Source organism: Anaerotignum sp. (assembly GCF_031981185.1).
GTDB lineage: Bacteria > Bacillota > Clostridia > Lachnospirales > Anaerotignaceae > Chakrabartyella.
On record NZ_DALYUL010000023.1, the window covers coordinates 8,356 to 52,374 of the forward strand.

Sequence of the window (44,019 nt, forward strand, 5' to 3'; positions counted from 1 at the left end):
ACCCCCGACCCACGGCTTAGAAGGCCGTTGCTCTATCCAACTGAGCTACTGATTCGCACAAAAAAAAGCGGGTGATGAGAATCGAACTCACGTGTTCAGCTTGGAAGGCTGACGTTCTACCATTGAACTACACCCGCAAAATCTGAACCAGGAGGGATTCGAACCCCCGACCCACGGCTTAGAAGGCCGTTGCTCTATCCAACTGAGCTACTGATTCAAAGCGATTACGCAAAAATTATTATGCCACAACTTTCATGCTTCGTCAACACTTTTTTTAAATTTTGCAATTTTTTATACATTTCCCTTCTTTTATAGAGAAATCAGAGAGAGAATTCTCAGATAAATCCTTAACTTAATTCTAAGGAAGGAAATCCATTTTCACAGTTTCAATGAGAGATCCGACATAACATAAATGCTTGTTCTCCCCAAAACCAAAAAAATACATTCCACCATTTAAACAATAATATATTATAATTTATGCTATTCAAAGTATTGAAGACACTTTTGCATTTATAAAGTGCCCCCTAACACTTTGAAATAGCCATAATTTTTTTGCAAGATAATCTCATTGTTTATCTTTTAAAGTACTGGGATGAAGTTAAAATAGGATTTCATACGCCATAAAAACCTTTCCCTTACATTCCAGGTTTTCTCTGTCTGATAGTTCCTTGATCAAAGTCCATGATCACGCCTTCTATTCTTTCATTTTCAATAGTAATAATGCCGAAAGTAGGCGTATATCCATCCCTAGGCAGAGAAATACTGCCAGGATTAAACAAATACACACGCCCGTCACCATCATTTAAAGGTCTATGGGTATGCCCAAAAATGACGGCATCTGCTCCCTTCTCTTCCCCCCAATAGGATATGGTGTTCAGATTAAAATTCACTCTTTCTTTATGCCCATGGGTAAGCAAAAAGCGTTTTCCTTGGGCAGTCACCAGCTTATGAGATGGCGTATCCCATCCATAGTCATTATTCCCTTTCACATAATGAAAGGGCAACCCGGAAAATATAGATTGAAGGATTTTAGCATCCTCGTCATGATCGCCTAAATGGAAAACCATATCCACCTGCTGCTCCAGCCTTTGCAGCACCACCCTGGCATTTTCAATGCGTCCATGACTATCACTCAATACCAAAATTTTCATTCTCTAATTTCCTTTTTCAGCATTTCCTTCATTTTCCGCAAAGCCTTTCCTCTATGGCTGATGGCGTTCTTCTCCTCAGGAGAAAGCTCCGCCATATATTTGTCTTTTTCAGGAACAAAGAAAATAGGGTCATATCCAAACCCATTCTCCCCCTTGGCCTCCCAGCCGATCATTCCCTCAACGGTATCGTAGCTCACCAACCGTCTGCCATCAGGAAACGCCGCAGCAATACAGCTTACAAATCTGGCAGTTCTTTTTTCCCCAGGAACATTTGCAAGCTTTTCAAAAATCGCTTGAAATCTTTGGGGATAGGGGGTCTCCTCGCCCATAAATCTAGCGGAATATATTCCTGGAGCCTTGTCCATATAATCAATCTCTAAGCCGGAATCGTCAGATAACGTTATTTTATTGCCAATCTCCATGATTTGTACTGCTTTTTTCATAGCATTTTCCTCAAATGATGTCCCATCCTCAACGACATCAAAGGTAATGCCTGCATCCTCCATAGAGACAACTTCTACATCCAAATCTGACAAAATTGCATTGATTTCTTTGATTTTCCCCTTATTTTTCGTAGCAAAAATAATTGTTTCCATATTTCTATCTCCAATCTCAGTTCAAATCCAAGCCTTCTAGTGCGTCCTTCTGTATTTTCATTAAATCCTGAATTCCTTTTTTCCCAAGGGAAAGCATTTCTCCCAATTGCTCCTGAGTGAAGGTACCGTTTTCCCCCGTTCCCTGTAACTCAATAAAACTAGTTGCATTGCTCATAATGATATTCATATCCACCTCAGCAGCAGAATCTTCCTCATAGCATAGATCCAAAAGGCTCCGTCCCTCAACAACACCCACACTAACTGCTGTAATGTAACTGGTAAGGGGCATTTTTGCCAAAAGTCCTCGTTCCACAAGCCCTTTACAAGCCAATGCCAAAGCAATAAATCCCCCGGTGATTGAAGCTGTTCTGGTTCCACCGTCTGCCTGAATCACATCACAATCTACAGTAATGCTTCTCTCGCCCAGCGCCTTCATATCAACGGCACCTCTCAAAGATCTTCCAATGAGTCGTTGAATCTCTGTAGCCCTTGGATTCATCTTTAACTTATGAATATCTCGTTTATTTCTTGATTGTGTGGCACGAGGTAACATAGAATATTCCGCAGTAACCCAGCCTTCACCCCCACCCTTCTTAAAAGAAGGTACGCTTTCTTCTACGGTAGCATTACAAATCACTTTCGTATTGCCCCATTCTATCAAAATAGAACCCTCCGCATAGCGGTTAAAATTTTTTGTTATTTTGATTTGTCTTAATTCATCTTTCTCTCTGTTGTCATACCTACACATTTTTTTCCTTTCCTCCTTTGTGCAATCTATTCTCCATTATATCCTGTCTATCTCACTTTGAACAGAAAATTTTCCATCTCATGTCTAGTCAAAAGCTTATGAAAACCATAAAAGTTTACTTTATCGCTATGGATTAGGCTATAAATTTAGAAAATATTTTTTATTTTTCAAAAAAATCTAATCCAGCAACATAATTCAAAATAAAAATTACCAGCAATAAATCCAAATATTTTGTAAAAATATAATCATACTATTTTTATGATTGTCTGAAAGGAGGCTTTTCATGGATACTTTTATTCGCAAAACAATGATTTTTTTCATCGGAGCCTTTGGTTATTATAGTATTGAAGTGCTGTACCGTGGCTATTCCCATTGGTCAATGTTTTTGGCAGGGGGACTGGCATTTTTATGCCTATATACTTTATTTAACACCAAATTTTTTTTGCCCTATTGGGCATGCTGTTGTATTGGTGCACTAATTATAACCGCTATAGAATTCTCCGTGGGAATTGTGGTAAATAGATTGCTAGGCTGGCATATATGGGACTATTCGGAGCAACCCTGTAACATACTTGGACAGGTTTGTCTATTATTCAGCACAATCTGGTTGATACTCTGCATTCCCATTGGTTTCCTAGCACGACTCCTGCATGAAAAGGTAGTTAATAAGATGATTTTTGGCATGTTAAATTTTCTAAAACACAAAAAAGTACTGAACAAAAAAATCCACCCCTAGGTATTCTCATCCTCATAAAATAATTGGAATTCTTTCTTCCATATATGCAACTTTTTCAAGCAGACCTATATCTAAGAATATATATGTAATCAAGAAAGGCATTACAAAGTAAATTTACTTGTAATGCCTAAAATATGTGTATTTAATAGTGAATGTGCTGGGCAACTAATCGTTCTTAGGGGCAATCCCCAAAAGTGGCTTTGCTCATTCCAAGCACAAAAAATTTTATCGACCTAGCTTTTTTCTATCCCTAATTACCGAATTGTATAATCATCCATCATTTCAGTAATTGCCTTGGCTATCGCCATTGCAACAATATCCTGATTTGTAGATGAAGAAATTTTAATGGCATCACCGGGGTTTGATAAGAAACAGGTTTCCACCAAGATAGCAGGAACAGTGGTACCATTTAAAATTAACAGATCCGTTCTTCTCTTCACACCACGATTGGTGGTGCCAAAGGCCTGAATCAAGTTGCTTTGCATAATTTCTGCCGCTTTCAAGCTGGTCAATTTACTGCCGTTTTCATTACTATGTACCTGATATAAGGTTTCCGTACCATTTGCAGTGGTGTTCGATCCTGCCGAATTCAAATGAACAGAAACCATCAAATCAGCAATTTGGTTTGCAGTTTTCGCTCGCAAGCTATTTTCAGGGTAGACATCACTATCTCGAGTCATATATACCTTTACACCAGAATTCTCTAAACATTTTTGTACCTTTAGCGCTACTGATAAGGCAATATTTTTTTCCACTAATCCGTTCCCATTGGTGCCAGGATCTTTTCCCCCATGTCCTGCATCCAGCAAGACAACCTTATCATAAACATCCTTTGGATTTTTTGCAGCAATCTCATAACCGTTCTTTGTTTCCTTCACTACATATTCACTGTAGCGATTTTGATTAAACCTTATTACTGTGTCACCACCCGTAGTGGACACTATAATATTGTTCATAACATCATTTCCGATCTTTAATGTGCCATATCCATAAACACTCTCGTAATTTCCTGGCAAGGTAAGCTCATAGTATCCTTCTGTGTGTCGATCATTTTTTCTAATATCGTCAATGTCTATAGATTTAACATTCTCCAACGTTAAAATATTAGATGTAGAATCATAAGATAGATTTTCAAGAGAAGATTTCCGCACTTCAAGGGTTAATTCTCCATTTTCCTCTTTCCAGCTAAAGTCAGTCAACTGCCCGACTTCCAAAACAATGCGGAATGTATTCGCATCATACATACCTGTTCTTGCAGCATTAATATAGGATAAACCCTTGGTGCTCAATTCATTTTCAACTTTAGATTGAACATTAGGGATATCCACCACAATCCTCTGGGGATTTGATAATGTGGATACTTTTGCACCTAAAGAACCACTGGCACCAACCACCAGTTTGTCCATATCGCCCCGATTGCTCAAAGATATTTCATCAATCACAGGCTGTTCAAAGGTTATGATGATTTTTTTCTTATCTGCACTTTGGGTTATAGTTTTAGTCTTTTTACCAGATAAATCAAAAACAATTCTAGTCACAGGTATACCATTACTATCATGTTGAGCCGTACGTATGGCCGTAACAATATTGCTGTTTGTTGCAGTAATTTTTTCCGAAAGGCTGCTGGTTGCATTTTGAATGTCGAGAACAATCCTTCCGTCATCCACATAGATTTCATCATAGCTGTATATTGCCTGATCTGCTTCAATGGTAAAAACCTGCGAAGCCGTTGTGCTGGTTGGTACGGAAGCTTGAAAAACTTTGATCGCCTGAGTTGTAGGCGTTGTAGGCGTTGTTGGTGTTGTTGGCGTTGTTGGTGTTGTAGGAGTTGTTGGTGAGGCTCCTGCACCAATGTTTACGGTTCTATTCGGATCATCCCAAGTAATATCCAAATCCAAAGCCTGTGCCAATGCCCTTACAGGAAGCATAGTCCTGTCGTTTACAACCATAGCCGGCACATCCATGGTAAACTCTTTTCCGTTTTTAATTCCTTTTTTACTTCCTAAAGTAAATGCCACAGTAAAATCGTCATTCATTACAAATGCCTGCTTCGTTTCCTCGTTCCAAAGAACTTCGCACCCAAGCGCCTTAGCAATTAAACGCATAGGGAGCACTGTTCTGCCATCAATAATCACAGGAGGCATATCCTCAGGTTGCAATTCTTTCCCATCAATGTTTATTTTAACCTCAGACGCATTATATGGGTGATTCTTCCCGTCATAAAATAAATTCATATTTATTTTTTTTGCATATGCCACATTAGTCATCATCATCCCTATGGCAATAGCTGAAAGAAACAGCCGCTTAAAACCAACTTTCATAGTTACCTCCTAAAGCATATCATCAAAAAGGCAGACGCCTTCATTATTTACACAATTATCTTTAGTATATCAAATTTTGTCGCAATTGAAAGGGAAATGTCTGAATTGAAATATATTTTTAATAAATACGAAAGAGCTTTTTCTTTAATATCAACAGTAAGGCAAAAGGGGCTGTAAAAACTGGAATAGAAGATTTGAAAATAGATCATATGATTCATTTATAGTTTACATAAAAAAGCCCGATTGCATTATAAGGTCTCCCTTTTAATATCATGCAATACGGGCTTATTCTTATTGGTTAGCTGTTCATCCACTACTGCTGTATACAACGAGGTTGAACTTCTTCTTCTACTATTTCTTATTCTAAATAGGTTCGTTTCTACTTCTTACACTGCCTTCTTTGAAACATTGTATTTCAAAAAAACGACTCCGTTCCCATAAAGGAAACCCCAGAAAAGTATAAAAGCAGCAGCACTTTCTCTTGTAGCTTCAAAAATCAATCCCACCACAAACAATGGATATTCCCACCACCAGACCTCGCATTTTGTTGCTTGATTCACCTTTGGATGTTTGTATAACCCAATGAGATAGCAAATTAAAATTGCACTGGAAAGGCCTAATGCTAGGAGGGGCGAAAAAACTCCTTTTTTTAATAACATATAACATGCACATACTGCAAAAAGAAATGCATTCGACCAAATCATCGCCTTTAAATAGATTTTAGGTGGCAAAAGATTCTTTATTCGAAAAGTCCTCATGATAAGCTCCTATCTCTAATAGGTTCATCAAAAATACAGTTATTTATGCTTTTTCTTTATTCCGTGCCAAGATGTCGAATTTCTTTAATTTCTTCATCACCAAGCCATGAATGCTGTTTTCAGGGTAATTGCCTTCGGCATCCTTCTCTCCTGCTGGCATTCCCATCAAAAGTGCAATACCTTCTCCAATTTGGCTGACAGGATAAATGTGGAATTCACCGTTTTTCACAGATTCTACAACCTCATCCTTCAACACCAAATCCTTAATATTGGATGCGGGAATTACAACCCCTTGCGTTCCTGTTAAGCCACGCTTTTTACAAAGGTCATAAAAACCTTCAATTTTGTGGGTAACACCGCCAATGGCCTGAATTTCCCCCTTCTGATTTACAGAGCCTGTTACCGCCAAATCTTGACGAATGGGCACCTCAGAAAGAGAAGAAAGGATACAGTAAAGCTCTGTACTGGAAGCACTGTCCCCATCAATTCCATTGTAATTTTGTTCGAAACAAATTCTACAAGAAAGAGATAACGGGAATTCCTGTGCATAAGTCTGCCCTAAAAATCCGTTAATAATTTGAACCCCTTTGTCATGAGTCTGACCACTTAGTCGTGCTTCTTTTTCAATGTTAATAAGCCCGGATTTTCCAACATAAGTGGTGGCTGTAATACGGCTAGGGTTGCCAAAGGCATAACTGCCCATATCCAATACAGCCAAACCGTTAATCTGCCCAATGACACTACCCTCTGTATCAATCATGATGACATGTTCATCCAGCATTTCACCAAGCTTTTCTTCATAAAGCTTCATTCTTTGTTCTTTTTCATAGACGGTCTTTTTGATGTGAGCCGCTGTAACCACCTGGGCATTTTCCATCTTTGCCCAAGTTACCGCCTCACAAAGAATTTCCGCAAGCTGATTAAAGCGTGTTGACAATTTATTTTGTCTCTCAACCAGCCTTGATGAATATTCCAAAATGGCGCAAACTGCGCTTGCATCAAATTCCATGGTCTTTTCCTGCTCCACAAAACTTTTAATAAATCCTGCCAATTTCCACATGTTTTCAGGATTTCTAGGCATTTCATAATCGAAATCAGCCTTAATCTTAAAAAACTTATCAAATTCCTCATCATATTCGCTTAACAACTCATAGTAGTAGTTGCTGCCAATCATAATTACCTTAATATCCGCAGGAATGGGCTCCGGCTTTAATGTGGGTGCCACTGTCGCCCCCAACTGGTCTCTGCTGCTGTCCATGTTGATTTCTTTGGTTTTTATTACTCGTCGTAGTGCCTCCCACGCTTGGGGCATAGAGAGAATATCCTGTGCCTGCACAATAAAATATCCTCCGTTGGCTTTATGGAGCAAGCCACCCTTTATTTTCATAAAATCCGTGGTTAAATTACCAAACTCACTGTCATATTCCACTTCGCCCATTAAGTTGGAATAGGTGGGATTAAAGGATACTACCACAGGCGCGCCTTCACTTTTGGAATGATCTACAATCAAGTTCACCTTGTATTTCAAGGTAACATCCTCTGCAGGTTTTTTCCCAAGCATGGGTAACAGAGAGGAAATTCCCTCATCACTATCTTCTTCATCCTCATAAAACTGTCCCAGATTTTCTAAAACATCTTCACGTACGTCGTTTATATATTCGATTACCCGTTTACAGTCCTGATATTTCTCCTGTATCCCACTGATATGGTGTCCGATGGCAAACATACCCACTTGATACTCAAGCTGTTCTAATTCTTTTTTAGAGGCCTTATCTAGCTCTCTTATGTCACGCATGATTGCTCCGGCTTTCTCCTGAACAACCTGCGAATTTTTTTCGATTTCATTTTTAACATCTTCATCTAAAGCATCATATTCTTCTTCACCAATGGCGTTCCCGTCTACAACAGGCATAAAATAAATGCCGGAATTGGTGGTTTTAATCTGAAAGTCAAATTCCGCAGCCATTTTACTCATATCTTCCATCAGACTGCTTCTTTTTTCATCAAAAGTACGCATCAAATCACTTTTTTGCTTCTCATATTCCTCTGCGCGAAATACCTTCTGTATTTCTGTTTTCAGAAGCTGAACGAGTTCACTCATATCCTCTTTAAATTGCCGTCCCAGACCCTTCTCAAACCGAAGAGCCAAAGGATTCCTTGGATTTTGAAAATTATAAACATAACACCAGTCTCTGGGAATAGGCTCAGTTGCCGCCAACTTTTCCGTACTGGATTTGGCATAGGTGGTTTTCCCTGTTCCTGAAGGCCCCGACATATAAATGTTATATCCCTTCATTTTCACCATCAAACCAAAGTCAAACGCCCTTACTGCACGCTCCTGGCCGATAATCCCTTCCAATGGAGGAATTTCGCCTGTTGTACGAAAGGAAAAATCTTCAGGAAAACAGCCATTTTTCAGCTGTGTATACTTTAATTCTTGCGCCATCTTTACTCTCCTCCTTCCAAAAATGCAGACATATTGCAGCCCAATATTTGAAACATTTTTGCGCCCGCATTTTCTTATCCTTTCTTGCAATGTTCCTCATAGCCCTCAAAAACGGGATAATATTTCCACATGATTACGGCATCCTCATGGGTATCGGCGTAATAGTTTTTCCGAATCCCTTCCGGGCGAAAACCGTATTTATGATACAATCTCTGTGCCGGCTCGTTATTGATACGAACCTCCAAAGTAATTCCAATCATTTCTCTTTCTTTTGCCATCAATTCCAGGTTTTGCATTAAAAGCTCACCAATGCCTTGCCTGCGATATTCGTACAAAACTGCCACATTGGTAATATGCCCTTCTGTAACTACGTGCCACATTCCTGCGTAACCAACAATCTTATCTTCATTCATGGCAACGAAATAAATTGCCATTTTGTTCTCCTTAATTTCTCTCTCGAAATCTTTTCTGCTCCAAGGTATCGAAAAAGAAGCCTCCTCTACTGCCAGAACTCCCTCAATATGCTCCTCCTGCATTGGTACAACTTTAATCATTCTGTTTCCCCTCTCCTTGCAAGCGCTCTTCCCGCTCTCGTTCTGCCTGAGATTTTCTTAAATAAATTAGCTCAAAAATGTTGCCTTCCACCGCCATGCCCTCTTTTATAAGCTCTATGGCCAAAGATGCCACAGAGGCTGCCCTTTGTAAAGAGCAATGAGCAGGTGCAAAAATAAAATCAGGGAAAAGAGATAATTTTTTTTGATGAACCGGCACTCCGTCTCCTAAAAAAATAACCTTTTGTTTAAAGTCCCTTGCCAATTGAATTACTTCATCAATACTAATCGCCATCATTTCCGTCAAACGGCTTAATTTTCCGTTGTCCCAACGGTAAAAAGCTGTATAAACCTGACTACGTCTAGCATCCATAATCGGACAAATTATTTTATCTGTTTCAAACACATTATATGCCAGAGCATCCAATGTGGGAACGGGAACGAGCTCCTTCCCAAGGGCTAAGGCCAACCCTTTTGCAGTTGCCGCACCAATACGCAAACCTGTGAAGGATCCCGGCCCACTGGCACAGGCAATATAGTCAGCCTCATCTGCCTTTGTTTCAGATTTTTCGCAAATTTCCGCAATCATAGGCATGATTGTCTGGCTATGTGTTAATTTATAATTTAAGGTAAACTCCGCAATCAGCTTGTCCTCCTCCACAATAGCGGCACTGGCTGTTTGCCCTGTTGTATCAATGGCTAAAATCTTCATGCTTCTTCCCCCTGACAAACGGTAATCCGTCGATAATCGTCGCCCTTTTCAAAATCCTTCTCTATTGTGATATGAATAGCATCTTTAGGTATTAAATTCGGAATTAGCGTTGCCCATTCCACCAAGGAGACGCCATCCCCATAAAAATAATCCTCATAACCGATTTCATCCATCTCCTCCTCAGAGGAAATACGGTACACATCAAAGTGATAAAGGGGAATTCGGCCCAAATATTCATTGATTATTGTAAAGGTTGGGCTTGTTACATGCTCTGCGATACCCAGTCCTCTGGCAAAACCCTTCGTAAAAACAGTTTTCCCAACTCCCAAATCCCCATCCAAAGAATATACCTGGGCAGGCTTAGCAGCCTGCCCCATTGTCTCACCAATTGCCTCTGTTTCTTTAGAAGAAAATGTCTCCCAATGTTCCTTCATAAATCCTACCTCATTTTCAGTAAATATAAATTGCTGTTACACCTGTATCTACCATACGAGAAGTTTTTCCATTATAATAGTACAAATCACCTATTCCCGTTGAAATATTATAATTTTTCAAATAAGCAAATTTGCCGTTCTCTTTATATTGGAACACAAAAACATCTCGATCAATTTCTGTTTTTCCTTTCCCATCAAACTTCATCAAGGCACTATTGCCAGTTTTGGTATCAGTATTTGCCATATAGTATACTTCACCCTTATCTTCAGGGAAATATACACCTACAGCATTTTTCTCTATTTCCTGTGGAGCGCCGTCTTTATACATACCTAAGCTGCCCACGCCACCGTTATAATCATAATAATACACCAATGTGTTGCTGTCACCCAAAAAGGTCATTTGTTCAACTGCTTTTTGAACCTGAACAGGTTCACTCTTGCCATCAAGAGCTTCCACCATCAACACGTTACCACCGGTGGTCTCATCCTGTACAAAATAAGCTGCTGTTTTCCCATCAGGAGAAACCTGAATTGTATTGGGCACTGCTTTGATGTCTTGTAAAAGATAATTCTTACCCGTTTTGTCGGCAATAAATACTCCTCTTTGTCCATACATCAACGCTGCATAATAGCTGTACATTGCTTCATCAAAGGAGCTGACTTTAGACAGCTTCACTGGTTCCGGCGCCTGCATGTAGAAGCCTCCCACATAATCGCCTTTTCCCTGTAGAGAAACTGCTGAAATTACAGTCTCGCCCAGTTTAACTTTATTGCCCCCAGCATTGAGCAAATAGCAATCCTGAAAAATAGGATCCATACCTTCTTTGCCATTCATCTTTTCTCTAATCTCTTTAATTTGAGTCTGACGTTTCTCGTCATAGGATGAAAGATCCGTGATGTCATCTTCAATCAACTGACTAACGGGAGCGTTTTCCGTTCTCATGGCACAGTACAAAACATCCAGATCATTAGGCATTAACTCCGCATAGGTAACCTGCTCCGCAATCAACCGGGATTGTTTTCCAGGAGTAAACTGAAATAGCTGGTACGAATCTTCTTTTTGTCCCAAATAATAAGCAATATTTGTTTTCTTAGAAATAAAACTTAAAGCAGAAGAATCAGATAGCTTTACAGATTCCTTCTCACCAATGGTACGGGAGAACAGAGCTATCTTTTCGCCAATATTTTTTTTGTACAATAGATAGGAACCGTCGTTGCTTAATTCGTATGCGCCGTTTTGCAGTAAAATATCATGGTCAATCTTTTGGCTTTGCCTATTGGCAAACACATATAAATCCATTTTATCTCCATTTTTTACGAGATAAGCACATTCATTGCCATCAGCGCTTCTTATAAAATGATAAACCTTTTCCCCAATCAGAATAGGCTTAGCATCTTTATTTTCGATGTCTTTGTAATATAAATCTCCAATGCTGTCCTCATTCACCCCTGCCATATAGTAAATGTCTCCGTTATCCTCAGAAACATTTGCACCCCAAGCGGAGTAATAATAATTGCTAACACCGCCCTTGGTTACACTGTCATTTACTATATAAGGATCATTTTTTAAATCGTACACATACAAACCATTGTCCTTTAAGTAAGTAATTGCAAGATCCGCTGTTTTCCAGAGGCCACCACCTGTTGCAAACCAACAGTAACCAAGTACACCTGCAAAAGCGATTACGCCCAAAACGACCTTCCACCAAACACCTTTGTCTTTTTTTTCGAAATCCCCTTCATTCTCCACATCCAATGCTATGTTATCCACATTATCCACAGTTTCTTCCACAGTGTCCTCATTGTCAGTCTCCTTTTCCACAAAAGACTGCACAGTTTCTCTATCTCTATCCACAGAGTTATTCACAGAATCCTCCGATGTTTCCACAGAATTGCCCACATTTTCCGCAAAATCCTGTGAAAGCCCCTCATCTGTCCCCATGTTTTCTACAGCCGTTCCCTGTTCATCCACATTGTTATCCTCATCATTCACAGCTTTATCCACAGCAGTACCTTGGTACTCCTGTTCTTCCTTTCTCTGATCATCCAATGTAATAGCCTCCTTGAAATTTTTGTTAAAAATATCGTTCCTTTATGATTCTGTACGCCCTAAGGCCTATTTTACCCCGCCAGCAAATATCTTTATTTGCATAGGCAAAATTCCCCCGGCCCTGATGCTTAATTTTCTTAATTTTGTTTTTCTTCTTTTGTGTTTTTTGGATTTTATTATTCCGAAATAGTCGTCGCCAAAGGAATGCCACAACACCTTTGCCTACCTTCAGACAAAATAGGCCCAATTCTGTAGCACGTATTACCTTTTTTAGGTCCAAATTCATAAAGTCATTCCCTTCCACCGCAATAAGGATAATCCTCGTTTCAGTTTTCTAAGAAAGCGCTGGTGATGCGTGTACAGATGCGCATTTTCCTATTAATTAAGAAAAAATACAGCAATAGCACTGCTATTGCCAAATCTTTTGATACCATCCAATGGATAATTTGATTGAATGTGTTCACAGAAAAAACAGCGTTTCCTTTATGTCATGAAAACGGATAAGCACATGTAAACTAATGGGATTATTCTTCCGCAAACACCTGATTTCAACAGGATTGTTACAAGAATATTTCACCATAAAATTGCCCCGTCGACCTTTCACATCATACCATATTTTGTTACATAGATAAAGGAAATCCACAATTATTAACTAATTATTAACAACTTTGAACTTTTAATGAAATTTTTATTTACAATTACAGAAATTTACACTATAATACTATCATATCTTTTGAATAGAAAGGAACGTTTGATGGAATCCCTTGAAAATTTACCTTTAAATAATGAGTCAGAGCATCACTTTTTATCTCTTCATATTGCCCATAAAGGGAAAGAAAAATCAATTCATGTTAAAAAAACACACGCTTTGGCGTTCTGTGTTGCAGCATGCCTGTTTGTTGGCGGCTCAGCAGTTGCCTTAGGCTCATATTTTAATACCAAAAACGAGCTAATGACCTATGAACAGCAATTATTGCAGGTGGAGCGAACAAACCGCAAGCTCAGCCAAAACTCCAAGGCATTGGAAAACGAAAATACAGAATATACCCAAAATATTGAGAATTTGCAAAATAAAGCCGCAGAGCTTGAGCAAAAAATCAATGATTTGGAAAATGTAAAAAATAATTTGAATGACCAGTTGAATAGTATCAACACAAGCGACAGTGCTTCCACAGAGCTTCGCAACGCCGTTGCCAGCTGCCTTGTTCAAGAAAAACCCCAAGTTGAAGGAACTCAAGACTTTACACCTATTGTAACCACTTCCTTCAATAAAGTAACATCCTTGGCTGTCCAGTTAGACCGCATCAATTCTCGTCTAAACGAAACAGAAACATCCTTCACAAAGGTGGCAACAAATGTCACAGAAACCTTATCTGCATATAGTGATATTCCTTCTGGAATGCCAGTGAAGGGGATTATCTCCACTGAATTTAATCCTGAGGGATTGTCCACCATCAGCGACGGCAGAGTACATTATGGTCTTGACTTATCCACCCGCAGTAAAATTTTACCTATCGTAGCCACTGCAGCGGGAAAAGTAATTGAGGCTGAATACCATAACGAATATGGAAATTACGTGTTAATCGACCATGGAAACGGCTTTGTTACACGCTATGCCCATAACACAGAAAACCTAGTTTCTCCGGGAGATGTGGTAAAAAAAGGTGACATTATTGCAACAACCGGTGCCACGGGTCAATCCACAGGCATTCACTGCCACTATGAAGTAATCTTAAACGGTATTTTTCAAGATCCTATGGATTTTCAATAATCAAAAAGGATGGCATGAGCCATCCTTTTTTTATTATTTCACATAATGCGCTGAAACATTTAAATGATTATCATTAAAACTCATGCCATCCCTTCACTGAATCCTTTAGCAAAGCAGCATTTTATTTGGCTGATTCATCATTCTCCTTTTCTTGCCCTTCTTCTTGCTGGTTTTCATCTCTAATCTGAACGCCTTCCGGCCTCTTCCCCACATTCATCAATACCACGGCTCCAACCACCAGTAAAATACCCCCTATTTTAGCCACCGTAATGCTTTCTTTGAACACCAAAATCCCTAAGACTGCCGCCACCACAGGCTCTATGGTTGCCGTTACCGATGCCTTACTTGCAGGCAGATGGCTCAACCCTTTTGTGTAACATAAATAAGGTACTACTGTAGTCATCACTGCAAACAGAATGGTAAGGGGCCATTGGCCTGCCGCCGTAATTTCCTGTACAACATGGATAGGATTAACACAAAAAGCCATAAATACAGAGGCCATTAGAAACGTATAAAAGGATATGGTCAAAGATTGATAACCCCTACGCAAGGCAAAGGTACCAAAAATGCTATATAGGGCATAACCAATTCCAGAGCCAAGGCCCATCAAAAGTCCCATTGGTGTAAGCATCAGCTTCCCCTGAAAGAGCCCTGTAATCATACCACAGCCACAAATTGTCATTATCAAAACCAAAGCTTTTCTCTTTGTCATCGTTTCTTGAAATAAAACAATGGAGAAGAGCATCACTATGGTGGGGGCTGTATACAGCATAACTGCCGCAATTCCAACACTGGTGAGATTAATAGCTTTCATATAACACCAACTAAAAAAAGTAAAACTAATAATTCCAGTCCCAACAAAGTATAGGATGTCTCCTTTCTTTTTCAATTGAAAGCTTTTTTTATCTTGAAACAAAAGGAGTATGGCTAAAAATATTACACTAACGACACCTTTGATAAATAAAATTTCTATTTCCGTTAATCCAAAACGAGTAATGGCCTTTGTAAAAAGTCCAATTAACCCCCAACATAAACCCGCAAATAAAATCCATACATAAGCCATAACAAGACCCCTTCTTATATCAAAATTCCACGCCCCATGGCAAAGGAATAAATATAGACCTCAGTCACTCTTTTCTCCAAAGCCTGCTCCAATGCCCGTCGATACAACTGCAATTGAATTTCATAGCGCTTGCGCAAGGCTTCCTCGTCGTTTATTCTGTCACTTTTATAGTCCAGAAGAATGATATTATCCCCCTCCATAAAGTAACAGTCAATAATACCGTTTAACAGCACCATATCATCAACATTCTCATATTCTGCTCCCAAAAAAAGCTCTTTTCCAGCCATAAGCATAGCAAAAGGACGCTCCTTTTCCACAACATCGCAGCCTCTGATACGCTTAGCCAAAGGAGAGGAGAAGAAATCAAGCAATTCTTTTCTTCTTAATGCCATAATCTCTTTTTCGGAAAGCCTTCCTTTCCTCAGCATTTCTTCCAACAAAACTTCCATTTTCTCCCCATCATATTCTTCACGAAAATCGGCATATTCCATTACTGCATGCATAGCAGTTCCAATTTCAACGGCTATCAAGCTCCCTGCCCTCTCTATCGTTTGAGGAAGCTTTATTTCTACGGTAGGTAACATGGGTTCCCCCGTGATCTCCGCCAGATTCCTTCGTTTCACCTCAGAAATAGAAAGTTTTGATGGGAGTTCCGTTGCCTTAATATAAGGATATTTCCACTGAAGCAAGGAGAACAATTCGTCCCGCCTGCCACTAAAATCTTTGTCGGTTTCCCAAAGGGCAAAATAATTCTCCTGTTCTTCTGCCTGAACTTTTTTCTCCACTGCTTGCAGAAGGATATCCTCTCTTGTTTTTCGTGTAAACGTCCAAGTAGAAGGCTCATCAGCAAAAATTTTCACATCATGGGAAACATCAAATGCAACCCGCAGCCATTCTGCATCAGGGTGTCGCAGCAAAGCAGGCATCACCCAGTCTAAATAACTCTTACTTCGTCTTAGGCGAAATACAGAAAGGCGGTCTCTCTTGCCTTCGATCCCATCAGCCCACTTTTTCACAGCCTTTTCTAAATCCTTCACCGTTCCCGTCAAAATGAGCTTCTCTTTGGCTCTGGTTAGGGCAACATAAAGCACCCGAAGTTCCTCCGCTAGATTTTCCAGACGAATGACCTCCGCCAATGCTGTTTTAGAAAGAGTGCGGTAAACTGCTCTTCGTTCTAAATCCTTATAATCCATGCCAAAGCCCCACTCTTGATGGGTAAGCACCGACGCCCTAATATCCATCTCATTAAATTGCTTGCCGCAATCCGCCAAAAAGACAATAGGGAATTCCAGCCCTTTGCTCTTATGGATGGTCATGACTCGAATCAGATTTTCTCCCTCGCTCTGTAGCTTTGCGGAAGACGACTCCCCTTCCGACGTTTTCATATCCTCCACATAGCGAATAAAGAAAAATAGTCCCTTGCGACTCCCTTGTTCAAATTGCTCCGCCTTTTCCAGCAGTAACCGCAGGTTTGCTTGCCGCAAACTTCCCCCTGCTGTCATTCCCACATAATCATAGTAGCCGCTTTCTTCATAGAGATAATGCACAAGCTCATGAAGTGTCAACTCCTTCACTTGCCCCCGCCATTTTGTAAAATCTCCAATGAAATCCTGGAGCTTTTCTTTTAGTGCAGTATCCTCACCTTGATTCAAATATTCCTGAATACAATCGAAAAATAAACCATTTCCACCATTCAGGCGCATTTGCATCAATTCATCCCCTGAAAGGCCGTATAAAGGGGAATGAAGCACAGAAATTAAGGGAATATCCTGCCTTGGGTTGTCCAAAAGTCGAAGAAGGTTTAAAACCGTATCCACCTCGGGTACCTCGTAATAGCCCTCTGCTGTTTCTGCATAATAAGGAAGCCCTGCTTGTCCAAAAACATCGTCAAGCACGCTTCCCCAGTTTTTCATGCTTCTAAGCAATATTGATATATCTCTATATTCCAAGGGACGATAGGCTCCACTTTCTTTATCCACAACACAAAAGCCCTCTGCCATCATTGCCTTAATTTTATCCACAATTGCCATGGCTTCCAATTGGCGCCTATTTAATTCTTCCAATTCCCCTATGCCTTCCTCTTCCGAAGTATTTTGGCTTTCCACCAAGATCACTTCGTTCTCTCCTCCATGAGAAGTTTGAGTATCGGGAAAAATTGCCCCCGCATATAAAGCCGCTTCATCATTATACTCCACATCACCAAACTCCGTAGACATAAGCTGGCGAAACAGGAAATTAGCTCCATCCAATATATTTTTTCGGCTTCTAAAGTTTTTAGATAGAATAATCTTTCTGCATTTGCCGCCTTTTTCTAAAGGATATGTATGATATTTTTGGTTAAACAGCTGAGGCATGGCCAAGCGGAAACGATAAATACTTTGTTTTACATCCCCCACCATAAAACGATTGTTTTTCCCTACACTTTCTCCAGAAACTGCCGCCAATATCATTTCCTGAACCATATTGCTGTCTTGATATTCATCTATCATAATTTCATCATAACGTTTTTGTATTTCCAATGCCGCAGCTGTAGGCATAACATGACCCACAGTGCTGCCTTTTTCCACTAAAATTTGCAAGCAAAAATGCTCATAATCATGAAAATCGATCATGAGCTTCTCTTTTTTAGCCGCTAAAAAGCGCTGTAGGAAACCGTCAACCAAACCCGCCAAGCCCTTTGCCACGGGGTATAAGGAGCGCAGAAGCTCCCCTTGCTTCTCCTCGCTAAAAGATAAATAGGTCTCCCCAAGCTTACTGCGAATGTCCTTTGCTTCGTTACGTAAACTTTTAATATCTTCAGCAAGCTCTTTTTCTTCTCCTCGGTAACTGGGCAGTCTTCGAAATTCCATCTGTAAAAAAGCCATACGCCACTTGCCATAACCAAATGGCAATGCTTCTTCTATTTGCTCCAAACCTTGTGCTTCTTTTTCCATGCATTCCAAATAAGCTTCAAATCCCGATGTTGAAGCCCCAAGGGTCATTGCCCGCTCCAACAGCTCTTTGGCAAAAGCTACACCGTCTTTGATACTTTCTCGGATGATTGGCATCCACCTACAGGTATCCACCGTTTCCCCTTCCATAAGATGAAATTGCTCTGCCATCTCATATAGAAGTTTTACAGGGTCAGGGTAACCTTGGGCAAAATTGTAAAGTTGTATTAGTAAATCCTTTAGCCTGGCGTCCTTCGTCTCTTCACCAAAGGTTTCTAACAATTGAAAAAAATCTTCATCTTGGTTTTCATAAAGTTCTTCAAAATAGTCTTCCAATACTTCCTGCTGTAATAGTTTGATTTCCCCGGGGTCTCCTGTTCTCACCGCAGGATCAATATCTAAAAGATGATAATACTCACGGATAGTTTGCAGGCAGAAGGCGTGAATGGTCTTGATATCCGCACGGGCAAGCAAGGTAAGCTGATTTTGCAAATGGAGATTTTGAGGCTCCTGTTCCAGCTTCTTCGCAATGGCCCCTCCGATCCGTTGGCTCATTTCCGACGCCGCGGCCTTTGTAAAGGTTACTACCAATAATCGGTCAATATCCATCGGTGGTTTCTCCTCGGTAATCCTCCGAATAATGCGTTCAACTAGAACTGCAGTTTTCCCGCTTCCCGCTGCCGCCGAAACCAATAAGTCACATTCCCTTGCTTCAATGGCCTGCAATTGCTCCTTCGTCCATCTGCTTTCCCCCATGGGCCCTCATCCTCCAAAATCATTCTCCCATGGCTCGCTCCATACGCACACGAAAGGGTACATATCCAACAAACGAGCCCATAAAGCTACTATAGGAATTATACCAGAAGTTCCCGATAAAAGCGAACGAAAATGCAGAAAGAACCTTATGTCCAAAAATATATCTTGCCGTTGTTTTTATGAACAGTTCTTGAAAGCCAGTCTGATAAAGAAAGGCGCACCTTTGCAAAATGTCCACCATTTCCTTCTCATTCTCTGTCAAATCGTATACTTCAAACAATCCCTCCTTAATATTTCCCCAAAGCATTTCCTTTTTCCGTCTTCTGACCATACGAATGGTGTGATGTATGGCAGCAAGCTTATAAAAACGCATCATCGCTGTTTCATCCAATTTGGCAAGGTTCTCTCTAAAATAATTATGTTCCATAGGTGTCTCCAAAAAGACCTCATATCCATCAGCAGCGGTACTCTCTGCACATTGTACGTAAAAAGCACTATAAAATTGGTTTTCCAATTGATAGGCACGCTCAATAAAATATGATTTACACTCTTCAATTAACTTCTTGCAGCGTTCTTCTTTTTTTAAATTTCTTTCCAACACATCCATAACCCCTTTCAAAAAAACACGATTTCATATTTCTATTGTAAAGGATTGATGGCTGACATGCCTTCTTTTTCGTTCGCAAATAAAGAAAGGCTTCCCCAAAAATCGGGAAAGCCAAAGATTGCAGATTTTCTCTGCACCCTTATGAAAAAACGTACTGCTCAATCGTGAATACAGCGGAATCAACAAGTGTTTACTATCTGAAAAGCAATTACATATTTCTTAATACCAGTTTTCCTAACAATGATTCCGCTGTATCATTAAAAAATATTGATTCAGTATTCCATACTTCTTGTAGATCTTATTTGCAGCCTAAATTAGCAGCCACAGTTGTTCCCAAGCTGATTTCCGCAACCACAGCTATTGCCACCGCAGCAGAAAAGAAGAATCAGGATCCACAACCAGGAAGACTCGCCGCCACAGCCGCCGCCACAGCCGCCGCCACAACTGTTACCACCGATACCGTTACCACAGCAACACAATAAAATTAAGATCCACAAACAACTATCGCCGCCACAACCAAATCCATTCATACTATAATACCTCCTTAAGTAAATATGTTTTGCTTACATTTTTATCCTATGAGGTATTTTGTAAAATATTGCCTGTCTATATTTAAACTTTTTTCTCTCTAAATATTACAAAAATCGGGTTTTACCGAACAAGCTTTAGCAAGGAAGGATTAAATCCTTCACCAAAACCTCCACAGTAAAGCCCCCCATCTCATCGGCAAGACTGACCAAAAGCAGCTTTTCATGGTCCAAAAAATATAGCACATGGGTCATGTTCTGCTTCTCTCCAAGGCAAATCAACTCATCTTTTTCCGCTTCCCCATGAAATGTTACTGCCAGTCCCGCTTCAGAATATCTGTCCCCAATCAGCCTGGCTGATTCTTCCCCCTGGGCAGTCCACGCAAATAAAGCTTTTATTCTTTGTGTCATAACAAACCTCCAAAACTATAAATTGAAGCATAATAAAAAAGTACCCTCTGAGTATACACTCAAAGGGGCCTTAACTACGCAAATCATTGAAGCTTTTACTCTCCACGCTTTTCACTAAGCATTTTCTCCAGCTCATCGATAAATGTATTGATATCCTTAAACTGACGATAAACGGATGCAAAACGAACATAGGCTACTTCATCCAATTCCTTCAGGCGATCCATAACCATACCGCCAATCACCTTACTGTCCACTTCTCTTTCGCCACTGCCAGTCAAAGTATTTTCCACATCATCAACCAAATTCTCAATCTGTTTAGCCGTAACTGGGCGCTTGTTACAAGATTTCATGATGCCGCCCATAAGCTTTGTCTTATCAAATATCTCCCTTGTACCATCCCGCTTGATGACAGTAATGGGGATCATATCTATTCTTTCGTAGGTGGTAAAGCGTTTCCCGCAATTTTCGCAAAGGCGACGACGGCGAATAACGGCATTGTCATCCTGCGCTCTGGAATCAATCACCTTCGTATCTGCATAACTGCAAAAAGGACATTTCAAAATGGTTCCCCCCTTTTTCAAGATTCTTGCCACTTCTTTCAATTATACGCAAGAAATACCGTTGGGTCAAGGCTTCATTCATCAACAATTAAAACTTCACATGCATCCACCTCTACCAGAATGATATCATCCCCAATGCGCTTAATGCATCGCCAAGGTACGAAATACGCCCGTTCCTTGCAAAAAAAATTCCATTTTCCCGCATCCTCTGGAATAATTAATGTACAAATCTTCCCATTATATGCATCAAACTCTAAATCACAGACAAAACCCAATCGTTTCCCATCACAAATATTAATAACCTCTTTTTCCCGCAGACACGAAAAACGTTCCCATTTCATGTATTTTTTCTCCCCTTTTCACCTGTCTAATATCAGTTTATGCCCCTACTTCATGAAATTCACCAAAATTCATTTTTCAAAAAACCCTTGACGGTGATTTCAGAAAGGTCTACAATATGTACGACTAATCATATTGTAAAATCTATATATTGTGTTTTTTACAGTCCAAAAACGGATTCAAATAATTCAGGGAATATGAATAAATGCAATAAAAATTGAAAGGGGTATTCCTTATGATAACAAGCATTAAAAAACGTGATGGCAGAACTGCCCATTTTGACATTAACAAAATTGCCAATGCCCTAGAAAAATCTTTTCAAGCAACTGTGGGAACAAAAGACTATAGCACTTGCTTGGCTCTTGCCCAAGAGGTGTCTGATACCTTTGAAAAAAATGACATCACCGCTCCATCCGTTGAGCAAATTCAGGATATGGCAGAAAAAATTTTGATAGAACATGGTTATGTGCTAACTGCAAAGGCTTATATTTTATATCGTGCTGAACGCACCCGCGTGCGCAATATGAACGATAGATTAATGAAAACCTTTGAGGATATTACTTATAAAGAGGCAAATGACAGTGATATCAAAAGAGAAAATGCCAATATTGACGGAAATACCGCCATGGGCTCTATGTTGAAATATGGCTCTGAGGGAGCAAAGCACTTTTATGAAAGCTATGTTTTAAACCCCGCCCACTCCGAGGCTCATAGAAACGGAGATATTCATATTCATGACTTGGATTTTTATACCTTAACCACAACCTGTTGCCAAATTGATTTAATAAAGCTTTTTGAGGGAGGCTTTTCCACAGGACATGGTGTTTTAAGGGAACCCAACGATATTGCCAGCTATGCTTCATTAGCATGCATTGCCATTCAGTCCAACCAAAATGATCAGCATGGCGGCCAGTCCATTCCCAATTTCGACCGTGGTCTTGCTCCCGGCGTGGCTAAAACCTATAAAAAACGTTACCGCTCAAATTTTACATCCTTTGTGGAAATTTTAGCTGGCCCTGAATTGAGTAAGGCAGCATCAGAAGCCTTTATCCAGTTGGAAGAGAAAGGTCTATATCCTACACTGGATGAAAATGCTCAGTTTAATGCAGCAGAAGAAGCATTGCTTATAAAAGCAGGAATTGCCCCCGAAATTTATCAAAAGGTAAAAGAATTTGCCTCAAGAAAAGGTACGGAAGAAACGGATAAAGCCACCTATCAAGCTATGGAATCCCTGTTACATAACTTAAATACCATGCACAGCCGTGCAGGCGCTCAAACGCCATTTTCCTCTGTAAATTACGGCATGGATACCTCTACTGAGGCACGTATGGTAATGAAAAATATGCTTTTGGTAACAGAAGCCGGCCTGGGAAATGGGGAAACGGCCATCTTCCCCATTCAAATTTTCCGTGTAAAGGAAGGTATTAACTTTAATCCCGGAGAGCCAAACTATGATTTATTCCAGCTTGCCTGCCGTGTCAGTGCAAAGCGTTTATTTCCTAATTTTTCTTTTCAGGATGCACCATTTAATCTGAAATACTATAAGGAAGGGCATCCCGAAACTGAAATTTCTTATATGGGATGCAGAACACGGGTAATGGGCAATGCTTATGATCCCACCCAAGAGGTAACCCCTGGGCGAGGCAATTTAAGCTTTACCAGTATCAATCTTCCCCGGATAGCCTTGCTTGCCAATAAAAATATTGATTGGTTTTTCAAAGAACTGGATAGCAAAATTGATTTGGTTGCCGCCCAACTTTTAGAGCGATTTGAAATTCAGGCAAAGAAAAAGGTACATAACTACCCCTTTCTAATGGGAGAAGGCGTTTGGATTGGTAGCGATAAGTTGAATCCCAACGATGAAGTACGAGAAGTGTTGAAAAACGGAACCCTTTCCTTAGGGTTTATCGGCTTAGCAGAAGCCTTAAAGGCTCTCATAGGCGTACACCATGGTGAAAGCGAAGTGGCACAGAATTTAGGCCTTGATATCGTTAGTCATATGCGTAGACGATTAGATGAGTATGTAGAAAAAACAGGCATGAACTTCTCTCTGTTGGCAACTCCTGCTGAAGGTCTCTCCGGTAGATTTGTCCGCATGGATCAGGAAAAATTCGGTTCCATTGAGGGCATTACGGATAAGGAATATTACACAAACAGCTTCCATATTCCTGTTTACTACCCCATTAGCGCCTTTAAAAAAATCCAGTTGGAAGCACCTTATCACGATCTTACCAATGCAGGACATATTACTTATGTGGAGTTGGATGGTGATCCCAGCAAAAATACAGATGCCTTTGAAAAGGTAATTCGTTACATGAAAGAGCAAAATATCGGCTATGGTTCTATCAATCATCCCATTGACCGAGATCCAATCTGTGGTTATACAGGTATCATCGGGGATACCTGCCCTAAATGCGGAAGAAGAGGAAGGCCCTATGGGTTTCCACCGTATCCGCCGTATCACAGGCTATTTGGTAGGAACCTTAGAACGCTTCAACAATGCAAAGCGTGCCGAGGTTGCAGATAGAGTAAAGCACTCCTTGGTTACTGACATAAAAATGAGTACAAAGAAGGATTTATAATATGGAAATCAGATTAAGTGGAGTTGTAAATGACTCAATTGTAGATGGCCCGGGAATACGCTTGACTGTTTTTACCCAAGGCTGTCCCCATGGCTGCCCCGGTTGTCATAATATGCAAACCCATGATTATCACGGGGGGTATGCGGGAGATACTGACCTAATTCTATCTGCTCTAGCGGAAAATCCTCTACTGGATGGAGTTACCCTATCTGGGGGTGAACCCTTAGATCAGCCTCTCGCCTGTAAACATATCGCCCAAGGAGCCAAAAAGCTTGGGTTAAATGTTTGGGCATATACAGGCTACCTGTGGGAGGACGTTTTAGAAAAAGGGAATCCTGAAACCCTTGAGCTTTTAGAGCAAATCGATGTGCTCGTTGACGGACCCTTCCAAATGAACCAAAGGTCTTTGGAGCTTTTGTTTTGCGGCAGTAAAAATCAACGTATAATCGACGTGAAAAACTCCCTTAAAACAAAGAATTTGGTTCTTTGGAACAAGGTAGAATAATATAGGCTAATAGAAAAGGGAGAATCCTTAGGATTTTCCCTTTTTTAAATTCTTTTCTTTCTATGAATAGAACAAACTGTATTTTTTCAGCCCTTCATTCAGACTAGTGTAGGCATCCTTTTTTTATTTACATAAAAATCCAGCACCCTTTTTATGTTCTCTATTTTTTAAACTTCACTTCGTATTATAAATTATGCCCACAAAAAAGGCCCTCTTTCCAAATTTGGAAAGAAGGCTTTTTTTTATACTTTATCTAGATTTATCTTTTCTGTAGTTTGATTTATTTCAGTTTCTTCTGATTCATGAATTTCTTCTTCCTTCGGCCCTTGCTGTTCAGGTGCCTTTGCTAAGGGGTACTGCACAAAAGCTTTGAATAAATCACCGTCAATGGAAAGAGTAAACTTCCCTTTTTGTAAATCCACCAAACTTCTTGCAATGTTTAACCCCAACCCACTCCCCTCTGTAGAACGGGAGCTGTCACCACGCACAAAGCGCTCCATCAATTCATCAGGGGCCACATTCAGCTGTTCTCTTGAGGTATTCTTTATAGAAATCAACGCAAAACTTCCCTTTTTAGAAAGTTGAATATAGACCCTTGTTCCCGTTTGGGAATACTTGCAGGCATTGCTTAAAAGATTACTCAATACACGCCAAGTCAAGTTTCCATCTACAATACCATAAATGGGTTCATTCGCAGTAATTACCACCTCAAGGTTCGCCTTTTCCAGTTTTTCCTCATACTCCGCCACAGCCTGATGTACCAATTCACAAAGGTCAGTGGGCAACAAATGTGCGGAAATATTCCCAGTGGATGCTTTGGAAGCCTCCACCAAATCCTCTGTAAGCTTTTTCAGCCTTCTGGATTGACGATCCAGAACTTCTAGATATTCCTGGGCCTGCCCAGAAAGTTTTTCCTTTTTTAGTAAATCCACATAGTTAATAATAGACGTCAAAGGTGTTTTAATGTCGTGGGATACATTGGTAATCAACTCTGTTTTTAGCCGTTCACTTTTGATTTTTTGTTCTATGGCTATTGCCGCTCCCTTAGACAGGCTGTTTAAATTGTTGCCATGTCTGCGGAAAACCCGAAACATCCTAGAGGTGTCAACCTTATAATCAAGATTACCGTTGGCCAGCTGTTCCCCTGCCTTTTTTAACTTTTGCAGCTGATTGGAAACAGAAAGCACCAAAACCAAAATAATACAGTTTACGATAAAAACTGTCCCGCTACTATTTGAATTTGATAAATAAATAAGGGAAATAAACACCCATGCTGCAGCATATTTCCATGTCATAGGCAAAGCTGTGATAGTATCTTTGAATGTAACAAATACAGCCCCTGTAAATTTCCATCCAATGTGAAAAAACCAATAAGTAATAGAGTTTCTCCACCATTTCCCCATTTTCAGCCGTGTAGCAATAGTCATTAAAGAAGCTATCCCCAAAACGAGAAGATAAGCCAAAGCGCCCAGCAGCAACATAATATCGCTGAATTGATCAAAGGGATAAATAGATTCTATTCCATAAATAGGCATTGCTGCCAATGAAGCAATCCCAACGAAATAAATTTCCAATGGGATGCGATCCTGAAGATTTGGCGTAATTTCATCCGTTTTTCCTCTATGCCCCGCTGCACACATTAAATAAATTAGAGTGGCTAAAAATGTCAACACGCTTGCTAGTGCTAAGATAAGAACTCCCATGCGGAATTTATAGGTTATGCCATAGAGCCTGTACGTCAGCGTATAGTTATCCGAAGCCGTGATAGGCGATTTTACATAGGCCTCCAGCTTGGTATCCATAGGCTCATCATAAGAAACCCATTCTCCGTCCACAGTATATTCATCATAAACATAAAAATCGTAGGTTTCTTTAAATCCAACTTCCTCAGGGATATTTCCTTCAGTTATTTTTTCACCGCTTGGGGTATAAATTTCAAATCCAAAGTTTGTACTCCTATTTTCAACCCACCCTTTTAACTCTGTTGGATTATACCGATACAAGTCCATGATTTCATCGGCATATTGATTGGTAATCCATTTACACCAAGGCGTGTCATAGTAGGATCGTGGGTTTCCGCTGTAAAAACCACTTTCACCCCCAACAAAAACTGCGGCTGAACTGATAAAACTCAACATCCCGGAAATAACCACAAGAAACAAGGCCAGCACTTTAAACCCTAGATTGTGGGTGACCTTCGTCATTCTTTAGCCTCCTTTTCGATTTTGTAGCCAAGCCCCCAAACCACCTTCAAATAGCGGGGTTCCGAGGGATTGATTTCAATTTTTTCTCGCAGATGACGAATGTGAACCGCAACAACACTGCCAGAACCATATGCATCCTCATTCCAAATTTGTTCATAAATTTGTGTCGAGGAAAATACTCGTCCTGGGTTTTCCATGAGGAGCTTCAAAATATTATATTCACTAGGGGTTAGGGAAACCGGCTCGCCGTCAACGGTAACTGTTTTGGATTCATCGTCTAAATCAATCCCTCCAATGACCAAATGGGACGCTTTTTTTGCCATTCCTCCCAAGGAAGTATATCTCCTTAGCTGAGAACGCACCCTTGCCATCACTTCTATGGGGTTAAACGGCTTTGTGATGTAATCGTCTGCTCCAATATTCAGTCCCAAAATTTTATCGCTGTCCTCACTTTTTGCGGTAAGCAAAATAATGGGAATATTGGAGGATTCCCGAAGCTTTGCTGTAGCCGCAATACCATCCATCTGAGGCATCATAATGTCCATCAGAATCAAATGGATATCGTTATTTTGCACCACCTGCAAAGCCTCTTTCCCTGTATAAGCAGTAAAAATCTTATAATTCTCTGTGGAAAGATAAATGGATAACGCAGAAACGATGTCTTTTTCATCATCACAAATTAAAATATTGTACATGCCGTACACCTCCGTCATTCTGTAAATTCATTGTATAAAAAAGCCCTTAAGAATCAAACAGGAAATCATTTAATTTTCCTTTAAGATTGGATATTTCGGTATTATTAAGATTTTTATTAAGTTCTTCTTAAAATATATACCCTATAGTAGTATTAGACAATAAGAAGTTGAAAATCCTGAAAGGTGGTACATAAAAGTGGACGAATTATTTTGGATCGCATTGGCCCTTGGAGCAGTGCTGAAACTAATCAGCCTATATTTCGGTGGAATTGCCTGCTTTGCTTTTAAAAAAGAAGTACAGTATCCTTCTGCAAAAAAATTGCGAAGATTTGCAGTCCTTACCGCTGCAAGAAATGAGGAAGCTGTAATTGCAAACTTCATAGAAAGCGTTCAAAAGCAAAACTATCCCGTTGAATTATTTGATGTATTTGTGATTCCCAATAACTGTACAGATAACACTGAGCTCATGGCAAAAGCTTACGGTGCAGAAATTATACACTGTTCTTTTCCCGTTTCCTGTAAGGGGGATGCATTACAGCAGGCTATGATGCAGTTAAGAAAAAAGGGATATGACGCCTTTTGCGTCTTTGATTCAGATAATATTGTAAGTCCCGACTTTTTATCCAAAATAAATGATGCATTTGATGCTGGAGCAAAGGTGGCAAAGGGACGTCTTTTGGCAAGTAACCCCCACGCTTCTTGGGTTTCTGGTTGCTATAATATCTATTTTAATCTTTTCCATCTGTTTTTCAATAAGGCAAGAGGCGCCTGTGGCCTTTCTGCCAAACTGGTAGGTACAGGCTTCGCCGTACATAAAGATGTTTTGGAAAGCCTAGGCGGATGGAATACCACAACCATTGCTGAGGATGCGGAATTTTCTGCCCAGTGTGCCCTCTTGGGTGAACGTGTTTGGTGGGTTCCTGATGCTGTTACCTATGATGAACAGCCTGAATCCTTTCGGGTATCCTTGTTGCAGCGCCGTCGGTGGTGCAGTGGTATCATGCAGGTAGGAAAACTGCATTTCAAACCTCTCCTGCAACGTGTTATCAAACCTAACGGTGTTTACGCCGCAGATTTCACCATGTTCTTAATGGGAGCATTTGCCCAAGCCCTATCCATACTACCCTTGGGGCTTACCCTTTTAGCCGCAATTTTTGATGGAAAAGAAGGGATTTTCAATTTCGCTCAAGCCATGGGAATCTACTTCTTGCTCTATTATACCTTAATGTGTCTCATGGCAACAATACTTACCCTGTATCAGGAAAAAAGAGTATTTCCAAAGGAAATGCGCTCCGCAATTTTATTATTCCCGATTTTTATGGCATCATGGATTCCTTTGCAGGTTATCAGCCTGTTCCGAGAAACAAAAAGCTGGAAAGAAATTCAACACAATGGAAAAAGTAAAGATACAATCCCCACAGCTTAACATAAAAAAACGGCAGAAAACAAGTCTGCCGTTTTTTTTGCCTATCAACAAGTTTTACATGAACTAACATAGCATTATAGCATTTTAATAAAATTATCTATATAGTTGGAAATGTCCAAATCTCCCTGATATGTAATTTGTAAAATTTTATTATCTTTTAATAAAAAGACACGGGTGTGTCCCCCAGGTTCCGATATCCATGCCTGGTCTACCTCTTCCCACTCTATTTTTTTCGTATTGTAATATTCCATCAAACCCTCAAGGGTTTGATCTCCTAATGCTTGAAACCTAAGCTCATAGTAATATAAGTCTAAACTTACCTCTACAACTTTTTTTATTTCATTATCATCATATTGTATTTCCCCCTCTTGTTGAATTACATACTGAATGGGGGCTAAAAAAGTGGAGCTTTTATTCATATGTTCATAAGTATCGTCATATTTCCTATCTCCTTGAACTGTTTCAATCTCCTCTAAGGTTACATAAGGAATAGAAATCTCTTCTTTTGTAATTCCTTCAGCCATGTTACCTTCTGTCGCTATGGCAAGCAATGGTATAAATAAAAAAATAAACATAAGCCCATTCAAAACCGTTTCTATCCGAATCCATTTTGTTGAGGGAATATAGGGTGAATCCAATTCCTCTCTGGATTCTAAGCTCATCAACTTTTCTTTTACCAGCTTATACGAACGATATTCTCGGTTTAACCCAATCAAATATAAAAATGCTGTCAAAATATATGTATATCCAACATATTGCCCTTTACCCATAATATAGTCCTCTAAATGAACATAAATAAGAAAGAGCTGCATTCCACCTAATACTAGAATCCCTAATAATGAAAGAAAAAAATTATTTCGCTTTTTTACCTTCAGCTCTTCATAAATTTCCTGCTCTTTCTCCCTTGAGAAAGGAATGACTTTGGGATATTGTGTGGCAATTGCAAAAACGAAAAGCAATTTTTGATACGTGGCTACATAATGCCAGCCTTCTGCTTCAAAAAGCTCTTTCATCTCTCGGGGAGGCTCATCTTCATCATACACCGTTGGTATTATGCGATATTTTATTTTCTGGCAATCTCCATCCTCAAATACCGCCTTTCTTCCCGAAAACGATTTCAAAATCAGGCCCTCTTCTCCCATCTGAGAGAGCCATTGTTCCATCGTTGTAGTATCATACATATTAACAGGTATCAATCGTTTTACCATGAGAACCTCCTCAGAGTTATAAAATCTAAAATAATTCTTCTATACTATAACAAATTTATCCAATTACTGTCAAATTAGCTACAAATATTCATAAGCTGAACTAAATTTTTATTACAAAAAAGCAGATAAATCCCAAGACAATACAGTCATTGGAATTTATCCGCTTTATTTGAATTAAACTTAAAGAATGGGCTTTTTCGGAGTTCTATGCCTTTGAGCATTCACTCAGCGGTTCAATTTGAACCTTAAGCTTCAATCTTATTTTTTCTGCATTCCCCACATACTCCATATAGAATTAACTGCTCACAATTTACTTGAAAATCCAATTCATCTTCAACTCGTTTATGAATTTCAGTCAATTCATCTAAAAATAAATCTTGTACTTTTCCACACTGTGTACAAACTGTATGGGGATGGCATTTTACAACTGCATCGTAGCGAGAGCTACCCTCTCCAACATTTAGCTCCTGAACCAACCGAAGCTGCTTAAAGTAATCTAAGGTTTTATAAACCGTAGCCAAGCTCATGGTCGGATTTGTAGGCTCCAAAGCTCTGTAGATGGTTTCCGCATTAGGATGCTCTGTGGATTTTAACAGCATATTATAAACCGCAATACGCTGAGGCGTTACTTTTAAACCTTTTTCTCTTAAAATTTGTGCTGTCTCTTTCATAATCAAAACCCCTAAGCGATAACTATTTTTATTTAATAGTAATATACAAGAAGTAATTAGTCAATAGAAATATTTCTCAAAAAGGAAAAACTCGTACCATCTATTGTTTTCAGTTTTTCTTTATGCTACAATTTGAAACATATGTGAAAGGAGGAACGCAATATGCACATCGTACTATTAGAGCCTGAAATACCCCAAAATGCAGGAAACATTGCAAGAACCTGCGCAGTAACCAATTCTGTTTTGCACTTAATTAAACCCTTGGGGTTTTCTGTTGATGATAAATATTTAAAAAGAGCCGGCCTAGATTATTGGGATCTTCTTGATATTCGCTATTACGAAAATTTTCAAGACTTCATGGATAAGAATCAAGGAATCCGCCTCTGGATGGCTACCACCAAGGCCAAACATGTCTATTCTGATGTTCAATATCAAGAAAATGATTATTTTATGTTCGGGCGGGAAAGTGCGGGAATTCCCGAAGAAATACTTATGGCACACGAAGCAGGAACCATTCGTATTCCTATGCTGGAGGTGGCAAGGAGCCTAAACCTGTCAAACTCTGTGGCAATCATCATATATGAGGCTTTGCGCCAGCAAGGCTTTAAAGGAATGCTTACCCAGGGCCAGCTCCACCATCATAGTTGGTAAACAAACGCGCAAAAACACCCATCGCCAAAACAGGCGATGGGCTAAAGTTACGCAAGATAAATCCACACCACATTGAAAGCCCCTGTGGATGAATCCTTTTAGCTTCTCATTTCAACTAAAATCCTTTTGAATTATCTAAACAGCCCTTCTAAATTCTTTGCAATCACCACGGATCTTTGAACCATTTTTTCTAAATTAGTCATATCTGTGCTTTGCCGTTCAGAATTTTCCAAGCTCATATCAGCATCTTGGATGGTGTGATTAATCTTCTCTCGAATTAAACCGTTTAAAACATCAATCTTAACAACCGTTTCATTGGAGCTTTCGGAAAGGGTATGTATTTCCTTTGCTACCACCGCAAATGTCTTTCCATCATTGCCTAATCTGGCTGCCTCAATGGAAGCATTTAATCCTAACAGCTTTGTTTGACTTATTATTTTTGCAATAGACTTCAAAACATCGGAAACCTCACGGGTTACCTCACTCACCTCTGTAATTTTTTGGGAAAGCTCATTTTGGTTCGCCGACATTTCGTGTGCAGAATGAGTTAATGTTTCAATGGTTTTAGAAATCTCCATAAAGTTTACAGCAAGTTCCTTGGTCAATACCTCTATTTCCAATCTATTGTAACCATTGTCTGCCAACGCATTTACAACAATATATAAAACCTCTGCTGCAGCTTGAATATTTTTCATAGGAATAACATCGATTCTATGGGATGCCGACCACAGTTCCTGTTCACTTAGGTTTAACTCTCTGGCTGTTTTCTTTACAACCTCTTCTTTAGGAGGGTTATCTAAAATTTGTCCTCCCAACACAGTTCCGATATGCCGTCCCTTGACTACAATTGGACAGGCAAAGTCAATTAAGTTTGCATGGCAAGAACCAACATAAGGTTTTCCCAGTTTTACTGCCTTCATTCCCATTTCATTATGACACTTGGCGCATCTGGCATCACCAACGGAAGACATATGTACGTAATTACTGCAAAAGTCTCGGTAGTGACTTGGGGATGTAATTTCTCTTCCCTCTCGATCAACCGCTACTGCAGCACAGTTCATACCCAATGCAAAATTGTCTAAAAAATTCTGCAAAATGTTAATGTTAATAATATCTGTTACTTCAAGCCTGTCCAAACTAACGATCCCGTTTACCATTTCTATCATACCCATGCCCCCTAAAATTGCATTAAACTACAATTATTATATTTTTATACCTATCCAATTCTATGGTATCACTGCCATTTCTACCTGTCAATGTGGTAATACACCAATTTCCAACAACGTCAACTTTATAAAAAATGCTTTATTTTGTTAATAAAATAAAAAACTCAAAAGATGTTTTTAGTAAATAGATGCAATTTTGTCTATTTTTTATCAAAAATAATTATAAACTTCAAAAATCTCCAAAAAATATGCTCTACCTTCGTAATTTTGCCAATTTACAGCATTATTGCACAAAAAACCCCAAATGATTTAAAAAATTAAAATCATTCGGGGTGATTTTTATTTCTTATTCTTTTCCATTCCTTCTATTGATGCAAGAAATTCATCGTAGGTATCTCCCCATTTCTTTCTGGGTTCTGTGGCACCAATACAGCCGTCTTCCAAGTCAGACAAATATCTTGCACCTTGCTGATAAATTTCCCCTACAGTAACACTACAACCTAATTCCGTGGATAATTCGCAAAGAGCCAATTCGGGATCCTTTGCATTTCTTGTTTGTAATATTCTTTTTCGCAAATCGCTATCTTTCCTTGCTTTTTCCAGCAATTCAAATAATCCATCCTTTAACATTTCTTTCGCCTCCTTTTTTCTCAGTATTTCCAGAGAAAAACAGGAACATACTGAAAATTCCTGTAAAAATTTATAAATTAAAAAGGATATCCTTAAGAATACCCTTTTACAATGCCAACAAATTCATCTTTCAATCCAGTTCGAGAGTAATTTTTTGGCCATTTCCTCAGCTTAAAATTAAAAACATTCAGCTTAAAACGGTTGCTTTTATTATTAAGATATCAATCCATTTGCTTTGGAGATTTCTTCAATCGCGTTAACCACCAAATCCAAATCCTCTTTTCTATGTCCCGCTGATATCATAAACCTCAGTCGTGCCGTTCCCTTGGGCACCATAGGAAATTTTATGGCTTGAGCAAAAACGCCCCTTTCAAATAACTCCTGACTCATTCTATCAGCCAACCCTTCCTCCCCAACAATGACGGGGATAACTGGAGTCACTGTCGTTCCCATATTTAACCCCAGCTTGGTTATGCGGTTTGCAAAATATTCTCTGTTTTCCCATAATTTATCCACATAGGATTTATCCCGAGAAATTATTTCAATTACTTTTAAAGCTGCTGCTGCAAGGCAGGGTGCCATAGGGGAAGCGGTAAAAATAAAGCTTCTGGCCTTAGGACGCAATGCATCAATTAACTCTTTTGAGCCTGCTACAAATCCTCCCGCTGAACCAAAAGCCTTAGACAAAGACCCTGTTTCCACATACACCCGGCTTCGCAGTCCAAAATGATCTACCGTCCCTTTTCCCATTGGTCCCATCACACCATCGCCATGGGCATCATCCACCATGAGCATCGCCCCGTATCTGTCTGCCAAATCAGCAATTTCAGGAAGGGGTGCTAAATCTCCATCCATACTAAATACACCATCAGTGACAATTAATTTTTTTCCTGTTACAGGTTCTTTTAAAATCCCCTCCAGGGAACTCATATTTTTGTGTTCATACACCTTAATTTGGGCGCCGGAAAGCCTGCACCCATCTATAATACTCCCATGATTTAGTGCATCACTGTAAATAACATCACCCTTGCCTACCAAAAAGGGAATTACCCCTGTGTTTGCCGAAACACCGCAGTTAAAAACCAGTGTTGCCTCTACCTCCTTAAACTCTGCCAAGGCTCTTTCCAAAGCATCGTGAACTGGAAAATTTCCTACAATATTTCGACTGGCAGTGGGCCCCACTCCATATTGATCTAAGGCATCCTTTGCCGCCTGTATTGCTTGGGGGTGGCTGGCGAGGCCTAAATAATTATTTGATGCCATGTTTATCACTTCTCGTCCATCCAATTGAATACGTGCCCCTTGGGGACTATTAACTGTTCTGTACATTTTCTTTCCCCTTTCTTTTTCATTTGTAATACCAGAATAATGATTGCTTTTTTCTCATAAAAGCATATGTTTCTAGTATTATAGCAAATCCAACTTTAAGAAACAACAAAGACAGCAATGAAAAGCCAATTTCCCTTAATAGCATCCTAATAAAAACAAGCTTGAGAACCATTCCCAAGCCTGCTTTAATTCACATATTATAACAGAACATATTCTTTTTTCTGCCTTCTGCGTTCCAATTTCCTGTCTTTCCATTTCTCCAATTCCACAATAGGCAAAGGCAAACATGCCAACCCTGCAACAATGAGCCATTCCCAGATACCCAAGGGAGTAACCTTAAACACTGTAGCCAAAGGCTGTACCATAATGACCCCCACTTGAAGTACTATACCAATCAGAAATGCTCCAACCAGCCATGTGTTTTCAAAGGGTCGAATAGAAAGTAAGGAATGCTCTGAGCGCATATTAAATGCGTGAATCAACTGAGAGATAGAAAGAACTGCAAAAGCCATAGTTCTCCCCGTAACATACATTTTTTCATCATCAAAATAGATATGTCCTATAGCAAAGGCCAGCAATGCCAACATGCCAATCATCATACCTTCAACCATGATTTTACCGCCTAAGCCGCCGCCAAACAAGGTGCTCTCTCGCTGTCTGGGGGGACGCTCCATACAATCTCCTTCCACAGGATCCATGCCTAACGCAATGGCCGGCAAAGAATCTGTCACTAAGTTTACCCAAAGCAACTGTATTGGAAGCAAAGGTGTTGCCCAGCCAAAGCACATTGCCGCAAAAATAGTTATAATTTCGCCAATATTACTGGACAACAAAAAATGAACAGCTTTACGAATATTATCGTAAATCCCTCTTCCTTCTCGCACGGCTTCTACAATCGTGGCAAAATTATCGTCGATCAAAATCATATCTGCGGCACCCTTTGCAACTTCCGTCCCACTTTTTCCCATGGCACAGCCAATATCCGCTGCCTTTAATGCCGGCGCATCGTTTACACCGTCTCCTGTCATGGCAACTACACTGCCATCCTTTTGATATGCTTTGACAATACGTACCTTATGTTCAGGGGCAACCCTTGCAAAAACTGTACAATGAACTGCCGCTTCCTCTAGCTCCTCATCGGAAAGCTTGCTCAACTCCTGCCCCGTAATACAGGTATCTCCTTTTTCATAAATACCCAGTTGAGTGGCAATGGCCTGCGCCGTTAAAGCATGGTCACCTGTAATCATAACAGGACGGATACCCGCTTTTTTGCAAAGAAGTACTGCCTCTGCCACCTCTGGCCTTGGTGGATCAATCATTCCTGCCATACCCACAAAAACCATGTCACATTCAATGCTATCCACCTTTGATAAATCCGGTTTCTTCCCCCATTCTCGAAATGCTACAGCAACCACCCTTAAGGCACCTGCCGCCATTTCCCCGTTTTGCATGCGGGCCTTGCTTTTTTTACTGCTATCAAAATGCACTTGATTATGCCCATCTAAACATTTATTACAGCGCTCAAACAAAATATCCGGCGCCCCTTTGGTCACTGTCATCCAAGTTCCATCCCCCATGGCGTGGAGTGTAGTCATCATTTTGCGCTCCGAAGAAAAAGGGATTTCCCCTTCTCTTGGCATTTCCCGTTGTACCTCCTCAATGGCGATACCGCCTTCCTCCGCCGCTTCGGCCAATGCACGTTCTGTTGGTTCCCCCACAAGTTTCTCCTTCTGTCTGTGACAATCGTTACAAAGAGAGAATAAGGTAAGAATTAATTGCCTTTTTTCATCATCTTTTTTCTTGCCATAATCAGCAAGCTTTACTACTTTCATTTTGTTTTGGGTTAAGGTTCCTGTCTTATCAGAACAAATCACGGATGCACTGCCCAAGGTTTCCGCTGCAGGCAAACGTCGAATGATTGTATTTTTCTTAGACATCCGTTGCATTCCAATGGCCAAAACAATGGTTACAATAGCAGGCAGACCCTCGGGAATTGCAGCAACCGCTAAACTAACAGAGGTCATAAACATGCTAAATGCCGGTTCTTGGCGCAATAGTCCCATGGCAAAAATAACTGCACAAATAACCAACGCCCCCATGCCTAAGGTTTTGCCTGTCTCTCCCAGTTTTTTTTGCAACGGTGTTTCCTGATCCTCTTGCTCAGCCAGTAAGTTTGCAATTCTGCCGATTTCTGTATCCATACCTGTTGCAACTGCAACAGCTCGTCCGCTCCCCCCCAATACGAAGCTTCCCGAAAGCACCATATTCTTGCGATCACCCAACCCAGTTTCCTTTGGGAAAATATTGGTCTCTTTATCCACTGCCAATGACTCCCCTGTAATGGCACTTTCCTCTGTCTTTAATCCACGAGTCTCAATCACCCTTCCATCGGCACATATGTATCCTCCTGTTTCAAGAAGCATAATATCTCCAATTACAACATCTTCTGCAGGAATTTCCGTGCGAATTCCACCCCGAAGCACTACCGCTTTTGGCGCAGACATTTTCTTTAATGCCTCCAAAGCCTTTTGGGCTTTGCTCTCTTGAATCACGCCCAATAAAGCGTTTAAAACAACAATGGCAATAATAATAATGGAATCAATAAATTCTTTTTCCCCATTTAAATAAGATACTCCAAAGGAAACAGCTGCAGCCACCAATAGCAGCATTATCATAAAGTCATTAAACTGGGCAAAAAACCTTCTGACAATGCCCGCATTTGTTCCCTCCTGATGAAGAAGATTCTTACCTTTTTCCAACAGCCTTTTTTTCGCCTCCTCTGAGGAAAGCCCATTTTCCAGGGATGTCCCCAAAGACTGACCTACTTCCGTTGATTCTTTATTCCACCAATCCATATGCTCACACCCGTCCTTTGTATTTTTATCGGTTTGTCCTCTTTTTCATATCTATGTGGTCATGCCCAAAAAAATTCCTCCTGCATACTATGTAAATCAGGAGGTGTTTCCTTATGTTGTTTAGTTTGCTCCTTGCCTTTTCACTTAGCATAGATGCTTTGGGCATTGGCATCTCATACGGATTGCGTCGTATCACATTCCCAGCCGCATCCAAATTTTTATTAGCATTGGAAACTTTTTTGATGATGGAAGTATTTATTATAGCAGGACGCGGGCTTGCACTGTTACTTCCCTCCGCCACGGGTGAGACCTTAGCGCCCTGTTTCCTACTTCTGTTCGGTCTATGGCTTTGCTTACAAGGGTTTCGGAAGGCGAAAGAACCGCCATCACCCTTGGCATCTGTTCATCAGCCTTCTGTTTGCGATAAAGACGCATCCCAAACTTTAGATCCTAAGGAGACCCTCCTCCTTGGTTTTATTCTCTCCCTGGATTCCTTGGGCGTTGGTATCAGTGCGGCGGCTTCTGGCATGGAAATCGGCAAGCTCCCACTGTTTTCTGCAATTTTCCAAGTTGTTTTCCTCTCCCTTGGAGCTTTCTTTGGCAAGAAGCTAACAAATACCGAAAAAATTCGTGAGAACCTTTGGACTACGCTATCCGGTGGGATTCTTATTTTTATCGCAATCCTACGGCTGCTATGACTCCCATTACTTTCCAAGATCTTCATATGGAAAGAGTACCCTCTAAAATGCCAAGGTTTTCATCCCCCCAAAATCATGATATACTGATTAAAACGGAGGTGATTGTAATGTTTACGTCTTTTAACAGTCTTGCCATATATTCCGCCCATTCTTTGGAGGAACAGGGACTAATGCGCCAATTGCTAGAGCAAGCCGGCATCGAATATTCTGTGTCTGCTGTGGATACCCATGCACCCAAAGGGATATATCCTGCCATCACACCTGAGCTTTTGCTGACACAGGAAATTGACTATGTTTTTTATGTCCGTAAGAAGGATTTTGATAGAGCAAAGGCCCATATCCAATCAAATTGGCATTGGGAAGAAAATATTTGATGAAGTAAAACTTTCCTGCTTAAAATATGAAACTTCGCAGAACGCTTATAATAAGGGAAAGGGGATTTTTCCCCATCCTTTTGCAGCATAATTTTTAAAATGAAAAAAGCCCTTAGCACCGTAGAAGATTTTTCTTCCCGTCGCTGCATGGGGCTTTTTTGGTGTCTAACCACTGACAGATTCTAATTTCGTATTACTAAGAAGAATCTAAATCAAGGCATCAAATTCATTTACATAAAATAGAATAACTCTTCAAACTTCTTATCCAAAGCAATACAGATAATCAGGGCTAATTTTGCCGTAGGATTAAATTGTCCTGTTTCAATCGAACTAATTGTATTCCTGGAAACCCCAACCATATCTGCAAGCTGTGCCTGAGACAGCCTTTTCTCCAGTCTTGCTTCCTTTAATCGATTATAGAGTATCAACTCTACTTCCTGACCATCCTTTGTCTTTTTCAATTATGTCCACCCCATGCCACTGGCAATAATTGAAATCAAACAAGCGACAGCACCAGTCGTTTCTAGAAAAGCTGCAATCAAGATTGATTTTCGATGGCGGTCATAATAATATGTGGTTATACTCTGCCCGCTTGTGCCTATCAAAAGTGCCAATACAAAAACCCTATAATCGGCGAATGCCGTGCCTAAAATGAGTTTTTGCACAAACAACAAAATACTTAAAATCGAGAAAACTAGGGTTACTGCAACATATGCATTTTCATTGGCCGTTTTTCCAATCAATAGATCTCGTTCATCTTTGTTTTCATTTCTACTTCTCGCTAAAACTTCTTCCTTATTCATTGTCAACACCATCCATCATTTTTTGCCAAGTAAACTTGGTAACTTTATTATATCATGCCAAGTAAACTTATCAACACCTATAAATTATTGTTTGAAGTTGACTTTCAAAAAACTCCTTGAAAAATACTTTCGCTAAACCCTACATTCCATGTTGAACGAATGTATAAGGCATTACAGTTTTTCAATCCAGTATACCCCTGCTTTATTTAAAAACGCAGCGCAGCCCCTTACTTCACTGTCATAATAGGCAGTAAAGCGCTCATCCATTACATACATATCAACAATGCCCCGATGCCTTTGTTTAGAATAGCTTTTGCAAGTCATACACAACCATTCTTTATGCAAAAGCACAATTTGTTTGCCCTCTTGACTTTCAGGGGACATCCCTTTGGTCACTGCCGCCTTTAATCTCCCACGAATTTCCCCCTCCAATGCTTTAAATCTCCCATAATCTTCCTCTGTCATATCTTTCATCTTTTGTGTGGATTCTTCCATCGAGGCATCTCCGTACTTCTCGCGCACTTCCTGCCCGTATTTCTCCTCATTTTCCTGTATTAGCTTTTCTTTCCACATTTCAAAACGTTCCTGATCACTCATTATTCTCTCTCCTTTTTTTGCTGAAATTGTCTTTTTCACAATGGAGATTAGGCCTTCTAACCTTTGCTTCTGATTTTCAAGCTCTTCTAAATGGTTGTGCAAGGCAAAAAGGATATCAAAATCTTTTTCATAAACAATGCTTTTAATTTCCTCAAGCCCAAAGCCTCTTTCCTTATAAAAAAGAATTTGTTGTAATAATTCAACTTCCTTTTCTCCGTAAAATCGATAACCAGCCTGGTTGGTGCGCAAAGGAAAAAGTAAACCAATCTCATCATAATATCGCAGGGTTCGGGCACTTACCCCTGCCATGTCTGATAGTTCCTTTATGCTGTACTCCATAAGACCACCTCCCTTTGTAAGAATAGAATACCTCTTGACGTAGCGTCAAAGTCAATTAGAAAAATAAAAAAATAAAATAATTTCAATGGTAATTTTATACATATCATACCAACACTCTGCAAAGCCGGATACTACTCTATCTATTTATACATTACTTTTTTTATATTAAACAACCCTCTTGTAATAATTAAGTTCAAACCCATTTATATATTGTACCCAAAGTCTCTTTGTAAAAAATGCTTTTGCAATACTAAACCCTCGTTATATGTTCACTAAAAAAACGAGTGGCAAAAGCCACCCGTTAAAAATCACAATATATTAAACCGCTGTTTTTAGATTCTTTTTATTTCCAATCAATTGCATTATAACAATAACAGCGATTGCCGAAATCCCAACAACATCCGTTAAGGCACCTGGATGAATCAATAACAACCCACATGCGATACAAAGCACGCGGATAATTAACTTTAGGTCCTTAAACATATAGCCAATCATGCCTGCCGCAATAGAAAACATACCAATGAATGAAGTGATGACCACCTGAATCACCTGTAATGGTGTTGTATCTATAAACAATAGCGCTTGATTATATGCAAATACATAGGGAATAATGAACGCTGCAATGGCAAGCATAGTTGCATTAAATGCCGTCTTCATAGGATTTGCACCAGCAATTGCTGCACCGGCATATGCCGCCAAGGCTACAGGAGGTGTAATATCCGCAACAATACCAAAATAGAAAACAAACATATTTGCAGCAATGATATTCATATTCATGCCTGTGATTAAAATCGGCGCACATGTTGTAGCCATAATAATATAATTCGCCGTGGTTGGAACGCCCATGCCTAAAATAATGCAACAAACCATTGTTAACATTAGGGCAATAAGCAAATTATTTCCTGCCACAGATACAATACCAGAAATAAAAATTTGTCCCAAACCAGTCATACTTACAACACCAGCAATGATCCCTGCCATACCGCAAGCCGCGGCAACCGATAATGTACCCTTGCCGCCGTTCTCCAAAGCATTGAAAAAGCCATTTACCGTCATTCGATGCTCTTTATTAAACATACTAACTGCAATGGCAACTAATGTTGCAAAAATTGCAGAACGGGACATGGTATATCCATCAATAATCATATAAACCAAAATAACCAAAGGAAGAAGCAAATAGATATTTTTCACCAAGTGGCTAAACTTTGGTAATTCATCCTTGGGAACTCCCATTAATTTCAGCTTTTTTGCCTTAAAATGAACCATCAAGAAAATACCTGAAAAATATAGGAAAGCGGGTAATATAGCCTTCTGAATAATGCTGGCATATTCCACCCCACACATTTCAGCCATCAAAAACGCCGCTGCACCCATAATAGGAGGCATAATCTGACCACCGGTAGAAGAAGCCGCTTCAACTGCTCCTGCAAATTCGGGTGGGTAACCTGTTTTTTTCATCATAGGAATTGTAATACTACCAGTTGTAACTGTATTCCCTACAGAACTGCCGGATACCATGCCGCACAAAGCACTGGAAATAACAGCTACCTTTGCAGGGCCACCTGAACTTGCTCCGGCGATTGAATTCGCACACTGAATAAAGAAATTAGATATTCCCGTTGCCTCCAAAAATGCACCAAAAATAATAAATAGCACAATAAACGTAGAACATACCCCAATAGGCACTCCAATTACACCCGTAGTTGTATAAAACAAATTATAAATAATTCTTCTAAGTGGCAGACCGCTGGAAAAAGCATAAATTACAAATCCCGTAGCCACAAGAATAATTGGAATACCTGTTACACGGCGACAAGCCTCTGTCAATACCAATATACCAATGATACCCAAAATAACCTCTAGCTGGCCAATTCTTGTTGCCTTTTGCAGGATTTCACTGAAATTTACCACATAGTAGAAAAAGCTTCCAGAACCAGCAATGCCTAATATCCAATCATACCAAGGAATATGATTCACTTTTTGTTGTGAACCTTTTTTTCTTGGAAAAATAGTAAATATCAGTAGAATTACCATTCCCAAAAATAAACAGCGTCTAATCTGTTCACCCCAGTTTACAAATAGGTTCATATAAACCATAAATAATGCAAATCCAATGAGCATACATCTAACAATGATTTTAGGGATGCCCTCAAAATGACGGGTATTAGCTTCTCTATCATACTTTTTCATAACAGCTTCCAAGTCCGCACCTTTTACTTCATTGTGGAACGCAGCTATTTCTTCCAAAGATATTTTCTCTTTCTTTTTAAACACGTTTTTATCCTCCTCCTTTTTATTCTAGCATACCCAGAGAACCTAAATGGACCTTTGGGCTGAGTTACAGTTAGTCGGCCCTCTGTCTCAAATAATATCCGTTCTCTGTACTTTGCTACTTTGTTCCTTTTGCATAGGAAAAAGAAACCGTTCTTTCCTCACCACAAAGCTGACGCAGGCTAACTTCCTCTCCATTAATCAGTAAAATGTGATCATATACAGGGCTTACATTATAGGAAAGATCGGCAATGGGCTTATCAATATCGGAAATAATCATAGAACCATCTTTTCCGTAGGTTAATGTCTGCCCTTCTTCCAACTCTGTCTGTACCCCTGCACCGAAATTATAGTATACCGTTTGATATACAACAATTCCTCCATTCTCAATTCGATACCGGTCTTCAACCGGAGATTTATTCACAGAATGTTTGAATCGCACAGAAAATTCCCCGCCTTCTTCCATGGGGTAACTTACGAGAATCTTGCCTGTTCTCCCGTTCCGCAATATCAGGCAATCTTCTGTATGGTTCACATGAAAAATAGCAGTTGCAATAATAACAACTATTATTGCAACCACTATACCAACAATCTGCTTGAAACTGAACTTACAGCCCTTTAACAATTAGCTCTTAACACCAATCTCTTTAAAGTATTTTTCAGCACCGGGATGGAATGGAACGGAAATTCCCTGTACTGCTAAAGCTGGATCCAATTCTGCAAATTTTGCATTGCTGCTTGCCAGTGCATCCTTGTTTTCAAAGAGCGCTTTGGTCAGTTCGTAAATTGTATCTTCTGACGCATCATTTGCAGCAATCAAGGTTGCACGAACACTTAATGTTTGAACATCGTCTGTCACGCCATTATAAGTTCCGCCTGGAATGATCGTTTTTGTATAGAAAGGATATTGTTCAATTAATGCTGCTGCATGTTCATCATCAATAGTTAATAAATTGATGTTCTTAGAAATAGCTAAGTCAACTACAGCAGTGGTAGGTGCACCTGCAGTAATAAATGCAGCATCAATCTTGCCATCTTTAATAGAGTCAGCGGCATCACCAAAACTGCCATTTACTTTATTGATGTCCTTATTAATGTCAATGCCGTAAGCTGCCAAAATCTGTGTAGCATTAAACTCAACACCACTGCCTGCGTCACCAACGTTTACTGTTTTTCCCTTTAAATCAGCAATGCTGGTAATATTGGAGCCTGCAATAATTTGGCATGTCTCATCATAAATACCTGCAACTGCAGAAAATGTTTCAAATTTTCCTTCTGCCGCAAAAAGGTCAGTTCCATTGTATGCATAGTACATTACATCGTTCTGAACGATTGCAATATCAGATACTTTATCATCAATATCTAGAATATTAGCCTTGGATGCACCAGTGGAAACAACCTTCAGATTCACGTTTTCCATAGCATTATTTAATACCGTAGACATTGTTCCGCCAACTGCATAGTAAGTACCAGTGGTGCCACCGGTGCCTAATGTCAGTTCAACCGTACCACCTGCAGGCTTATCAGCACCTGTGTCCTCAGCAGGCT

The 44,019-nt window shown here is 39.9% G+C and carries 39 protein-coding genes, 3 tRNA genes and 1 pseudogene (1 of these 43 only partly in view); 9 read left to right on the forward strand and 34 right to left on the reverse strand.

What is annotated here, in order from left to right; all coding sequences use genetic code 11:
- From RTK36_RS12575 to rph, 6 genes are all read right to left on the reverse strand, one after another.
- A tRNA-Arg gene (locus tag RTK36_RS12575) sits at positions 1 to 55 on the reverse strand (it extends 119 nt beyond the left edge of the window).
- Positions 56 to 66: 11 nt separating this feature from the next.
- Positions 67 to 137 (reverse strand) — tRNA-Gly (locus tag RTK36_RS12580).
- A 6-nt stretch (positions 138 to 143) separates the two neighbouring features.
- Positions 144 to 217 (reverse strand) — tRNA-Arg (locus RTK36_RS12585).
- A 418-nt stretch (positions 218 to 635) separates the two neighbouring features.
- Entirely contained in the window at positions 636 to 1,151 is a 516-nt protein-coding gene (locus RTK36_RS12590) for a metallophosphoesterase (RefSeq protein WP_312047596.1), read from the reverse strand.
- Positions 1,148 to 1,747: an XTP/dITP diphosphatase gene (locus RTK36_RS12595; RefSeq protein ID WP_312047597.1), complete on the reverse strand. Its 600-nt coding sequence runs from the start codon at positions 1,745 to 1,747 to the stop codon at positions 1,148 to 1,150. The genes RTK36_RS12590 and RTK36_RS12595 overlap by 4 nt, the downstream gene beginning before the upstream one ends.
- 16 nt (positions 1,748 to 1,763) lie before the next feature.
- On the reverse strand, positions 1,764 to 2,495 hold the full coding sequence (rph, locus tag RTK36_RS12600) for a ribonuclease PH (RefSeq protein WP_312047598.1): 732 nt from the start codon (positions 2,493 to 2,495) through the stop codon (positions 1,764 to 1,766).
- Positions 2,496 to 2,778: 283 nt separating this feature from the next.
- Here rph and RTK36_RS12605 point away from each other — a divergent pair, with 283 nt between their 5' ends.
- On the forward strand, positions 2,779 to 3,231 hold the full coding sequence (locus RTK36_RS12605; RefSeq protein WP_312047599.1) for a putative ABC transporter permease: 453 nt from the start codon (positions 2,779 to 2,781) through the stop codon (positions 3,229 to 3,231).
- Positions 3,232 to 3,485: 254 nt separating this feature from the next.
- Here RTK36_RS12605 and RTK36_RS12610 read toward each other — a convergent pair whose 3' ends face one another.
- From RTK36_RS12610 to RTK36_RS12640, 7 genes are all read right to left on the reverse strand, one after another.
- Positions 3,486 to 5,552: an N-acetylmuramoyl-L-alanine amidase family protein gene (locus RTK36_RS12610; RefSeq protein ID WP_312047600.1), complete on the reverse strand. Its 2,067-nt coding sequence runs from the start codon at positions 5,550 to 5,552 to the stop codon at positions 3,486 to 3,488.
- Between the two features lie 386 nt (positions 5,553 to 5,938).
- Positions 5,939 to 6,310 (reverse strand): hypothetical protein, encoded by a 372-nt coding sequence (locus tag RTK36_RS12615; RefSeq protein ID WP_312047601.1) that lies wholly within the window; start codon positions 6,308 to 6,310, stop codon positions 5,939 to 5,941.
- Positions 6,311 to 6,353: 43 nt separating this feature from the next.
- Positions 6,354 to 8,756 (reverse strand): Lon protease family protein, encoded by a 2,403-nt coding sequence (locus RTK36_RS12620; RefSeq protein ID WP_312047602.1) that lies wholly within the window; start codon positions 8,754 to 8,756, stop codon positions 6,354 to 6,356.
- Positions 8,757 to 8,830: 74 nt separating this feature from the next.
- Entirely contained in the window at positions 8,831 to 9,310 is a 480-nt protein-coding gene (gene rimI / locus RTK36_RS12625) for a ribosomal protein S18-alanine N-acetyltransferase (protein WP_312047603.1), read from the reverse strand.
- Positions 9,303 to 10,019, reverse strand: a complete 717-nt coding sequence (tsaB, locus tag RTK36_RS12630) for a tRNA (adenosine(37)-N6)-threonylcarbamoyltransferase complex dimerization subunit type 1 TsaB (protein WP_312047604.1) — start codon at positions 10,017 to 10,019, stop codon at positions 9,303 to 9,305. Before tsaB ends, rimI begins: the two co-directional genes overlap by 8 nt.
- Positions 10,016 to 10,453, reverse strand: coding sequence for a tRNA (adenosine(37)-N6)-threonylcarbamoyltransferase complex ATPase subunit type 1 TsaE (gene tsaE / locus RTK36_RS12635; RefSeq protein WP_312047605.1), 438 nt, complete (start codon positions 10,451 to 10,453; stop codon positions 10,016 to 10,018). The genes tsaB and tsaE overlap by 4 nt, the downstream gene beginning before the upstream one ends.
- A 16-nt stretch (positions 10,454 to 10,469) precedes the next feature.
- Positions 10,470 to 12,503 (reverse strand): hypothetical protein, encoded by a 2,034-nt coding sequence (locus RTK36_RS12640; protein WP_312047606.1) that lies wholly within the window; start codon positions 12,501 to 12,503, stop codon positions 10,470 to 10,472.
- Positions 12,504 to 13,257: 754 nt separating this feature from the next.
- On the opposite strand from RTK36_RS12640, the gene RTK36_RS12645 reads away from it, so the two are divergent.
- Positions 13,258 to 14,274, forward strand: a complete 1,017-nt coding sequence (locus RTK36_RS12645; protein ID WP_312047607.1) for a M23 family metallopeptidase — start codon at positions 13,258 to 13,260, stop codon at positions 14,272 to 14,274.
- A 121-nt stretch (positions 14,275 to 14,395) separates the two neighbouring features.
- Here the strand turns inward: RTK36_RS12645 and RTK36_RS12650 are convergent, their stop codons facing one another.
- The 7 genes from RTK36_RS12650 to RTK36_RS12680 all read right to left on the reverse strand — a co-directional run bounded on the left by RTK36_RS12650 (position 14,396) and on the right by RTK36_RS12680 (position 21,469).
- Positions 14,396 to 15,337, reverse strand: a complete 942-nt coding sequence (locus RTK36_RS12650) for a DMT family transporter (protein ID WP_312047608.1) — start codon at positions 15,335 to 15,337, stop codon at positions 14,396 to 14,398.
- Positions 15,338 to 15,351: 14 nt separating this feature from the next.
- The gene (addA, locus tag RTK36_RS12655) at positions 15,352 to 19,023 is read right to left on the reverse strand and encodes a helicase-exonuclease AddAB subunit AddA (RefSeq protein WP_312047609.1); all 3,672 of its coding nucleotides are present in this window, start codon (positions 19,021 to 19,023) and stop codon (positions 15,352 to 15,354) included.
- Positions 19,024 to 19,042: 19 nt separating this feature from the next.
- The gene (locus tag RTK36_RS12660; protein ID WP_312047610.1) at positions 19,043 to 19,624 is read right to left on the reverse strand and encodes a hypothetical protein; all 582 of its coding nucleotides are present in this window, start codon (positions 19,622 to 19,624) and stop codon (positions 19,043 to 19,045) included.
- 320 nt (positions 19,625 to 19,944) lie between these two features.
- Positions 19,945 to 20,160, reverse strand: coding sequence for a chorion class high-cysteine HCB protein 13 (locus RTK36_RS12665; RefSeq protein WP_312047611.1), 216 nt, complete (start codon positions 20,158 to 20,160; stop codon positions 19,945 to 19,947).
- A 135-nt stretch (positions 20,161 to 20,295) separates the two neighbouring features.
- Positions 20,296 to 20,568 (reverse strand): hypothetical protein, encoded by a 273-nt coding sequence (locus RTK36_RS12670; protein WP_312047612.1) that lies wholly within the window; start codon positions 20,566 to 20,568, stop codon positions 20,296 to 20,298.
- Positions 20,569 to 20,663: 95 nt separating this feature from the next.
- The gene (gene nrdR / locus RTK36_RS12675) at positions 20,664 to 21,128 is read right to left on the reverse strand and encodes a transcriptional regulator NrdR (protein WP_312047613.1); all 465 of its coding nucleotides are present in this window, start codon (positions 21,126 to 21,128) and stop codon (positions 20,664 to 20,666) included.
- 74 nt (positions 21,129 to 21,202) lie between these two features.
- The gene (locus RTK36_RS12680; RefSeq protein ID WP_066047063.1) at positions 21,203 to 21,469 is read right to left on the reverse strand and encodes a YlmC/YmxH family sporulation protein; all 267 of its coding nucleotides are present in this window, start codon (positions 21,467 to 21,469) and stop codon (positions 21,203 to 21,205) included.
- Between the two features lie 233 nt (positions 21,470 to 21,702).
- Here RTK36_RS12680 and RTK36_RS12685 point away from each other — a divergent pair, with 233 nt between their 5' ends.
- From RTK36_RS12685 to nrdG, 3 genes and pseudogenes are all read left to right on the forward strand, one after another.
- Complete coding sequence (locus RTK36_RS12685; RefSeq protein WP_334308128.1) at positions 21,703 to 23,994, forward strand: anaerobic ribonucleoside triphosphate reductase; 2,292 nt, start codon at positions 21,703 to 21,705, stop codon at positions 23,992 to 23,994.
- A pseudogene (locus RTK36_RS16505) lies at positions 23,951 to 24,049 on the forward strand (hypothetical protein); the annotation flags it as partial. The gene RTK36_RS12685 and the pseudogene RTK36_RS16505, both read left to right, overlap by 44 nt.
- 1 nt (position 24,050) lies before the next feature.
- A complete protein-coding gene (gene nrdG / locus RTK36_RS12690; protein WP_312047614.1) occupies positions 24,051 to 24,554 on the forward strand; it encodes an anaerobic ribonucleoside-triphosphate reductase activating protein in 504 nt (167 codons plus the stop codon).
- A 242-nt stretch (positions 24,555 to 24,796) separates the two neighbouring features.
- On the opposite strand, the gene RTK36_RS12695 is transcribed toward nrdG, so the two are convergent.
- Together RTK36_RS12695 and RTK36_RS12700 are read right to left on the reverse strand one after the other, a co-directional pair.
- Entirely contained in the window at positions 24,797 to 26,758 is a 1,962-nt protein-coding gene (locus RTK36_RS12695) for a HAMP domain-containing sensor histidine kinase (protein ID WP_312047615.1), read from the reverse strand.
- A complete protein-coding gene (locus tag RTK36_RS12700) occupies positions 26,755 to 27,453 on the reverse strand; it encodes a response regulator transcription factor (RefSeq protein WP_312047616.1) in 699 nt (232 codons plus the stop codon). The genes RTK36_RS12695 and RTK36_RS12700 overlap by 4 nt, the downstream gene beginning before the upstream one ends.
- 196 nt (positions 27,454 to 27,649) lie before the next feature.
- Here RTK36_RS12700 and RTK36_RS12705 point away from each other — a divergent pair, with 196 nt between their 5' ends.
- Positions 27,650 to 28,879, forward strand: a complete 1,230-nt coding sequence (locus RTK36_RS12705) for a glycosyltransferase family 2 protein (protein WP_312047617.1) — start codon at positions 27,650 to 27,652, stop codon at positions 28,877 to 28,879.
- A gap of 74 nt (positions 28,880 to 28,953) precedes the next feature.
- On the opposite strand, the gene RTK36_RS12710 is transcribed toward RTK36_RS12705, so the two are convergent.
- Together RTK36_RS12710 and RTK36_RS12715 are read right to left on the reverse strand one after the other, a co-directional pair.
- Positions 28,954 to 30,087 carry a DUF2812 domain-containing protein gene (locus tag RTK36_RS12710; protein WP_312047618.1) on the reverse strand — a complete coding sequence of 378 codons (1,134 nt, stop codon included), beginning with the start codon at positions 30,085 to 30,087 and terminating at the stop codon, positions 28,954 to 28,956.
- Positions 30,088 to 30,332: 245 nt separating this feature from the next.
- Positions 30,333 to 30,758, reverse strand: a complete 426-nt coding sequence (locus RTK36_RS12715; protein WP_312047619.1) for a Fur family transcriptional regulator — start codon at positions 30,756 to 30,758, stop codon at positions 30,333 to 30,335.
- A gap of 162 nt (positions 30,759 to 30,920) precedes the next feature.
- Between RTK36_RS12715 and trmL the strand changes: the two genes are divergently transcribed.
- Positions 30,921 to 31,409 (forward strand): tRNA (uridine(34)/cytosine(34)/5-carboxymethylaminomethyluridine(34)-2'-O)-methyltransferase TrmL, encoded by a 489-nt coding sequence (trmL, locus tag RTK36_RS12720; RefSeq protein WP_312047620.1) that lies wholly within the window; start codon positions 30,921 to 30,923, stop codon positions 31,407 to 31,409.
- 131 nt (positions 31,410 to 31,540) lie between these two features.
- On the opposite strand, the gene RTK36_RS12725 is transcribed toward trmL, so the two are convergent.
- The 4 genes from RTK36_RS12725 to RTK36_RS12740 form a co-directional block, all read right to left on the reverse strand.
- Entirely contained in the window at positions 31,541 to 32,575 is a 1,035-nt protein-coding gene (locus RTK36_RS12725; RefSeq protein ID WP_312047621.1) for a PocR ligand-binding domain-containing protein, read from the reverse strand.
- Between the two features lie 339 nt (positions 32,576 to 32,914).
- Positions 32,915 to 33,205, reverse strand: coding sequence for a hypothetical protein (locus tag RTK36_RS12730; RefSeq protein ID WP_312047622.1), 291 nt, complete (start codon positions 33,203 to 33,205; stop codon positions 32,915 to 32,917).
- Positions 33,206 to 33,418: 213 nt separating this feature from the next.
- Entirely contained in the window at positions 33,419 to 34,534 is a 1,116-nt protein-coding gene (locus tag RTK36_RS12735; RefSeq protein ID WP_312047623.1) for an aminotransferase class I/II-fold pyridoxal phosphate-dependent enzyme, read from the reverse strand.
- Between the two features lie 197 nt (positions 34,535 to 34,731).
- Complete coding sequence (locus RTK36_RS12740; protein WP_312047624.1) at positions 34,732 to 37,389, reverse strand: calcium-translocating P-type ATPase, PMCA-type; 2,658 nt, start codon at positions 37,387 to 37,389, stop codon at positions 34,732 to 34,734.
- Between the two features lie 113 nt (positions 37,390 to 37,502).
- Between RTK36_RS12740 and RTK36_RS12745 the strand changes: the two genes are divergently transcribed.
- Complete coding sequence (locus RTK36_RS12745; RefSeq protein WP_312047625.1) at positions 37,503 to 38,087, forward strand: manganese efflux pump; 585 nt, start codon at positions 37,503 to 37,505, stop codon at positions 38,085 to 38,087.
- Positions 38,088 to 38,194: 107 nt separating this feature from the next.
- The gene (locus RTK36_RS12750) at positions 38,195 to 38,461 is read left to right on the forward strand and encodes a hypothetical protein (protein ID WP_312047626.1); all 267 of its coding nucleotides are present in this window, start codon (positions 38,195 to 38,197) and stop codon (positions 38,459 to 38,461) included.
- Between the two features lie 230 nt (positions 38,462 to 38,691).
- Here RTK36_RS12750 and RTK36_RS12755 read toward each other — a convergent pair whose 3' ends face one another.
- The 6 genes from RTK36_RS12755 to RTK36_RS12780 all read right to left on the reverse strand — a co-directional run.
- A complete protein-coding gene (locus RTK36_RS12755; protein WP_312047627.1) occupies positions 38,692 to 38,922 on the reverse strand; it encodes a helix-turn-helix transcriptional regulator in 231 nt (76 codons plus the stop codon).
- The gene (locus RTK36_RS12760; protein ID WP_312047628.1) at positions 38,923 to 39,264 is read right to left on the reverse strand and encodes a DUF6442 family protein; all 342 of its coding nucleotides are present in this window, start codon (positions 39,262 to 39,264) and stop codon (positions 38,923 to 38,925) included. It abuts the gene before it with no gap.
- A 171-nt stretch (positions 39,265 to 39,435) separates the two neighbouring features.
- The gene (locus RTK36_RS12765; RefSeq protein WP_312047629.1) at positions 39,436 to 40,200 is read right to left on the reverse strand and encodes a MerR family transcriptional regulator; all 765 of its coding nucleotides are present in this window, start codon (positions 40,198 to 40,200) and stop codon (positions 39,436 to 39,438) included.
- A 318-nt stretch (positions 40,201 to 40,518) separates the two neighbouring features.
- Positions 40,519 to 42,474 carry a TRAP transporter permease gene (locus tag RTK36_RS12770; protein ID WP_312047630.1) on the reverse strand — a complete coding sequence of 652 codons (1,956 nt, stop codon included), beginning with the start codon at positions 42,472 to 42,474 and terminating at the stop codon, positions 40,519 to 40,521.
- 115 nt (positions 42,475 to 42,589) lie between these two features.
- Positions 42,590 to 43,051: a DUF1850 domain-containing protein gene (locus RTK36_RS12775; protein WP_312047631.1), complete on the reverse strand. Its 462-nt coding sequence runs from the start codon at positions 43,049 to 43,051 to the stop codon at positions 42,590 to 42,592.
- 45 nt (positions 43,052 to 43,096) lie between these two features.
- Positions 43,097 to 44,019 (reverse strand): TAXI family TRAP transporter solute-binding subunit (locus RTK36_RS12780; RefSeq protein WP_312047632.1); only part of this gene is annotated, 923 nt, incomplete at its 5' end.

Coding starts and splice junctions, on each gene's coding strand:
- RTK36_RS12590 (WP_312047596.1), bottom strand. CDS start 1,151: ATGAAAATTTTGGTATTGAGTGATAGTCATGGACGCATTGAAAATGCC.
- RTK36_RS12595 (WP_312047597.1), bottom strand. CDS start 1,747: ATGGAAACAATTATTTTTGCTACGAAAAATAAGGGGAAAATCAAAGAA.
- rph (WP_312047598.1), bottom strand. CDS start 2,495: ATGTGTAGGTATGACAACAGAGAGAAAGATGAATTAAGACAAATCAAA.
- RTK36_RS12605 (WP_312047599.1), top strand. CDS start 2,779: ATGGATACTTTTATTCGCAAAACAATGATTTTTTTCATCGGAGCCTTT.
- RTK36_RS12610 (WP_312047600.1), bottom strand. CDS start 5,552: ATGAAAGTTGGTTTTAAGCGGCTGTTTCTTTCAGCTATTGCCATAGGG.
- RTK36_RS12615 (WP_312047601.1), bottom strand. CDS start 6,310: ATGAGGACTTTTCGAATAAAGAATCTTTTGCCACCTAAAATCTATTTA.
- RTK36_RS12620 (WP_312047602.1), bottom strand. CDS start 8,756: ATGGCGCAAGAATTAAAGTATACACAGCTGAAAAATGGCTGTTTTCCT.
- rimI (WP_312047603.1), bottom strand. CDS start 9,310: ATGATTAAAGTTGTACCAATGCAGGAGGAGCATATTGAGGGAGTTCTG.
- tsaB (WP_312047604.1), bottom strand. CDS start 10,019: ATGAAGATTTTAGCCATTGATACAACAGGGCAAACAGCCAGTGCCGCT.
- tsaE (WP_312047605.1), bottom strand. CDS start 10,453: ATGAAGGAACATTGGGAGACATTTTCTTCTAAAGAAACAGAGGCAATT.
- RTK36_RS12645 (WP_312047607.1), top strand. CDS start 13,258: ATGGAATCCCTTGAAAATTTACCTTTAAATAATGAGTCAGAGCATCAC.
- RTK36_RS12650 (WP_312047608.1), bottom strand. CDS start 15,337: ATGGCTTATGTATGGATTTTATTTGCGGGTTTATGTTGGGGGTTAATT.
- addA (WP_312047609.1), bottom strand. CDS start 19,023: ATGGGGGAAAGCAGATGGACGAAGGAGCAATTGCAGGCCATTGAAGCA.
- RTK36_RS12665 (WP_312047611.1), bottom strand. CDS start 20,160: ATGAATGGATTTGGTTGTGGCGGCGATAGTTGTTTGTGGATCTTAATT.
- RTK36_RS12670 (WP_312047612.1), bottom strand. CDS start 20,568: ATGACACAAAGAATAAAAGCTTTATTTGCGTGGACTGCCCAGGGGGAA.
- RTK36_RS12680 (WP_066047063.1), bottom strand. CDS start 21,469: ATGAAATGGGAACGTTTTTCGTGTCTGCGGGAAAAAGAGGTTATTAAT.
- RTK36_RS12685 (WP_334308128.1), top strand. CDS start 21,703: ATGATAACAAGCATTAAAAAACGTGATGGCAGAACTGCCCATTTTGAC.
- nrdG (WP_312047614.1), top strand. CDS start 24,051: ATGGAAATCAGATTAAGTGGAGTTGTAAATGACTCAATTGTAGATGGC.
- RTK36_RS12695 (WP_312047615.1), bottom strand. CDS start 26,758: ATGACGAAGGTCACCCACAATCTAGGGTTTAAAGTGCTGGCCTTGTTT.
- RTK36_RS12700 (WP_312047616.1), bottom strand. CDS start 27,453: ATGTACAATATTTTAATTTGTGATGATGAAAAAGACATCGTTTCTGCG.
- RTK36_RS12710 (WP_312047618.1), bottom strand. CDS start 30,087: ATGGTAAAACGATTGATACCTGTTAATATGTATGATACTACAACGATG.
- RTK36_RS12715 (WP_312047619.1), bottom strand. CDS start 30,758: ATGAAAGAGACAGCACAAATTTTAAGAGAAAAAGGTTTAAAAGTAACG.
- trmL (WP_312047620.1), top strand. CDS start 30,921: ATGCACATCGTACTATTAGAGCCTGAAATACCCCAAAATGCAGGAAAC.
- RTK36_RS12725 (WP_312047621.1), bottom strand. CDS start 32,575: ATGATAGAAATGGTAAACGGGATCGTTAGTTTGGACAGGCTTGAAGTA.
- RTK36_RS12730 (WP_312047622.1), bottom strand. CDS start 33,205: ATGTTAAAGGATGGATTATTTGAATTGCTGGAAAAAGCAAGGAAAGAT.
- RTK36_RS12735 (WP_312047623.1), bottom strand. CDS start 34,534: ATGTACAGAACAGTTAATAGTCCCCAAGGGGCACGTATTCAATTGGAT.
- RTK36_RS12740 (WP_312047624.1), bottom strand. CDS start 37,389: ATGGATTGGTGGAATAAAGAATCAACGGAAGTAGGTCAGTCTTTGGGG.
- RTK36_RS12745 (WP_312047625.1), top strand. CDS start 37,503: ATGTTGTTTAGTTTGCTCCTTGCCTTTTCACTTAGCATAGATGCTTTG.
- RTK36_RS12750 (WP_312047626.1), top strand. CDS start 38,195: ATGTTTACGTCTTTTAACAGTCTTGCCATATATTCCGCCCATTCTTTG.
- RTK36_RS12760 (WP_312047628.1), bottom strand. CDS start 39,264: ATGAATAAGGAAGAAGTTTTAGCGAGAAGTAGAAATGAAAACAAAGAT.
- RTK36_RS12765 (WP_312047629.1), bottom strand. CDS start 40,200: ATGGAGTACAGCATAAAGGAACTATCAGACATGGCAGGGGTAAGTGCC.